This window comes from Mesorhizobium sp. C372A, assembly GCF_030323245.1.
Classification (GTDB): domain Bacteria; phylum Pseudomonadota; class Alphaproteobacteria; order Rhizobiales; family Rhizobiaceae; genus Mesorhizobium.
The window spans coordinates 3,235,922-3,293,592 of the sequence record NZ_CP100475.1; the positions used below are offsets into that span (position 1 = coordinate 3,235,922).

40 protein-coding genes and 3 pseudogenes (1 of these 43 cut by a window edge) are annotated in these 57,671 nt (G+C 60.8%); 22 read left to right on the forward strand and 21 right to left on the reverse strand.

Features of this window, described 5'->3' with window-relative positions; translation table 11 throughout:
• Positions 1-270: 270 nt before the first annotated feature.
• The 6 genes from NLY42_RS15455 to NLY42_RS15480 all read left to right on the forward strand — a co-directional run bounded on the left by NLY42_RS15455 (position 271) and on the right by NLY42_RS15480 (position 10,620).
• The gene (locus NLY42_RS15455) at positions 271-1,497 is read left to right on the forward strand and encodes a glycosyltransferase family 4 protein (protein WP_023727383.1); all 1,227 of its coding nucleotides are present in this window, start codon (positions 271-273) and stop codon (positions 1,495-1,497) included.
• A complete protein-coding gene (locus tag NLY42_RS15460) occupies positions 1,494-2,753 on the forward strand; it encodes an O-antigen ligase family protein (protein WP_023691498.1) in 1,260 nt (419 codons plus the stop codon). Before NLY42_RS15455 ends, NLY42_RS15460 begins: the two co-directional genes overlap by 4 nt.
• Position 2,754: 1 nt before the next feature.
• Entirely contained in the window at positions 2,755-4,752 is a 1,998-nt protein-coding gene (gene asnB, locus NLY42_RS15465; protein WP_023754517.1) for an asparagine synthase (glutamine-hydrolyzing), read from the forward strand.
• 1 nt (position 4,753) lies between these two features.
• Positions 4,754-6,955, forward strand: a complete 2,202-nt coding sequence (locus NLY42_RS15470; RefSeq protein ID WP_023754516.1) for a GumC family protein — start codon at positions 4,754-4,756, stop codon at positions 6,953-6,955.
• Positions 6,956-7,024: 69 nt separating this feature from the next.
• Positions 7,025-9,193, forward strand: a complete 2,169-nt coding sequence (locus NLY42_RS15475) for a polysaccharide biosynthesis C-terminal domain-containing protein (protein ID WP_031244362.1) — start codon at positions 7,025-7,027, stop codon at positions 9,191-9,193.
• Positions 9,194-9,414: 221 nt separating this feature from the next.
• On the forward strand, positions 9,415-10,620 hold the full coding sequence (locus NLY42_RS15480) for an acyltransferase family protein (protein WP_023754514.1): 1,206 nt from the start codon (positions 9,415-9,417) through the stop codon (positions 10,618-10,620).
• Positions 10,621-10,666: 46 nt separating this feature from the next.
• Here NLY42_RS15480 and NLY42_RS15485 read toward each other — a convergent pair whose 3' ends face one another.
• Together NLY42_RS15485 and NLY42_RS15490 are read right to left on the reverse strand one after the other, a co-directional pair.
• Positions 10,667-11,806: an NAD-dependent epimerase/dehydratase family protein gene (locus tag NLY42_RS15485; RefSeq protein WP_084779676.1), complete on the reverse strand. Its 1,140-nt coding sequence runs from the start codon at positions 11,804-11,806 to the stop codon at positions 10,667-10,669.
• Between the two features lie 159 nt (positions 11,807-11,965).
• Positions 11,966-12,643 carry a helix-turn-helix transcriptional regulator gene (locus NLY42_RS15490; protein ID WP_023689781.1) on the reverse strand — a complete coding sequence of 226 codons (678 nt, stop codon included), beginning with the start codon at positions 12,641-12,643 and terminating at the stop codon, positions 11,966-11,968.
• Between the two features lie 254 nt (positions 12,644-12,897).
• Between NLY42_RS15490 and NLY42_RS15495 the strand changes: the two genes are divergently transcribed.
• On the forward strand, positions 12,898-14,616 hold the full coding sequence (locus NLY42_RS15495; RefSeq protein ID WP_023756318.1) for a sensor histidine kinase: 1,719 nt from the start codon (positions 12,898-12,900) through the stop codon (positions 14,614-14,616).
• A 101-nt stretch (positions 14,617-14,717) separates the two neighbouring features.
• On the opposite strand, the gene NLY42_RS15500 is transcribed toward NLY42_RS15495, so the two are convergent.
• Complete coding sequence (locus NLY42_RS15500) at positions 14,718-15,395, reverse strand: LuxR C-terminal-related transcriptional regulator (protein WP_023681040.1); 678 nt, start codon at positions 15,393-15,395, stop codon at positions 14,718-14,720.
• Between the two features lie 633 nt (positions 15,396-16,028).
• Between NLY42_RS15500 and NLY42_RS15505 the strand changes: the two genes are divergently transcribed.
• The 9 genes from NLY42_RS15505 (at position 16,029) to NLY42_RS15545 (ending at position 26,598) form a co-directional block, all read left to right on the forward strand.
• Positions 16,029-16,757: a nucleotidyltransferase family protein gene (locus NLY42_RS15505; protein ID WP_023681041.1), complete on the forward strand. Its 729-nt coding sequence runs from the start codon at positions 16,029-16,031 to the stop codon at positions 16,755-16,757.
• A 49-nt stretch (positions 16,758-16,806) separates the two neighbouring features.
• A complete protein-coding gene (locus NLY42_RS15510) occupies positions 16,807-17,958 on the forward strand; it encodes a DegT/DnrJ/EryC1/StrS family aminotransferase (RefSeq protein WP_023754512.1) in 1,152 nt (383 codons plus the stop codon).
• The gene (locus tag NLY42_RS15515; protein WP_023681043.1) at positions 17,955-18,629 is read left to right on the forward strand and encodes a sugar transferase; all 675 of its coding nucleotides are present in this window, start codon (positions 17,955-17,957) and stop codon (positions 18,627-18,629) included. The genes NLY42_RS15510 and NLY42_RS15515 overlap by 4 nt, the downstream gene beginning before the upstream one ends.
• A gap of 44 nt (positions 18,630-18,673) precedes the next feature.
• Positions 18,674-19,678, forward strand: coding sequence for an SDR family NAD(P)-dependent oxidoreductase (locus tag NLY42_RS15520; RefSeq protein WP_023754511.1), 1,005 nt, complete (start codon positions 18,674-18,676; stop codon positions 19,676-19,678).
• Positions 19,675-20,952 carry a hypothetical protein gene (locus tag NLY42_RS15525; RefSeq protein ID WP_023697136.1) on the forward strand — a complete coding sequence of 426 codons (1,278 nt, stop codon included), beginning with the start codon at positions 19,675-19,677 and terminating at the stop codon, positions 20,950-20,952. Before NLY42_RS15520 ends, NLY42_RS15525 begins: the two co-directional genes overlap by 4 nt.
• Positions 20,939-22,198, forward strand: a complete 1,260-nt coding sequence (locus tag NLY42_RS15530; protein ID WP_023754510.1) for a polysaccharide biosynthesis/export family protein — start codon at positions 20,939-20,941, stop codon at positions 22,196-22,198. The genes NLY42_RS15525 and NLY42_RS15530 overlap by 14 nt, the downstream gene beginning before the upstream one ends.
• Before the next feature lie 71 nt (positions 22,199-22,269).
• Positions 22,270-23,184 (forward strand): class I SAM-dependent methyltransferase, encoded by a 915-nt coding sequence (locus NLY42_RS15535; protein WP_245261791.1) that lies wholly within the window; start codon positions 22,270-22,272, stop codon positions 23,182-23,184.
• Between the two features lie 334 nt (positions 23,185-23,518).
• On the forward strand, positions 23,519-25,231 hold the full coding sequence (locus tag NLY42_RS15540; protein WP_023754508.1) for a type I secretion system permease/ATPase: 1,713 nt from the start codon (positions 23,519-23,521) through the stop codon (positions 25,229-25,231).
• 71 nt (positions 25,232-25,302) lie between these two features.
• The gene (locus NLY42_RS15545) at positions 25,303-26,598 is read left to right on the forward strand and encodes an HlyD family type I secretion periplasmic adaptor subunit (RefSeq protein ID WP_348528062.1); all 1,296 of its coding nucleotides are present in this window, start codon (positions 25,303-25,305) and stop codon (positions 26,596-26,598) included.
• 291 nt (positions 26,599-26,889) lie between these two features.
• Here NLY42_RS15545 and NLY42_RS15550 read toward each other — a convergent pair whose 3' ends face one another.
• Positions 26,890-28,320, reverse strand: a complete 1,431-nt coding sequence (locus tag NLY42_RS15550) for a coiled-coil domain-containing protein (protein ID WP_023729560.1) — start codon at positions 28,318-28,320, stop codon at positions 26,890-26,892.
• Positions 28,321-29,140: 820 nt separating this feature from the next.
• Between NLY42_RS15550 and NLY42_RS31800 the strand changes: the two genes are divergently transcribed.
• Entirely contained in the window at positions 29,141-29,320 is a 180-nt protein-coding gene (locus NLY42_RS31800; RefSeq protein WP_353623137.1) for a hypothetical protein, read from the forward strand.
• A gap of 1,076 nt (positions 29,321-30,396) precedes the next feature.
• Here the strand turns inward: NLY42_RS31800 and NLY42_RS15555 are convergent.
• Positions 30,397-30,909: a response regulator gene (locus NLY42_RS15555; protein WP_023753040.1), complete on the reverse strand. Its 513-nt coding sequence runs from the start codon at positions 30,907-30,909 to the stop codon at positions 30,397-30,399.
• A gap of 53 nt (positions 30,910-30,962) precedes the next feature.
• Here NLY42_RS15555 and NLY42_RS15560 point away from each other — a divergent pair, with 53 nt between their 5' ends.
• The 3 genes from NLY42_RS15560 to NLY42_RS15570 all read left to right on the forward strand — a co-directional run bounded on the left by NLY42_RS15560 (position 30,963) and on the right by NLY42_RS15570 (position 31,949).
• Positions 30,963-31,385 carry a hypothetical protein gene (locus NLY42_RS15560; RefSeq protein WP_245263538.1) on the forward strand — a complete coding sequence of 141 codons (423 nt, stop codon included), beginning with the start codon at positions 30,963-30,965 and terminating at the stop codon, positions 31,383-31,385.
• Positions 31,378-31,605, forward strand: coding sequence for a hypothetical protein (locus NLY42_RS15565; protein ID WP_245263537.1), 228 nt, complete (start codon positions 31,378-31,380; stop codon positions 31,603-31,605). The genes NLY42_RS15560 and NLY42_RS15565 overlap by 8 nt, the downstream gene beginning before the upstream one ends.
• A gap of 98 nt (positions 31,606-31,703) precedes the next feature.
• Positions 31,704-31,949, forward strand: coding sequence for a hypothetical protein (locus tag NLY42_RS15570; protein ID WP_023670916.1), 246 nt, complete (start codon positions 31,704-31,706; stop codon positions 31,947-31,949).
• Positions 31,950-32,018: 69 nt separating this feature from the next.
• On the opposite strand, the gene NLY42_RS15575 is transcribed toward NLY42_RS15570, so the two are convergent.
• The 7 genes from NLY42_RS15575 to NLY42_RS15605 form a co-directional block, all read right to left on the reverse strand.
• Complete coding sequence (locus NLY42_RS15575; RefSeq protein WP_348528061.1) at positions 32,019-32,477, reverse strand: hypothetical protein; 459 nt, start codon at positions 32,475-32,477, stop codon at positions 32,019-32,021.
• 555 nt (positions 32,478-33,032) lie between these two features.
• A complete protein-coding gene (locus NLY42_RS15580; RefSeq protein ID WP_023754503.1) occupies positions 33,033-33,785 on the reverse strand; it encodes a GGDEF domain-containing protein in 753 nt (250 codons plus the stop codon).
• Positions 33,786-33,950: 165 nt separating this feature from the next.
• The gene (locus tag NLY42_RS15585; protein WP_245263536.1) at positions 33,951-34,664 is read right to left on the reverse strand and encodes a thermonuclease family protein; all 714 of its coding nucleotides are present in this window, start codon (positions 34,662-34,664) and stop codon (positions 33,951-33,953) included.
• 13 nt (positions 34,665-34,677) lie between these two features.
• The gene (locus NLY42_RS15590) at positions 34,678-35,877 is read right to left on the reverse strand and encodes an ABC transporter substrate-binding protein (protein WP_023754501.1); all 1,200 of its coding nucleotides are present in this window, start codon (positions 35,875-35,877) and stop codon (positions 34,678-34,680) included.
• A 98-nt stretch (positions 35,878-35,975) separates the two neighbouring features.
• Entirely contained in the window at positions 35,976-36,725 is a 750-nt protein-coding gene (locus NLY42_RS15595; RefSeq protein ID WP_023754500.1) for a lytic transglycosylase domain-containing protein, read from the reverse strand.
• A gap of 34 nt (positions 36,726-36,759) precedes the next feature.
• A complete protein-coding gene (locus NLY42_RS15600; protein WP_023704351.1) occupies positions 36,760-37,131 on the reverse strand; it encodes a hypothetical protein in 372 nt (123 codons plus the stop codon).
• 67 nt (positions 37,132-37,198) lie between these two features.
• The gene (locus NLY42_RS15605; RefSeq protein ID WP_286497574.1) at positions 37,199-41,227 is read right to left on the reverse strand and encodes a beta strand repeat-containing protein; all 4,029 of its coding nucleotides are present in this window, start codon (positions 41,225-41,227) and stop codon (positions 37,199-37,201) included.
• Between the two features lie 41 nt (positions 41,228-41,268).
• On the opposite strand from NLY42_RS15605, the gene NLY42_RS15610 reads away from it, so the two are divergent.
• Positions 41,269-41,457, forward strand: coding sequence for a hypothetical protein (locus NLY42_RS15610; protein ID WP_286497575.1), 189 nt, complete (start codon positions 41,269-41,271; stop codon positions 41,455-41,457).
• Between the two features lie 2 nt (positions 41,458-41,459).
• Here NLY42_RS15610 and NLY42_RS32010 read toward each other — a convergent pair.
• The 5 genes and pseudogenes from NLY42_RS32010 to NLY42_RS15630 all read right to left on the reverse strand — a co-directional run.
• Positions 41,460-41,738: pseudogene (locus tag NLY42_RS32010) on the reverse strand (hypothetical protein); the annotation flags it as partial.
• 79 nt (positions 41,739-41,817) lie between these two features.
• Positions 41,818-42,291 (reverse strand): annotated as a pseudogene (locus NLY42_RS31810) (cadherin-like domain-containing protein); the annotation flags it as partial.
• Positions 42,203-45,220, reverse strand: coding sequence for a beta strand repeat-containing protein (locus NLY42_RS15620; RefSeq protein WP_502882205.1), 3,018 nt, complete (start codon positions 45,218-45,220; stop codon positions 42,203-42,205). The pseudogene NLY42_RS31810 and the gene NLY42_RS15620, both read right to left, overlap by 89 nt.
• Positions 45,221-45,224: 4 nt before the next feature.
• Positions 45,225-45,773 (reverse strand): annotated as a pseudogene (locus NLY42_RS15625) (cadherin-like domain-containing protein); the annotation flags it as partial.
• Positions 45,685-52,164 carry a DUF5801 repeats-in-toxin domain-containing protein gene (locus NLY42_RS15630; RefSeq protein ID WP_286497540.1) on the reverse strand — a complete coding sequence of 2,160 codons (6,480 nt, stop codon included), beginning with the start codon at positions 52,162-52,164 and terminating at the stop codon, positions 45,685-45,687. The pseudogene NLY42_RS15625 and the gene NLY42_RS15630, both read right to left, overlap by 89 nt.
• A 322-nt stretch (positions 52,165-52,486) precedes the next feature.
• Between NLY42_RS15630 and NLY42_RS15635 the strand changes: the two genes are divergently transcribed.
• On the forward strand, positions 52,487-53,425 hold the full coding sequence (locus tag NLY42_RS15635) for a transglutaminase-like cysteine peptidase (protein ID WP_023687774.1): 939 nt from the start codon (positions 52,487-52,489) through the stop codon (positions 53,423-53,425).
• Positions 53,426-53,510: 85 nt separating this feature from the next.
• Here NLY42_RS15635 and NLY42_RS15640 read toward each other — a convergent pair whose 3' ends face one another.
• The 4 genes in view from NLY42_RS15640 to NLY42_RS15655 are tightly spaced (at most 43 nt apart) and all read right to left on the reverse strand, a layout consistent with a single transcriptional unit that may run on beyond the window.
• Positions 53,511-54,152: a ribbon-helix-helix domain-containing protein gene (locus NLY42_RS15640; protein WP_023754496.1), complete on the reverse strand. Its 642-nt coding sequence runs from the start codon at positions 54,150-54,152 to the stop codon at positions 53,511-53,513.
• The gene (locus NLY42_RS15645) at positions 54,142-55,431 is read right to left on the reverse strand and encodes an HlyD family type I secretion periplasmic adaptor subunit (RefSeq protein WP_023744453.1); all 1,290 of its coding nucleotides are present in this window, start codon (positions 55,429-55,431) and stop codon (positions 54,142-54,144) included. The genes NLY42_RS15640 and NLY42_RS15645 overlap by 11 nt, the downstream gene beginning before the upstream one ends.
• A gap of 43 nt (positions 55,432-55,474) precedes the next feature.
• Positions 55,475-57,607, reverse strand: coding sequence for a type I secretion system permease/ATPase (locus tag NLY42_RS15650; RefSeq protein WP_023691465.1), 2,133 nt, complete (start codon positions 57,605-57,607; stop codon positions 55,475-55,477).
• Between the two features lie 37 nt (positions 57,608-57,644).
• Positions 57,645-57,671, reverse strand: the end of a protein-coding gene (locus NLY42_RS15655) for a TolC family protein (protein WP_023754495.1). Its footprint extends 1,422 nt past the window's final position; 27 of the gene's 1,449 nt are visible here — the last part of the coding sequence; the start codon falls outside the window, past its right edge; it ends in the stop codon at positions 57,645-57,647.

A 57,671-nucleotide genomic window follows, 5' to 3' on the forward strand; every position in this document is an offset into this window, starting at 1 on the left:
AATATCCGGCCCGCCGTGTCGTACGCGAACGTGTCGTCGTTGCACGGTCAGACCGGATGATCCAACGCACTGACCGAGGCGACAGCGATTGTGGCTGCATTGCCGCATCGTTGATCAGCTTGCTTCATGCAAACAGACGAGGACAGCACGAAAGCCTCCTCCTAGCGTGGGACTGGCTGTTGTGTGTTCAGGGGCGATGAAACCGGCCATGGAAACCGCGGATAGGATCAGCTGTTTTAAGCGATTGGTATCGCATCCAGGAGCGACAGGATGAGTCCGCATCTGGTTTGCGTTGGAGGCGAGGATCATAGACTAAGAATCCCGTTTCTTTTGGCGCTTCGCGAAAGGGGTTTTCAAGTCACTGCCGTTTCGAGTGATCTCGGAGCCGCCTTTTCACCCCATGGCATTGCCCATCGCCGATTCGGGTTCGACCGCTTTGGCAGCGGCGGTGCAGAATGGGGTGCTGTCAGCGCGATCCGTGAACTGATGTCCGAACTGCGTCCGGACATCATTCAAAGTTTCGACACCAAGCCCAATCTCCTAACTCCACTGGCGGTGCGCGGGCACGTTCCCGTCGTTCGCACCATCAACGGGCTTGGTTGGACATTCTCGTCGCGGGAGCCGCGGGCCCTGGCATTGCGTCCTTTCTTTTGCGGCCTTCAGGGGGTGGCGTCTCGTTGGACAGCCATGACCGTCTTCCAGAATAGTGATGATCAGGCCTTCTTCGAGCGCTACCGGCTGGTGGCTCGCGGCAAAGGGCGACTGATCCGGAGTTCTGGCATCGACCCCGATGCATTCTCGATGGCAAGGTATCGTGGTCCTTCGGCTGCCACGATGCGCGAGGAACTTGGCCTACAATCGGCCCAGGTCATAATATTTGTCGGTCGGCTCACGCGGCAGAAGGGGATTCCAACCCTCATCGAGGCGGTTCCTCGCGTTATCCGCGAGAGGCCCAACGCGCGTTTCGTACTTGTCGGCCCGCAAGACTCCGAAGGTCCGTTTGCCGTCAGCAGAGCCGATATCGAGCGCCATGTTCCCCACGTTGTCGCATTGGGGCCAAGGCGCGACATTCCAGCCCTCCTGGGGATGGCGGATCTGTTTGCGTTTCCGACGCAATATCGCGAGGGAATTCCGCGTGTCCTGCTGGAGGCGGGATTGTCCGGATTACCGATCGTCGCCTCCAACATGCCGGGCTGCAACGATGTGGTTGAGGATGGCTGGAACGGCTATCTCGTGGCGCCGCGCGATGCGGATGGCTTGGCCTCCCGGATAGTCGATATTCTTTCCGACCCCGCCCGTGGCAAGACCATGGGGAGCCGTTCCGTCGGATTCGTGCGGGAGCGGTTCTCGTTGTCGTGGGTCATCGACCAGTATTGCGACCTGTACAAGACAATCCTGGGTGGCAGATATCGCAGCAGGCTTGTTCAAGCTGCGCAGGCGAATCCGAGGGAAGAGGCGGTGCCGAGCCCCCATCGACTGGGCGAGGCGCGGCAATGATGCGTGATGCGCTTCTGGCCTTCGGCGTCGCGATGTCCTACGCGGCGCAACTCAGCATCCCAGGGCTGCCCTTCGGCTACAGCGAACTGTGCCTCACGCTCTGGATAATGCTGTCGATGACGCGAATCCTTGCTGGCGGCCAACTGGAGGTTACGCCGGCACTGGCTAAGCTTGGGCTTTTCTGGCTGATCCTGGCGCTTGCCATGGGCGTGGGTTACATCATCGGTTTTCTGACAACCACGTTGTTCCTGGATCCGTTGTTGCACGACACGCTGGCCTATGTGCTGTTGGCGTGCGTCACCTGTCTGGCCGCTGCGGAGCCCAACGCGTCTTTCCGTTTGCGTCGTATCGCCTGGTGGATGGTTGCTGTCGCGAATGCGGGCTTCATCATTCAGGTAGGGCTTGGTTTCGGCTGGCTCCATCAGGCTGGGGTCGAACCCTGGTACTGGGACCGCTTCTGCGGGTGGTCCGACAATCCGAACCAGCTTGCGCTCTACTGCGCCCTACTCGGTCCACTGGCCTTGCATCTTGCCACAACCACCAGCAATAAATGGGGAAGATGCCTTGCCCTATGCAGCCTCATATTCACCGTTTACGTCGGAAGGCTGACAAAAAGCGATACCTACCTTTATACCACGGTCCTGGCTTGTCTGATCCTTCTCGGGCTGCGGGTCCGGGCCTGGCTGGCGAGCGACGGCAATAAGGCGAGCCTTTCAAGGCAGCTTGCCGTCCTGATGGCCGTTGGCTTCCTGCCGCTGGCCCTGTCTATAGCGCCCTATGCCCTCAGCGAGGCCTCCAGCGCCGAAGACTTCGCCAAGAGCCTGACCAAAGACAAGGGCGGGGAAGCGACTGCCCAAACCGCGGCGCTTCGCCTCTACCTCTGGAATGCAGCCTTGGAGAAGGGGGCACGATCGGGATCGCTTGGACTGGGTCCGGGCCCGCATCTAGATAGTCCGCCCGTGGTCAATCAACAGTTTTTGCCGCGGCCCTTCGAGGCGCACAGCACCATCCTGGATCTCTACACTCAGGGCGGCCTGATTTCGGTTCTAGCCCTGATGTGGATCTTCGGCTCGGCTGCGTTGTCCGCCTGGCGGGCGAAGCTGGACGCTCTCGTGGCGCTCGTGGCATCGATCGCCGTTTTCAGTGCTCCGCATTTGGTCATCCGCCATCCGATCGTGTGGTTCTGTCTGACCCTCTGCCTTGCCGCCGGGACGCCGGAAGCGATCCCCGCGATTGTTCGCCAGAGGAGATGCTAGAATGTGTGGGATCGCCGGAATTTTGTTGGCGCCCGATGCAGCCAACGCAAGTGCGCTCAGGGCCATCGGACCGATGGCGACGACGCTTCGTCATCGCGGACCTGACGGTGAGGCCTTCTGGGTGAGCCGTGAAGGGGGGGTAGCCTTCGGCCACCGGCGACTGGCCATCGTCGACCTGTCCGAAGCGGGTCGCCAGCCAATGCTCTCCGCGAGCGGTCGGTATGTCATCACCTTCAATGGCGAGATATACAATTTTCGCGATCTGCGCCGTGAACTGGAAGGGGCGGGCCATCATTTCCGCGGCGCCAGCGACACGGAGGTCATGCTGTGCGCGATCGAAAGCTGGGGCCTTGATGCAGCCCTCGCGCGCTTCGCTGGCATGTTTGCTTTCGGGCTGTGGGACCTGAAGAACCGAACGCTTCAGCTTGCCCGCGACCGAATGGGCAAGAAGCCACTCTATGTCGCCTTGACACGTGACGCGCTTGTCTTCGCCTCGGAGCTGAAGGCGATCACTTGCTTCCCAGGCTTCACCCCGGAACTCGATGTCGATGCGGCGACGACGATGGTTTCCAACGGCTGGGTGCCGGATGACCGTTGCATTTGGCAGGGCGTGTTCAAGTTGCCGCCTGGTTCAGTCCTGTCGGTCACTGCGGCGCAATTCGCCAACGCCCGCGGCACCGGTTCGCTTGCGCATCGCATTCACCCTTGGTGGTCGCTGGCCGATGTCGCCGGCAAGGGACAGCGCGATCCGATAGCCGCCAGCGACGAGGACCTCGCGACCGAGCTCGACAGCCTGCTCCGACTGGCCGTCAAGCAACGAATGGTTGCAGATGTGCCGCTGGGCGCCTTTCTGTCGGGCGGGATCGACAGCTCGACTGTCGTCGCCCTGATGCAGGCACAGTCCCGAAACCCCGTTCGGACGTTCACTATAGCGTTCGGGGAAGGTGGGTTTGATGAAGCTCCCCATGCGGCCGCGGTTGCTCGGCATCTGGGCACCGATCATACGGAACTTCATCTCTCGCCGGCTGCCGCGCTTGAGGTCATTCCGGAGCTGCCCCGGATTTGGGACGAGCCGTTTGCCGATGAATCGCAGATACCGACGCTGCTGGTGTCGCGCCTCGCGCGGCAACACGTAACCGTGGCGCTTTCAGGCGATGGCGGCGACGAGTGCTTCGCAGGCTATTCTCGACACTTCCTGGCAACCCGCCTCACAAAGCAGCATGAGCTGCCATTGTCATTTCGCCGGCTGTTGGCATCGGGGGCTGGGTTGCTGGCCCAAGCCTCTCAGAAAGATATCTTCGGCAATCTGCCGCTTTCGGCGAATATGCGGCATGGCTTGCGCGGTGACCGCTTGGCTCGCCTTGCCCGCCTGCTCGCGGCGCGAGATGAGGACGAACTCTTTCTGCAACTGACAAAATCTTCAGCCAACGACCTTGTTCATCGCAAGCCGTCGACAGCACCTACCGACACCACAAAGCTCGACGGCCTGCTCTCGCGTCTCCTATTCGCCGACATGACAGGCTATCTACCGGGCGACATTTTGGTGAAGCTCGATCGAGCCACCATGGCCAACAGCCTCGAGGGGCGATGCCCGATCCTGGACCATCGCGTCGTTGAATTCGCCTGGCGCTTGCCAGCCCGCGCCAAAGTCCGAAACGGGAAGGGCAAATGGTTGCTTCGCCGACTGCTTGATCGTTATGTACCACGCCGACTGGTCGACCGGCCCAAGCAAGGTTTCGACGTTCCGGTCGGGACTTGGTTGAAAGGGCCCTTGCGCGGCTGGGCAACCGATATCATTGCCACGATCGGCCGCTCCGGGGACGGGGTCATCGACCGTGAGAAGGTCGACGCATGCTGGCGCAATCATCTGCATGGAAGCCAAGATAATTTCCGCGACCTGTGGCCGGTGCTCATGTTTCAGGCGTGGCGCAACGAAGCCATGCGGCCATCGACGGTCGCCACGCACCCTTCTTACCATATCGAACTGACAGGGGATTGAGATGGAAGGTTCCATAGCCAACCGCGCCCGGCGTCCGCGCGCCAAGCAGATGGAAGTTGGGACACTTGAAACCAATCTGCGCTTGATGCGGCCGCCACGCGAGCCAACGCAATCGTCACCCTTCCACCAGCTCGTCATCATCCTGACGACGCGAAAATGGTTCTTGCTTGCCATGGCCCTTCTGGGCGGCATCCTGGCCGGACTGGCAGGCTTCACCCGCCCGGTGCTGTTCGAGGCAACGACCCAGGTCATTATCGATGCCCCGAGCAGCAGTGCTTCGGGCGGCGTGGCATCCGCCCAGGACTCGCTGGAATCGAACATCGATGATCATCTGACGATGCTCTCCTCGCAAGGCCACCTGCGTCGGGTCCTGGCAGCACTCCGCAAAGCCCAACCAGTCGACGGTAACGGAAAGACCGTCGTCAATGCCGTCCCGCCCGCGGCTGGCTCGTTCCTCATCGATCTCCTGAGCAGGGCCTGGAGACAGGATAACACGGTGGCGGAAAATCCGGACGCAGCGGACGCGCCCGAACTGAAGGCGCTACGCAACGGAATGAGGGTCGGACAAGAGCTGCGATCACGCGTCATCACCATCGGCTTCACCGATCCAAGTCCGGCGCGTGCGGCACTTGTCGCGAACACGTTTGCCCAAGTCTACATTCAAGATCTGGTACAAAAAAGCCGGGCATCGGATCAGGTTAATCTGGATTCGATAGTCGCCAGCCTTCCGCAAGTACAAAGGGATCTTGTCGAAGCGACAGATCGGCTGGAGACATACCGGCTCACGCATGGCGCCGTCGATCAGACTGCGGCCAACAACGCAGCCAGTGAGACAGCGGAACTCGGCCGGCAGATATTCCTATCGAAAGCCAGTCTTTCCGCGTCGGAAGCGCGCCTTCGCCGTATTGAGGACCTGCGCAAGGCGGGCGCCCCGGTCACGGCCATCGCTGAAGAAATCGGGTCGCCCGTGTTGACGGACCTGGTGACACGCCAGTCGGGTGCCGCCGCCGACGGCGATCTGCGCAACGCGATCGCCCGCGAAATGGAGCAAAGCGTTGCCCGAATCGCTGCCGAGGCAAATGTCTACCGGTCCCAGGCTACGGCTCTTGAAAGTCGCAAGGCGATGCTCGACGCGGCCGTGGCCGACACGGCGAGCCAACTTTCGGGGCTGCGTTCCCTTGAGCCTAGGGTAGCCATCGTGACGCAGCATTACAACGAACTCCTGAGCCGGCAGCAGGATCTGATACGTCGCATCGCCGCTCCTTCGCCAGGCGTAGCGGTCCTTTCGACCGCCTGGCCGCCGTCGACCCCCGTGACATTGTCGCCGATTTTCCTGATTCCCCCCGGCATGGTCGTCTTTGGTCTCATGGGGGCGGTCATTGTCCTGGTCCGCAACGGTTTCAACCAAACCTTGCGCAGTGAAGCCGAAGCCGAGGCCGAGCTTGGGGTCCCGTGCGTAGGACTGCTTCCCAGGGTTGCGGGACTTAATGCCAGAAAGCTGCGGCATCTGGTTCTGAGCCAGCAGAACTTGCCGTTCAGCCGCGCCGTGACTTCGCTGCTCGTCACTGCGGCGCCAACTCAGGGGAAGGGGCAGCCGCCGCATATCATTCTCGTGACGTCCAGCATCCAGGACGATGCCAAGACCGAGTTGGCATGGAGCCTGGCGCTGGCGGCAACGCGGCTGGGAGGAAGAGTGCTTTTCCTCGATCTCGATCGCAAGGATGTACGGCTCACGAACGGGTTTCGTGGTGAATTCAGCACCGACAAGGCCCGGAACTCCTTCGGCGACTATATGAATGAACGTTGCGTGCTGAAGGATGCAATTACGAGGATGCCGGAAATCGGTATCGACCTCATGGCCGCTCCAGCACCTTCCGATGATCTCCTGACGCTTCTGTCCACCGTCGACAAATGCCAGTTCACCGAGGAGCTGCGTTCGGCCTACGACGTGGTCATCATGAACGGTCCCCTGGGCCTCGGGGGGCCTGAAACCAGGCTGCTTAAGCGCTGGGCCGATTCGGTGCTTTTTGCCGTTCGCTGGGCAAGGACGAGGCGCAGCATTGCCCGTGGTGCTCTGGATGCAATAGGAGCCGGCGGATCCGCCACCGTTCCAGTAGGGAGTGTGCTCACCCGGGTGAACCTGAAGAGGCTAGCCGGCTCCAGGCTCGGAGACAACGCCGATCTTCTGTTGGAGAGGGTTTGAAGATGCGTGTGCGATCTTCAACAGAAGCTCCAGGGAGCGATCGAGCCCCTAAATCGAGCCAGCTACACGATGATCATTGAATTTTTCGGACCTCCAGGATCCGGCAAAACAACCTTCGCACATGCGCTTGCGCAGCAGCTGCGCGGGAAAGGCTATCACGCCAAGGTCGCTCTCAGCTACAAGCCAAGCACCAGGGCCGCCAAATATGATCTCGGAATCTTTCTGTTCATATCACGGATCGTATCGGCGATGTTTTCAACAGCCAGAATACTGCTTTTTTCGGCAGGGCGAGCCGATGATATTTCCAATTCCTTTGCAATAGTGAGGATGATACCGCCAAAAAACCGAATATGGCGCGCGCGAATCTGGCGATACATCCTGCACCTTTCGCGTTGCTGGAAGTCTGCGGAGCAATCGCCCGAAATTATAATTTTCGATCAAGGATATGTTCAAGCGATTGGTTCGCTTGCGATGTTTAATGGGAGCACCAACCCCAGAGCGCTGGAAAAGGCGCTCAGCCTCGCACCGGCGGCCGATCTCACCGTCAGGCTCTTGGTGCCAGCTGCGGTCGTGGAAAGTCGCCTTCGTCGGCGGATGGAGCTTGAGCCGCCGGCGGAACGGATTTTCGAGGCCGACTTGAGCGTTAACATGCGCTCATTCGCCGTTTTTGAAGCGATGCATGACCTCCTGACAACATCTGGCCGGGAAATCATCTCCGTCGAAAACACCGATGGTCCATCGACCTTTAAAAGTATTTGTCGGATTGAGAGACAAATACTTTCTGCATTGTCGCGCTTCGATAGGTCGGTCGGCGAAAAGCAAATTGAGTTGCCGGCTCATCGCGCAGATGTAACTGGTTCAGCAACCGCACCGCCGCGCAACAAGGACATGGGCTCGCGGCTGGCTTGGGCAAGCATATTCGCCTTGTTGATCTATATTGGTGGCGCTGGTTTGACCAGTCTTGCACAGTTGGCAATTGCACGCCTTATCGGACCTCACAACTACGGTATCTATTCCTACGTTCAGGCTTGGACGTCAGTGCTCGCCTATCTGGCAACGCTTGGCTTTAATGTATCATTGTTGCGTTTCCTCCCGGCCTATAGGGCCAGTGGCAGGCTTGATCTAGCCCGCGGGGTGATAAGATTTGCGCTGCAGAGATCGCTGATAGCGGCAACCTTGTTCGGGATGATCGGCGCTGCGTCCGTCCTGTTCCTTTCAGATCCATCGGAAAGAGGGCTTGAGACAAGCATCGTGCTCGGCATGATGGCTGTGCCCTTGGTTACGGCCTATGCTCTCGGAGCCACGCTTGTGCGTGCTTTCGGCGGCGTTGTCTCGGCGTTGTTGCCGGAGCGCATCATGCGAGACGGACTCCTGCTCGTGTTGGTAGCGCTCCTGGCATTGTCGGGATTTCGAACAGTGGATGCGCCCTCGGTGACGATGGCGGTGCTTGTGAGTTCCGCTTTCACAGCGGCGCTGGTGTTCATCATCGCGAGGAGGTTTGAACCACCCGGCCTGGGACACGCCAAGCCAAGTTATGCCTCGAGGGAATGGTGGCTTGCCGTCCCCCCGCTCATGCTCATCACTGGGCTCGATGTTTTCGTCAGTCGGGCAGGAGTCCTGGTTTTGGGCTGGACAAGCCATATTGCTGAAGCGGGTATTTTCGCGCTGGCCTTGAATGTCGCGATGCTCGTGGGCCTGTCCCGTATCGCCGTGGCAACCATGTTTTCGCCAACAGCAGCCGATCTCTACGTCAGAGGCGATCGCAGAGGCCTACAACAGCTGTTCGCGCGCGCAACCCTGCTTTCTGCTGGCGGTGCCATCCTGGTGGCCGTCCCAATGATGGTGATAGTCGAGCCGTTCTTGAGCTATTTCGGTGAGGGTTATAGCGCGGGAGCGCCGATCGCACGGGTTCTGATTTTGGGATATGTCTTTGTCGCGCTGTGCGGGCCCCAACAGAATCTCCTGACCATGACTGGAAATGAATGGGCTGCGGCAACGACGATGGTAGCGGGTGCTGTGGCCAATATAATTGCCTGTGCAGCCGGAGTTGCGGTGTACGGCCTGCTTGGCGCTGCGGTGGGTGTGGCACTTGCACTGAGCATCTGGAGCATTGCCATGGCCGTCTATATCCGCAAGCGACTGAAAATCATGCCAGGCTTGGTTTTTGCCTTGCTGTCGATCAGGCCGAGCGCGGTCGATGCCCGTCAATGGCATTGGTTCTTGAGGGCGAGCAAATGAGAGCACTGTTTTGGCTACGGTGATTGCCGTCGTTCGGGCAGGAAGTCACGAAGCCCGGATCGCACAAAGGCCATAGGGCTGCGCAGACGCTTCGGCGTATACCTGTTCCGGACACCCGCGTCCCCGCGGGCAGCCGATACTTTGCGGGCGGTGTCCGTCATTTGAAGGATGCATCAGTTTCGGAGGTGCACCACGGTGTGCTCACAATCTGCGGAGCATCCATGGAACAAGCCCGAATGGCGAGCGCCTCGGCGCCTGCAGTGCGCCGTCGCTCGGAGAGATCGACGCCTGTCGAGCGCAGCCAACGCGAAACCCTCACCCAAGTTCAGGTCCTGCGCGCCCTCGCGGCTAGTTCGGTCGCGCTGCGACACGCCCAGCATGATGCGGCCACCCTGGAATTACAGGCCGGCCGCACCTTTCAGAGCTGGAATCCGATACCATGGAGCGCTGGAGTCGATATTTTCTTCGTGATTTCCGGGCTTATCATGGTGCATACGTCGCGACAGCTGTTCGCAAAGCCCGGGGGCGCGCGTCTCGTCATTTCCCGCCGGATCGCGCGAATTGTCCCGCTATATTGGGCGCTCACCTCGCTCTACATTGCGGTAGCGGTGGCCGCCCCAAATCTTCTCAACCAGAGCTACGTCGATTTCAGGTTTGTAGTCGAATCCTACTTATTCGTTCCGGCCAGTCGCCCTGACGGCGTCGTTCAGCCGGTCTACGAGTTGGGTTGGACGCTCAATTATGAGATGCTGTTTTACGTGCTGTTCACGGCGACGATCGTGCTGCCCATGCGGTGGGCAGTTACGGTCCTGCTCGCGATCCTGGTTGGGATGGTGCTCTCGGGCGCTCTTGGGGCTCCTTTGCCTGAGCCCTGGGGTTTCTGGACCAATCCGATCATCCTCGAATTCGCTTTCGGCGCGATGATCGGGGTCATGTGCGCCTCAGGCCTGCGGCCTTCCGGCCCAATCAGGGCCTGTATGGCCGCAACGGGACTGGGTGCCCTGATGCTTGCGGCGGCGTTTCCCGATATCTCGGCCGGCTTTGGTCGCTCTGTCGTGTATGGCATTCCGGCGTCTCTAATTGTTTGGAGTGCTGCCTTGGCACCGCCGGGTAAACTGAGGCATGACAGCCTGGCGGCGAGGTGGGCCGCTGGCGTTGGCGATGCGTCATACGCTCTTTACCTCATGCATCCATTCGTGATCCGCGCCATGCGCATATTGTTCTGGCGTACAGGGTTGATCTTTGTGCTCGGCCCGTGGGCCTTCATCGGTTCCGCCTTGGCGATCACCCTGGGCGTGGCATTTATCATCCACCGTCTGTTCGAGAAGCCGCTCACCCGCTATGCGCGGCGCCTTTTGGGGGTCGGGCACGGCACAGGACGGCAGCTTGGGTCCCTTCCATTGCCGGCGTATCCCAAGACGGATTGAAGGCGAGCCGCGACCCTGCCACACCAAGGAAATGCCGCTGTTGTGCTCACAATGCCGTTGCCGGAAGTCCAGCTGGTCGCACCTGTCCGACAGGGCGTGCATGGAATTCCCGATACCATTCCACGAAACGTTGCACGCCGTCCTCCAGTGTTGTCGCCGGTGCGAAGCCAACGGCGCGGCGCAGGTCCCTGACATCGGCGCGGGTTTCCAGGACGTCACCTGGCGGTAAAGGTACGTTGACGCGAACGGCCCGGCGACCAAGCGCCGTCTCGATGAGCGCTATCAGATGGTTGATTTCTTCCGGCCGATCATTGCCGATATTGTACAGCCGATACGGCGCCGAGCTGGTGGCAGGATCGGCAGCGCGACCGTCCCAACCGGGATCCTGACACGGTGGTTTGGCGAGCACGCGAACAACCCCCTCTACGATGTCGTCGATATAGGTGAAATCCCGCCATACGCGCCCGGCATTGGCGATTTCGATCGTTCGGCCCTCGGCGATGGCATGGGTGAAAGTATAGACAGCCATGTCGGGCCTGCCCCAGGGACCATAGACGGTGAAGAAGCGCAGTCCGGTTACGGGCAAGCCGAACAGATGGCTGTAGGAATGCGCCATGCACTCGTTGGCGGCCTTGGTGGCGGCGTAGAAGCTCACCGGATGATTGGCACCATGATGCTCGGAAAAGGGTATGCGTCGATTGGCACCATATACGGAGCTCGACGAGGCATAAACGAGATGGCTGACGCCGGCGTGTCGGCAGCCCTCCAGAACGTTGAGAAACGCGACTATGTTTGACTCCACATAGGCATGCGGGTCCACGAGCGAATGACGTACCCCGGCCTGGGCGGCCAGATGCACGAAGTGCGATGGCTGGAATTCGCAGAACAGCGCTTTCACCAGCGACCGGTCCGCTAGGTCGAAGCGCATCGGCGTGAACCTCGGCTCGGCGCAGAGCCGTGTAAATCGCGCCTCCTTCAGCTTCAGGTCGTAGTAAGGCGTGAAGTTGTCGACGCCGATGACCTCGGCGCCGAGCCGCAAAAGGCGTGACGCAACATGAAATCCGATGAACCCAGCGGCGCCCGTGACGATGATCGGCCCCGTGTGCGTAAGGTTCGACGCAGCACCATCCTGCAGCGCGTGAACGATATCCGCCAGCTTGTTGACCTTCGAATCTGCCTCGGCCATGGCAAGTCACTCCCGTTTCCAGGTTCCGCGTTCCGCGCTATCTCGGCAGCGCCTGAACGATCGGAAATGGCGCCGCCGGCCTTGTGATCTACGCGACAGCGCGCTCAATGCGGGCCGCCGCTGTCTGAATCAAAGCGGATGCAGACAGCAGTCGATTTCTCATGGCAAAACCGAAATGCGCCCCAAAAGAGCCACTAGTTCCGCCTGACGCCTCGTGTCGGTCTTGGCGAACAGCGAGGCGAGCTGAGAGCGGATAGTCGTGCGACTGAGATGCCAGCTGCGGGCGATCTCCAGGGGCGCGTCGCCATGGGCCAGGCGTAGCGCCAACTGCGTTTCCGCGCTGGTCAAACCGAACATCCTTTGCAACGTGCGAGGGTTGGCCGCCGATTTGTTATCCCGGTCCAGCAATGCGACGACGGTTGTCCCGTCCGGTGTAACGACCCCCGTCTCGTTCATGGTCACCGGCCTGTCGCCTCTGCTGTGGATCACTACCCATGAGAGTGAGCCCGGCTGGAGGTGGACCGGAACATTCGCGACCAGCCGCCTCAACCCGGCAGCAAGCTCGACGGCTGTATCAGTTGCTTCGCCCTGGCGTGCGAGGGTGTCCCGAGCGGCAGCGTTCCATTCTATTACTTTCTTGTCTCGGTCCAGGACGAGATAGCCGCAACCCATACGATCAAGCATGCCGGTGATGGATTCCAGGCTGCGTCGTCGAGATCCGCCGACCCTTGCGTCCGGTCGGTCCACAAGGCTTATCGGCCTTTCGTGGCGGGTATCGTTCAATACAATGTATTGCCTGCCTGCAAGCGCATCGTTTCGCGTTTCAATCAGTGTCATCGCTTCCACCCAACCCATTGCTACTGACGCAAATCAAATCTGATGAAGTTGCTGCTTCAACTTGAATTTCCACATACTGCGAGAAATCTGCGAATGGTTTTTCCGCAGCGTCTCTTGGATATATCTTTCTGAAGAGCGCTCCTGACACCATGATTTTATTCGCCGGCAAAGTCATGGCAATCGGGCATTGGGATTAGGTGCCACCCCTTCGGCCTAGTCTCGACGGACTAGACCGAAAGTTGTAGTCTTTGCGCATGGGTTCGGACCTGCGCTGGCTCAAATCGAATGTGTCGAGCACTACGTGGGCTCATCTAGCTTCGCTTTTGGTGTTTGCAGCATCGATAGCATTCGAGGCGATAAGTACGGTATATGGCGGCCAGCCGTTGCCGCTTGTTGCGTTTATCCCCATAACCGTTGTCATCGTGTATCTTGAGGGCCGTTTTGTTGCCATCGCAGCAACGCTTCTGATGGCGGTCGCCGGCTTGTGGATGCGACACCTGTTGGACGGTCACCTCACTGGTCGAGACTGGACCGGGGCCGTCTTCCTTCTGGGTTCGGGTAGCCTGATCGCAACCGTGTTCCACCGCCTGCGACAAGATCTGCACGGCGCGCTCAGGGTGGCAGAAGCGAGGCTCGCTGCCATCGATGCTGCCGCCTTGGGCTTTGCTAATACCAATCGCCATGGCGAACTGCTGCAGTCGAACAGACGGCTTTTGGAGATGACTGGCTACGCGCACAAGGAACTTGCCCAACTGGAGCTGGAGGAACTCATTTTCCCCGACGATCGAGGTACTGTGCGGAAACTTTTGCAAGATTTGGGCAATGGGACCGCGTCGGCGACGGATATCCGCGTTTTGCGCAAGGATGGCACGGCATTTTGGGCTCACCTGGCCCTGTCTTCGTCGCGGCCGGACGAGGCGCCAAATGAGAGCGTATTCGTGGTGGTTGACGATATTTCCGAGCGACAAGCGGCACGCGAGGCCCTTCGGGCTCAGAAGGAATGGCTCGATCTCGCCGTATCTGCCGGGCGCCTGGGCACATGGCAAATAGACATTGAGGATGGGACAGTCGCCGGCTCCGGCAAGTTCTGGGACATCCTTGGTCTGCCTCCGGCCCCAGTCCGCCGCTTGGAAGAACTCTCGGCCGTAATCCATCCCGTCGACTGGCCGAAGTTGTCCGCCTCGGCAAAGCCTTCATCGGCATCGAACTATGACGTCGAGATTCGCGTCCGGCAAGTGGATGGTCACACACGCTGGATTGCATTGCGTGGACGGCAGGAAGAGCACGGCGACCGCAAAATGCGCATCGGGGTGGCGGCGGATCTGACCGAACGTCGACAAACAACTTTGCTTCGCGCCGCCGTAAAGAGACGCGAGCGCATAATGCGCGAAGAGCGCCATCGGTTCAGCAATGTGTTTCCAGTGATTAGAGCTCTGGTCAACATGATCGATACTCCCGACAATGATGTTGCCAAATACAAGGAGATGTTGATCGATTGGATTCGAACACTGGAGGCGACCCATCGCATCCTTTCTCGTCATGCCAACCTGTCAGGGATGCTCCATGAACTCGTGGACCGGGAATTGCAGCCCTTCAAGGAGACACGCGACATTACGATCAGTGGACCTTCCCTCACTGTGCCAAGCGGCGCCGCCGAGGGCTTGGCGATGATCCTTCACGAGTTGACGACAAACTCGGTGAAACATGGTGCGCTGGGTGACCCGAATGGCAAGGTCGAAGTTAAGTGGCGATTTGCATCCGAGGACGAAGGCGACGACCTCGTGTTCGATTGGGTGGAATCGGGCCGACGGAAGAGTTCAAAAGTCGTACGCCGCGGGTTCGGGTCACTGATAATCGGTGTGGACAGCACGCCGCTTGTCGGGCATTCCCCGAATATGGAAATAACCGAAGATGGCCTTCGATATTCGCTGCGTGTATCGCGCAAAGAAATTGAGGAATTTGGACTGCAATAGAGCCCCTCCAAGTCGAAGCCGAATTGGCCAATTAACCGATGGTGTGGGCCCTTTGCTGCGATTTCCTGCAAGCAAACTCGGGCCGGTTCGAGGGGCATACGTCAACTCGCCTGTCTCGTCAGCCAGCTTTGGAGCAACACAGCTGCTTCGGTACGGTTTCTAACCCCAAGCTCACGCAGCACGGCTGCGGCATGGATTTTCGTTGTCGCCTCGGCAATGTCCAGATTGCGGGCAATCTCCTTATTCGAGTACCCCTCTGCCATCAGCTTGAGGACGTCCTTCTGTCTAGACGTCAGCCTAGCGACGTCGCCCGAGCCCTCGTGCCGGCGGCTGGCATTTTGAACCGGAGGTGGGGGGGCATGCGATCTCTGGTCGGCAGACGTTCGAGATAGGAGAGATGGCACATAGATCCGGCCAGCGAGGATTTCGTTTACAGCCAGCACGACTTCTTCGTCGCTCTGCGATTTGACGATATACCCGTGAAGTCCGATCGAAAGCGCGGTCAGTATCTCCGAGCGGGAATCATCCCCGGAAACGATCGCAAAGCGAGTGTCAGGATAGGCAGCCATAAAGTCGCTGAGCACTTCCTGATGGAACAGCCCAGGCATGTTCAGATCGAGGATCGCAAGATCGATGGACGCCTGCTCCTCTAAAAGATTGACCGCGGCATCGAAACACGAAGCTTCGAATATTTCGGCGCTTGGAATTCCAGCCATGAGTGCCAGCCGGAGACCACGCCGATATAAGCCGTGATCGTCGGCAATGACGATCCGAGCCATGCAACTACCCCAACGCGTTACTCGGTTCCCGACGAGAAAACCCGCTGGAACCTCCCATTCGCCTATGATCGACAATCCGTGGTGGTCCTAAAATGGCGGCCATCCACTGGTCAACGCATCACAGTGATGTCCGCAGCGTCCCATCCACGCACATCCAGAACGTCTAATATAATACTAAATTGCGAAGCTCATCCATAGATTTTTAACCCTGGCGTGCGGTGCCTGTCCGCAAAACGATGCCGGTTTCCCATCTCTGGGTCCAAGCCAGCTGTTCAGGACCATCGTAATCATGTGGCATCTGTTATGTCGCCACCCGCTGTCGCCGGACCTGTAGGCCGGTCCGGCCCTGGCGGATCGCAGCTTTCTTGAAAGCAACTGCTTTCGTTTTATCGGCGTCATGATCAGTGCCCAATCGCGCTTCTGTAGGCTGTTGATCTCGTGGCCATCTAATACCTTGAACGTTTTGAATCCCTACCATTCGAATGCACGACGACAGCCGCCCCGGCTGTCACATACCTTTTCGCATATGATGTTCGGATTGCCGCCGAGGTTTGGCCGGATTTGAGGGGGTGCCCTGGCCGGACAATGGAACACCGATCCCGAACAAAGCCAACTGCAGATCAGGAGGATCGAATGAAAGCGGTGATTCAATGTGGTGGGATGGGTACGCGCCTTCGACCGTTTACATCGGTCCTGCCGAAACCATTAATGCCGATAGGGGCCCGGCCTGTTCTTGAGTTGCTTTTGAAGTGGCTGCGGCGCAACGGCATTGAAGAGGTATATATTACGACAGGGTATCTAGGACATTTGATCCGTAGCGTCTGCGGCGACGGATCGCAATGGAACTTGAAGATCAAATATACCCAGGAAATGGAGCCACTCGGCACCGTCGGACCTCTCTCTCTGATTAGGGATGAACTGAACGAAACATTTGTCGTTCTGAACGGCGATGTCCTCACAGATCTAAGCCTGAGCCGGTTTGTAGCCGCGCACCGCTTGCATAGGGATCCCGTTACGATTGCCACGGCGTGCCGTCATATCAAGATGGACTTCGGGGTCATCGACGAGATCGACAATACCGTCCAGCTCTTCCGGGAAAAGCCGACGCTTTCCCATCTCGTCAGCATGGGGATTTACTGCATGAACCCAGATGTCCTGCGGTTCATTCCGTCCGGGATCCCATTTGGGTTCGATGACCTGATGCTGCAGATGATGCAGGGCGGCACGACCGTGCATGTTTACAAGCATGACGGTCTTTGGCTCGACATCGGTCGTGTCGATGACTTCCAGAATGCACAGGCAATTGCCTGGGAAGATCAGTCGTCCTCAATCGAGGTCGCGGCTGCCGCTGCAGCCGCATGAAAGTCTGATGCAGAGGTCTAGCCACTAACAAGGCTTTCAGGAGGTCAAAATGCTCTTGGTGAGCGCCCCGATCCTAGGCGTGCCAGAGAAGGCAGCCCTGTCGCAGGTGATTGATAGCGGCTGGCTTACGATGGGGGACAGGGTACGAGAGTTCGAACAGGCCTTTGCCGGCATGCATGGCGCGCGAGATTGCGTTGCGGTTGGTTCCTGCACCGCAGCGCTCCATCTTCTCCTCCATGCTTTGGGCATCGGCCCTGGCGACGAAGTACTGGTTCCTTCGCTGACGTTCGTGGCGACGGCGAATGCGGTGCTGTATGTAGGGGCGACGCCGGTCTTCGTCGATATCGAGTCCGTCGACGTGCCGTTGATCTCGGTTGCGGAAGCCGAAGCGCGGTGCACGACGCGCACGAAAGCGGTCATTCTCGTTCACTTCGCCGGGTATCTCCCCGATCGGGAACAATGGCAGCGGTTCGCCCGGCTTCGCGGGCTGCATATCATCGAGGACGCTGCGCACGCGCCCGGGCTTAGGGAAGTCGGGACATTCGGCGCCGCGGCCGCGTTCAGCTTCTATGGCAACAAGAACATGACAACGGCCGAAGGGGGCGCCGTGATCGCACGTGACCCCGATCTGCTCGACAGGGTTCGCCTGGCCCGCGGGCACGGAATGACCACGGGGACGCATCAGCGGCTGAACAGTCGTACGCCGCAATATGATGTCACGATGCTCGGGTTCAACTACCGAATGGACGAGATGCGAGCGGCAATAGGGCTGGTTCAGTTGCAGAACCTGCAAGAGTGGAACGAAATCAGGCGTATCATAGCTGTCTTGTACCGACGCCTGATCGCGGACCGTTGCCCAGCCATTGTCATTCCATTTAGCGAACCCCGGACGTCGGCTTACCACATCATGCCGATCGTCCTGCCGCGCTACGCGAGCCGGCAGGATGTCATCGACGAGCTGCGGACACAGGGCATACAGACCACCATCCACTACCCGCCGGTGCACCAAATGACGTTCTACCGCGAGCGCTTTCCCGGCGTGAGTTTGCCCCGAACAGAGGATTTCGCTCAGCGAGAGCTCACAATTCCGCTGCACCCCCAGATCACTTCCGCCGCCGCCGAATCAGTCGTGGCTGCCCTGGCAGCCGCGCTCAAAACAGGCGCGCTCAAAGCAGGCGCCCAAAGAGGAACTGCTGCATGAATGCGTTAGACCCTGCCTTTCACCGGATGTTCGTTCCAAATCCTGATCACGGCTTTGCGAGACGCGCAATCGATCTTGCGGTGGCGGGCATCGCTACCGTCGCATTGGCGCCATTGATGCTGCTGATCGCCGGAGCGCTTCTGCTCGAGGGCGGTGGCTCGATCTTGTTCGCTCAGACCCGCATCGGGGCCGGCGGCCGAACCTTCCGCATGTACAAATTTCGCAAATTCGGTGTGAACTGCGGCTCTCAAGGCCTTGCGCTGACGGTCGTGGGCGATACACGCATGACCACCGTTGGCCGCTTTCTCGCAGCGACGAAGCTGGACGAACTACCGCAGCTGTGGAATGTCCTCAAAGGCGAAATGGCGATCGTCGGCCCACGGCCCGAGAGCCTGGCTTTCGCCGATTGTTTCCGGGGCGAGCTTAGGGCCGTGCTGCAATACAAGCCAGGCCTGCTGGGACCAGCCCAGGTCGTTTTTCGGCACGAAGCGCATTACTTCCCCCAATCCGTAGATCCGATCGTGTTCTACCGGGAGGTCATGTTCCCCGCCAAGGCAACACTGGACCTCTCATATTATCCGCGACGCACCATCGTCTCCGACCTCGCGTGGATGGTGCGGGGAGTGCTGGCAGTGGTCGGTTGGGTTCCGGTACCGCCGATCGACGTTTGAATATCCAAGGGAAGCGTTCCAAACAGCCAAGGGAATGCGCAGTGATGAGCTACAATGGAAAGAAAGTCCTGGTGACCGGCGCGGACGGATTCATCGGTTCGCATGTCACGGAGGCGCTTGTTCGCAACGGGGCAGATGTCACAGCCCTTGCCCTTTACAATTCCTTCGACAGCCATGGATGGCTAGACGATCTGCCGGACACCATCCGCAGCCAGTTGAGGCTCGTCCGTGGTGACGTCCGCGACAGTGCGTTCCTTAACCGGATCATGCGCGGCCAAGTCGCGGTTTTTCATCTGGCGGCGCTTATTGCGATTCCATATTCCTACGCCGCTGCCCAGTCCTATGTGGAAACCAACATCCTAGGCACGGTGAACGTCCTCGAAGCGGCGCGCCTATGGGAGACGGAGCGGGTGATCCATACCTCCACGAGCGAGGTCTACGGAACTGCCCAAACCATGCCGATCGGCGAAACACACCCCCTGCAGGGACAGTCACCATATTCGGCATCCAAAATCGGCGCCGACATGATGGCGGAGTCTTACGCCAGGTCGTTCGATGTCCCTGTGGTGATCTTGCGACCCTTCAACACGTACGGCCCGCGCCAGAGTGAACGCGCCATCGTGCCGACCATTATCCGGCAGGTCCTCGACCCGAAATGTCCTGCAATCATGGTAGGGGATACCAGCCCGATCCGCGACCTGACCTATGTCGAAGACACCGCGACAGCGTTCCTGACCGCAGGTCTCGCCCAGCTCGAGTTCGGCCACGCCTACAACGCTGGCAGCCAACGCGCTGCGACCGTCTCGGACGTATTGGCCATTGTTCTTGAGCTGACCGATTGCAAAAAGCCGGTCCGTCGTGATGAAAGCCGCCTGAGGCCGCAAAATTCCGAAGTTCGCGCCTTGCTCGCCGATTCCTCGCGCTTTGAACGTGAGACTGGATGGCGGACACAGACCAGCCTGCGCGATGGGCTGGAGCGAACAATCACGTGGTGGCGCGAGCGCCTTAGTGAAGGCCGGGTACGGCGCGAAGTGGGTTACATGACATGACCCTGGGCGGCCGTCATGCGTTGGCGCTGTTGCTGGCTGCCGGTGCCATATCTCCCAACATCTACGTTGCCGGCGGCCGTCAAAGCAAGGCAGCGGAGGCGGCGGCCACAGCGGTTGTGGACAACCTGCCGGGCTATGTGCACGAAACAAGGGATCCTTGGTCTGGCATGGTTTTCGCACGGATCACCAGACCGGGCGTTCTCGGCCGGGCAGGTGTATGCGGGAAGAAGTACTGCACCCACCGTTACTCAAGCGCACAGGCTTGGAATGCCGACCAGAGCCTGCTCCTGATCGCCAATGGTTGCGGTGGCCTGTGCTTTCTCGACGGACAAACCTACTTGCCTTTGTTCCACCGCAACCGCGCTACCGAATGCGAATGGCATCCCACTGATCCCGAGTTGATGATCTGCGTCGGGGGCCGGCAGATTGCGACATGGGCGCCACGTACCGATCATGAGGACGTCGTGTTTGCCTCCGCAGCGTACTCCAACCTCAAATTTGGACCCAACAAAGGCAATCCGAGCCGCGACGGCAGCCGGATTGCGGTGCGTGCGACGAACAATGACGGCAGAGCGGTGGTCTTTGGCTACGATCTAAAGCTACGGCAGAAATTCCCCGATATCGATCTTGCCGAATTCCCGGGAACAACCGGCTCCTGCTCGATCTCACCACTCGGAATCAACATATTGTGTTCCCAGCAATTACCGGACGGAATCGAAGCGAGTTTCGTCTTCTCCATAGACGGCATATTGCGCCAGAAGTGGATGGAGCACCATCGACCAGGCCATGGCGACATGACGGTCGATTCCGACGGAAGCGAAATCTATGTCGGGATCAGCAAATCGGATCCTGACAAATATCAGGTGATCAAGCGCCGCTTGGCTGATGGCAAGGCTACCTCGCTGATGAAATATGGCGAGGCCATGCATGCGTCACTCAGGTCGCTCGGCAGGCCCGGCTGGGTGTTTCTGAGTTATGGCGGCGCGCCAGCCGAACTATCGCAGCACCCGGATTGGGCGCCTTACGCTCAGCAAGTCATTGCGCTGTGTCTAGACGGCAGTGGAGAGGTCCGCCGTGTCGCAGACACGCACAACGCGCCCTTCGACTACTGGAGCGAGACGCATGCCTCTCCGTCTCCAGACGGCACCCAGGTGGTCTGGTCCAGCAACTGGGGCGTGCCCGGTGGCCCGGTATACGATTTCGTTACTCGTGTTGAATGGCCTTTGAAGCCGGTGTTCGACCGGAAGGAGATTGTCGCAAATGACCTTCAGTAGACGATACGTTCTTGGCGCAGTCGTGATGATGTCGCTAACCTCGATGGCTTGCGCAGGCGAGGTCGAGCCCTATCAACTCTCACCTGGCGATACGGTCGAGATAGGAATAGCGCCGATCCCTGATCGGACGCAGCGCGCCGTAGTCCAGATGGATGGCAATATCGCCCTTCCGGAGGCGGGGATGATCATGGTCGCAGGCCTGACGGCGTCTCAATTGCAAAGGCGAATGCAAGAGCTCTTGCCAAGCAAGATTTTTCACGTGCGTCTGACTGACGGGCGGGAGCAGACAGTTACTGTCGAGCCCGACGATGTCACAGCAATCATAGCGGACTATCGCCCGATCTATGTAACGGGCGATGTGCTCACCCCAGGACAACAGGCCTACCGTCCGCTCATGACTGTACGGCAGGCGCTGGCCGTTTCCGGCGGCTTCAGTCTTTTGCGATCACGGGCAGGCCAGGCCGGGCCTGATCCGGTTGATCTCAAGCGCGATTACGAAATGCTCTGGGGAGATTACACGAAAGAATACCTTCACGCCGCCCGCATTCGCGCCGAGCTTCAGGGCCAGGCGGATTTCGACAAGAAGACACCACAGGGATCACCTCTTTCGCCGAGCGTTGTAGCCGCGATGGCACAGGCTGAAGCAGAGGCGCTGAAGGTTGCGCTGAGTGATTTCCGGCAGGAACAGGATTTTCTGGAGAAGGGCCGGACGGACGCTGCCGAGCAAATTGACGTTTTGCAGAAACGCGAGCAAGTCGAGGGCGAGAGCGTGAAGGCGGATGAGCAAGATTTGGCGCGAGTGACGAAGGCATTCGATGCAGGCAATCTGACCAACACCCGGCTCGCGGATGTCAGGCGCGCGTTGCTTCTGTCTTCAAGCGGCGCGCTTCAAACCTCGGTCGAGCTGATGAGGGCGCGACGCCAGCAGGAGGACTTTGTCAGACAGCACGAACGCAACGACAATCAAAGAAGGATTGGCTTGCTGACGGATCTGAAGGACACCAACGCCCGGCTGGCGGATGTCACCGCCAGGCTCCATGCCGCCAGCGAGAAGCTGCAGCCGACCGGAGCATCCACACAGCCATTGCCGATTGCCGGCGAAACGGTACGGGCCCAGGTGACCATCGTGCGCAAGATCGGCAATGAATGGCGCAAGCTGTTGGTTGACGAAGATGCGATTGTGCTGCCGGGGGATACTCTCGAAGCCAGATTCAGCAGTGAACTGCAAAGTGTGGCAGTCCAATAGGGCGTCAGCCGCAGTCCGTGCGGAGCTTACTGTTCTATCGGGGGGCGAACCCAACTGAACGGAGATCCAAGGTGAGGCGCATTTTCAACCAGGGAGCGACCCTGACACCCTCAACGAACGCGGATCAGGTGACGCAGTCGTCAAGTTATGCTTTCCATATGCCGTCAGCGCGAATTGTGCGGTCCAGGTCGCGCGCCGGTGAGTCCGGAAATTGGCAGGAATTTACGTCTAGCAAGGAGAGCAATGCGCAGGGCGGCTTCGTGTCGGACGGCTACAGGACCAGCCATTGCGCGCCCGGCTACGGCCAACATTACAACAAAACACACAGGTCCGGCTATTATGGCGCGCTTTGGGAGAACATCGAAAAGCCGCTGATCCTCGACGTTCTTCGCCCCTTGAGCGGAGCTAGCCGAAACTGCCTCGATTTCGCATGCGGAACAGGCCGCATCGCCGAGGTAGCCGCCGGCCTCTTCAGCGAGGTGGTTGGCGCCGACGTTTCCAGAACGATGCTCGACAGCGCGCAAGTACCGCCCAATGTGAGTTTGCGTCACGTCGACCTGACAAGGGAGCAGCTCGGTATGACGTTCGATGTGGTAACGGCATTTCGTTTTTTCCTGAACGCAGAGGATGAACTGAAATGGCATGCACTGAAGGCGATCAATGAGCACCTGAAAGATGGCGGGCGGCTTGTGTGCAACGTTCACATGAATGCGACGTCGCCCGTCGGCCTAGCGTGCCGGCTGCTCAATCGAGCGTCTGGACGCACAATTCGCAACACGCTGAGCGCAGCGAGGTTCAAGGCCCTCCTGGCTGCCTCGGGATTCACCGTCGAGCAGACGATACCGTACGGTTACCTGCCTCGGCCGGGAAATCTGTTGCCAGGGTTCTGTGAAATGATGATGCAGCCTGTCGAGAAGGCCTGCAGAACGCTTTGCGTTCCTGGCCAGATGGCGCAACACTTCGTAGTTGTTGCGAGGAAGCGCTAAAGCGCGAAAGTGCCCCGAAAAAAGCAGGGGGCGGTTTTCTTGGGCCGCTTCGCCCGGCATGAAGCCCCGCCCAAATACCATGGAACGGCAGTTTTCCCCCGATTTAACATGTGGGTTCCGGGTTTCTGAGGGCAGCGCCACGATTTTGCTACATTTTGACTAAAGTCCAAGCATGTTAGTGGGGCGTAATATTAGAAAGCCAAGGGGATACGCTCCTGAACAGCAAGAGATTGTCGGTGCCCAGTGGGGCCAGTGAGCTTGCGCAACGATCTCTCACGGGAGGTCGAAACCTATGAACCCTGGTGGAAGGAGTTCGTCGGATCTGCGAGGCGCAATGCTTGGGACCGTGCCTGGCCTGGTAGGCGTCGGCGTCTTCTCGGCAGTCATAAACCTTCTCGCCCTGACCGGCTCGGTCTATATGCTGCAAATTTACGATCGCGTTTTACCTTCGCAGAGCGTTCCGACGCTTGTCGGGTTCACGATCGGAATGCTGGGTCTTTACGCGGTCTACGGGCTGCTGGATTTCGTGCGCCTGCGCCTGCTGGTTCGAGTGGGCAATCGTGTCCATAGGAATTTGAAGCAGAGGGTGTTCGGCCTCTCGCTGTCCTTGCCGCTCATTGGCGGGCAGGATGCGAACCGGATACAGCCCCTCCGTGATCTCGATCAGTTACGCGGCTTCCTTTCCGGAATGGGGCCGACTGTTATATTCGACGCTCCGTGGATTCCATTTTACCTGCTGATCATCTATTTCCTGCATCCTGCGCTCGGTCTGTTGTCCACAAGCGGTGCGATCATTGTCGTGCTGCTCACGGTCATGGCGGAAGTTCTTGGCCGCACATCGGTGACACGCGCGTCCGAGACGCTGGTGTCGCAACGCAATCTCGCCGAATCCGGACGCCGCAACGCGGAAGTCGTACGCGCGATGGGCCTTTCCGCACGGCTTGCCCACCGCTGGGGCGAGATCAATAACGCATATCTGCGGCACCAAGAGAGGCTTTCCGACGTCGTCGGCGCCACCGGGGCACTCTCTAGGGCACTGCGTTTGGCCTTGCAGTCCTGCGTTCTTGGACTGGGTGCCTACCTGGTGATAGGAGGCGAAGCCTCGCCAGGTGTGATCATCGCATCCTCCATCTTGCTGGGCCGCTCATTGGCTCCTGTTGACGCCGCTATCGCGAACTGGCGAGGCTTCGCCGCGTTCCGGCAAAGCTATTCGCAACTGGCAACGGCGCTGGCCGCTTTTCCTGACCGGGACGAACATATGGAACTTCCGCGCCCCCAAGCGGAGCTTGCGGTCGAGGACCTGACCATAGCGCCACCGGGCCAGCAAAAACCGACGGTAGCCAATGTCAACTTCCGCCTGGCTGCAGGGACGGGAATGGCCGTTGTCGGCCCGAGCGGCTCTGGCAAAAGCACGCTTGTGCGCGCGCTGGTGGGCGTCTGGCAGCCACGTCGCGGCACGGTGAGGCTGGACGACGCCTCGCTTGACCAATGGGACCAAGAACACCTTGGCGCACATATTGGCTACCTGCCCCAGGACGTCGAACTGTTTGATGGAACGGTTGCCGATAACATTTCGCGATTTGGCGGGAAGGGCGACGCCAAGGGCGTGCTTGCAGCTGCCAAGGCAGCGGGCGTCGACAAAATGATCCTGCGATTGCCGAACGGTTTTCAAACACGCATGGGCGAGGGAGGAACAGCCTTGTCGGCTGGACAGCGGCAACTCGTAGGGCTTGCCAGGGCACTTTACGGCGATCCGTTTCTCGTCGTTCTGGACGAGCCGAATTCAAATCTGGACGTCGATGGCGATACCGCCTTGGCCGGCGCGATCCTGGCAGTGCGCAAACGTGGAGGCATCGTCATCGTAGTTGCGCACCGTCCTTCTGCCCTTACCAACATCGACAGGGTACTCGTAATGTCCAATGGGATGCTTCACGCCTTCGGCTCACGCGAGGAGGTCCTGGCCAACGTCATCCGCCCCTTTGCTGCGCCTGTTGAACGCCCGGCTGCGGCCGTCGCGATGCACAAAGGGGTGAGCGGTCACGCATGAGGAATATTTTTTTGTCTGAGGCGACGATGGCTCCATCGGCCCCGATCGGCAATGGGAGCCGGCGCAACGCGATGATTTCGGGCACGCGCGATGGAATCAGGGCCAACCTGATCCTGGGGGCGGCGGTCACGGTTACGTTAATTGCCGGCGGCGGGCTCTGGCTCGGTCTGACCAAGATTGCTGGCGCGGTAATTGCGCCTGCGACCGTGGTGGTCGAGAGCAACATAAAGAAGGTCCAGCATCTGACGGGCGGCACGATAGGGGGCATCTTCGCGCAAGATGGGGACCATGTACGGGCCGGCGATGTGATGGCACGGTTGGACGACACACTGACACGGGCCAATCTGCAGATAATTAGCAAGGATCTTGATCGGGCAACGGTTCGGCTTGTGCGGCTGGAGGCAGAGCGGCAAGGCCTGTCGGAGATGCAGCTTCCGTTCAGCCTTCAAGCGCGAATGGGCGAGCCGGAGCTGGCTGCGCTGGTGAACGGCGAGCGCACGCTGTTCGACAGCCGCGCTACGGCCCTCAACGGGCAGAAGGCACAGTTGCAAAGCCGCTCAAAGCAACTCGAACGCCAAGTTGAGGGCCTCAAGGCGCAACAGACCGCGGAAGAACAATCCGTGGTCCTGCTGGATGGCGATCTTGTCGATGTACAGGCGCTTTTTACAAAGAAACTGGTGTCCAAAGAGCGACTTAGCAACATCAGACTGGATGCCACCCGGGCGCACGGAGAATCAGGGCGCCTCGCGGCGGCAGTTGCCGAGGCGCAGGCCCGGATCAGCGAGACCGAATTGCAGATTCTTCAGCTCGATGAACAAAGGCGTAGTGACGTAACGAGCGAACTTCGTGAAACGGAAGCCAAGCAAACCGAACTCAGCGAGCGCAAGGTTGTGGCACAGGACGAACTGGCCAAAACCACCATCCGCGCTCCGCAATCGGGAACGGTACAGGAATCTTCCATTCACACGATCGGCGGCGTGATTGCCGCGGGCGAAGTTCTGATGATGATCGTACCTGACACCGGCAACCTTGTGGTCGACGCGCTGATTGCGCCGTCGCGCATAGATGACGTTCGTCCAGGTCAGCGGGTCTCGATCCGGTTTCCGGCTTTCGACGCCGGCACCACGCCTGCCTGCCAAGGGTCTGTCAAGCGCATCTCGGCGGACCTGATAAAAGATCAACAGCGCCAGCTTTCTTATTTCTCGGCGCGCATCAATGTCGAAGACAAGTCCACCTGTCTGACCGATGCCAAAGTGCTCAAACCCGGTATGCCAGCGGAGGTTCACATAAGTACGGACGAACACAGCGTCTGGTCTTATCTGCTGAAGCCGCTTACCGACCAGATGTCGAGGGCTTTCCGGCAATGACATGGCGGCTGTGAGCGGTCGACCGCGGGCACACTGCAGGCGTGCTTGCTGACATACTGGCTGGTAGGCGACGTGATGCGGACAGGGGTGACGCCTGCGGCCGACGCGCGAGGCTCGTCCGGGACATTGTCCCGGCTACAAGGATGCCCCAACAGGATTTTCCTGGCCGCCTCACCAAGTCCTGCCCGACAACAGCGTTAGTGTCCTGTCATCTTTTGCGCAACAAACAGCGCATACCGTTCCACGATCATCGACATGGGCAATTGCCTCACGAGGAGAGGTTCTTTGCTCCTACAACGCGGCGAGGGCCCTGCGGCGGCCACGGCGTGCGGCATGCACCGTTCGGTCTGCAGTCACCGCTACATTTGCCACGTCAGATGTATGCGGCAAGGCGTTCGCGCTTCCGTGCGACCTCTTGTAGGGCAGCAATTCCCTGACCCGAGCATTGACCGAGGCAATTTCGACCCGCAAGTCCTCGCATTCCTGCCGTCTCACATCGAGTTCAATCTGATCGGACGCCTGCTGCATGGACAGCTGTGCAAAATCTGCGGCGATCTTGGAAAGGTTCACCTTGTTGGTTTCGGCCTCCTCGGTGAGTGCGGCCAACCTTTCGTCGGTCACCTGTTTTTCCGCCAGGGCGTCGCTCCATTGTAGCTGGAGCCTGGCGATCTCGGCCGCGGCCTCGGTGTTTGCGATTGAGGCGAGTTCGAAGCGCGATTGGAGACTTTGAATTTCTGAGCGCAATCCTCGGTTCTCAGCCTGGCAGCGTTTAAGCTCGCCATCCATGTCCGCCTGCATAATCCTGGCTGCTTCGGTCACCTCCCATAGCTTCGCCTGCGCAACCTCGAGTGAGGTGTGCAATTTGATTGCCTCTTTTTCGCTCTTGCCGAGCGCACTCAGCATTTCGGAATTTCGCGCAGCTTCGTTGGCATGGATCGTCGAGAAGGCATCCAGCCTATGCCGTGCCTCTTCCTCCCGCTTCATGGCCTTTTCCAGGTCAATAGACAGGCTCACATTCTTTTCACGCAGCTGTTTGTTCTCTCGGGAGCGCCTGTCGGCCTCGACATTTGCGGCGGCAAGCATGTTCGTGAGGTCGCCAAATTCCGCTTCGTTCTTTGTGGTGGTGTTCGCCGCTTCGACCAGCTCCAGCCTTGCCGCGGCCAACGCGCCACGGAGCACTTCACACTCCTGAACAAGGCTTGCCTGGCGCTGCTGCAATGTCTCGATGGTGCCTTGACGCTCACAGTACCGTCTGTTCAGGTCATTGAGTGTTTCCGACAAGTTCCTTTGATCTGCGATCAGATTTTGATTCGCCAGCTCCAGTTCGTTCGCACGGAGAATGTCCGCGTGAAGGATGTGAAAAAACTCGAACGTCAGTTGACATGTGCCTGTAATTTCGGAGATTTTTGCGTTGATCTCCTCGAAATGGAGCTTGGCATCGTGGAACAAGCCGTTGAACGAGCTCACGGCAGCAATTCGGCTCTGCGTGTGTGAGGTCAGCCGATGCGCTGGTATCGGCGAGCTATCATCGTCGTCGCCGGCACCGCCCTCACTCCGTACGCTGTCATCCTGTTCGTTGTTGTCGCCTGCCATGTTTGGCACGTCGGCGACATCCTCCAAATCGAGGCACTGGTCGACAGCGTTAGCCAAGTCAGCTTCGAGATCGTCGAACGACCTCTCCACATTGTCCTCGGCGCGTCTGATCAAATCCCTGAACTTCATGACTTCATCCCCTGCAGCCGCATGCCCGGAACCATTGAGGCACGAGGACTGAGATGCTTTTGTATCGAGAGCTCAACTCAGCGTCTTCGTTCAATCAAACGATGCCAGGGCGCCGGCGTCACGAGGAGCCGAGAGCTGCGATTGGAAGGCCCTACATCGGTCTAGGTGCCTGCTGACTTATGCTTGAGGACTGCGCGACTCCCCTTCTTGCCATCGTCTTGGCGTCAATGGTGTGTTGCCTGGGCACATTAACGCTCAGGTGCAGAAGCCCCGACGAACGGCCCGGCACAGCCTCTTGTGGGGCGCATCAGGCGGCCGGGCCTAACCGGCGGTTGAGTGTTTTGGTTTGCCGGCTGACTCACCATGCGACCTTGGGGAGGCAAGCGCATCATTCGAACGAATTGGGGACCGGCCGCCTGGCCGCCCAATCACACTAAGCTTCCGTTGCCGGAGCTGGCGACGAGGTGCTTTGCCTTGAGCCTTGGTATCTACATACGAAGCGGCAATACGCGCCGATGGAGCAGTGGTCCGACCCGTCAAACTATCGCTGCAAAATGCGCGGCGGAAGGCATCCGAGGATATTCTCCGTTCAGCGGTAGGAGATCGAACGCGGGCGATCTTGCTGAATTCCCCAAACAATCCCGGCGGATATGTGTTCGGCAAGGAGGATCATTGCCACATTTGCCGAGCGGCACAATCTATGGATCATCAGCGATGAGTTTTACCGCAGCACAGTGTTCGACGGCGAGTTCCTCTCAATAGCATTCCCGGAATGAGAGAGCGGACGATAATTGTGAACAGCCTGTCGAAGTCTCATGCAATGACCGGCTGGAGGCTAGCGTGGACGCTTGGGCCGGTCTCGGCATCAGTTCATCTGGAAAATCTTGCGCAATGCATGCTCTTCGGATCGCCGACCTGTATTCAGGATGCCGCTGCGGTGACTCTCGATGAGGCGGTGACGCAGAGATGCGTTTCTTTTCGGACGCCCTTCTGCCGTTGATATTGACCATTGCTGTGCGGATGTTCGCCGGGATATGCGTGAACCTTATCGTCCGCTGCGGCGCTCAATTTGCTTGGGGTTCTTGGAACCGTTCCGAACTTTCTCCTTGCGCCTCCGATCGAGTTGCGCGTGCTCATGCGGGGCGCTGAGGTGTCTCGATCCGCAGTGGCGCGGCCATTATGCGACGAAGCCGATCAGCTTAGTTGAAATTTGTCCCCAGCGGACGGGAACGACGCTTGGCCATGTTAGTTGATGTGAATGGAGCAGCTAAGAAATGATCTGGCATTGCTTACGCGACCGGGCTTCTGGATAGCTTTCGGCATTTTGTTGCTGCTTTACGGGATTCAGGTCTTTTTTCTAATTCGGGCATGCCAATGCCTTTAGCCTGGAACATCGATCCCCCTAGCTGGAACGCGGTCTGTCCATCTCCCGGCGGCTGCGGCGATAGCGTTGATCAACGATATATTCATTTGTAAGCCTGCTATTCCCGGGGATGCCGAGGTTGGCAGCGCCTGCATCGTTGATTACGCACGTGGCGCTCCCCTCAAGATAGGTGGTTACCATTCTCGCGCTGCCGGTGAGCATTGGAGTCCGCACTGTGTTGGACGTGCGCTCATGCGTCGGGAAATTTCTTATAGACAGGGGAGGGTCTGTCAGGCTGGAAAATCACAAGCTGCCCCGCGAATGAGGAAGCAAAAAAGGTGCAAGACCAGATCGATTTCTTCCGGGCAACTCGGTCCTCGCATCATCGCCGATCAGCGGCCGTACCGTCGAGAACCAAAATGCGCACGATCTCAGCCGGTCGGCTTCGACCAAAACATGCGGACTACCGGACGGGGACAGTCGGTGCCGCGTCCCGTCCTGTGGCCGGCGCTATGCTGACGCTCCTACGGTATCCCGTTCACCGCCCGCGGCAGGAGGGCGAATTTCCTCCGTCCTGCGCGGGACAACCGTCCACTGTTGCGGCCGCACGCAGGACTGCGGCTTATACGCCGTTCTTCCTTTGAGCGGCGTCCAGTTCGCAGGGCTAAATCACCATTGGTATGCAGACGAGCCTCTCGGCGTCTGGACAGAGATCAATTGCGCTTTGCACCAGGGTTCCTGGATCGTAAGCTCCAAACACGCTGCAGTCGCCTGATATGGTCCACTACGTTGGCCGGCTCATACGGCTTCGCAAGGTGCGGGCCTTCCTGACAAAGGTCGCCCGCCGCGATCGCAGTTCGTTCTACTGCGGCAGAAAGCACTATTTTGACCTCGGGCTTGTTCTCGCGAACCCACTTCGACAGTTGGAACCCGTTCATGTTGCCCGGCAGGTCAACGTCACACAAGACGGTGTCCACACCGAACTCCGCATAGTTCAACGCTTGTTGCGCCTCACGTGCGAAATGGGCCTCAATCACCCTGTAGCCACAGTGGCGGAGATAGTCCGCGATGACGCATCGGGCGATGACGTCGCCGTCAACCACGAGGATCGTTTGGCTCTGTTGGTTCGGGGCTTCCATTGACGGAGAACGGTCAGCAACCGGCAGGGTTCCACGCATCATGACCTGCGCGGGATGCCGACCGAAGATCGCGGCGAGATCCTGCACGAAATGATCCCTGCCGGCGGGCGCATTCAATTCAGCGGAGCGATGCCGCACTGGTGACGCCGTTTGCCACCTGGTCGACGAGACGGGCTAGAAGGCATGGTCTCGAAGCTCAAGGGCAGTCCATATCGCAGCGGCAAACGAGCGCTTGGCGCAAGATCAAGTGCTTTGAGGAAAAGGAAATGCAAATCATCGGTGCACAGCGCGAGCGCGGCAAAGCTACCCAGGTGATCATGGCTGAAAAGGGCCTCTACAAAGGCGGCGCACTCGTCAACTTCAATGCCGATGAGCGGCAAGCGCTTTGGGATCGTGTCCAGGGCAAGGTTGGCGGCCCGGTCCCGAAGGGACATAAAAAGGAAAAGGCCGAGTGGCTGAAGCCCGGACTGGTTGGCTGGGTCGAGACCCTCAAAGGCGAAGAGAAGCTGCGGCACGCAAGGCTGCTGGATTTCCGGGAGGATGATGCAAATGGCCATGCCTAAGAAAGATCAGGAACGCGCCACCTACGCCTGGATGTACGGCGCCCAAGCGCGCAAGGATGGCAAGGAGCGTGAGGTGCCAGCTTACTGGCAGGAACATGCCGACGCGTGGCTGCAGGGCTTTGACGGTGTGGCGATGGACGGTTTTGGCAAGACCAAGACCGTCAACGACGAGATGGAGGCCGAGGTCGACGAAGCTGCCGTCGAGCGCCCCGACGAATAGCCATTTTGCCGTATGCCGTATGGTCGTTTTTAATTGGAGAAGGGTTTCGTTGGGCCTATAAAGATTGCGTTTACCATTGCCTTTTTAGGGAGAATGCGATGGTTGCAACGCCCATAGAAATCGCTCAAGCCGCTACTGCGACTACGGCCACCTTGCTGAAGTGGCAGAAGTCCATGGAGGAACGCGCCACGTTTCGCCAGAACATGGATCAATCGCGCAGGGCGATTCAAGCCTCACGCGATCTGCTGAAGCGCCTTCGCCAACGTCATCGCGACGACATGGCGGAAAGTTCGGAAAATGCCAACCCGTCTACTGTGCCGATATCGCAACGCGCCGGCAGCTAGCGGGAGGCGACCAGAGCCGATGTGAAGGAGAAAGTTTCAGTGGGCTGTTCCTGGGGTCGGCAACGAAGTTTAAGCCTTGTCAACCAGCGACTTTTTTCGCCCGCGTGGAAGTGCCACATGTCTTTCGACAAGGCGCACGTGCTCGGCCTCGACAGTCACCAATGGCCGGAGGCTGACGGTTACCTTGTCCCCGTCGATGCGTGTGACAGGGCCGATCAATTCCATATGCTGGCCAATCACAGTCTTCCAAGTCGAATCGACAACAGAATGCGGGAAGTCGTAGGAGGGGATCGTCACGCTCATGCGATCGGGCGTCACCCGGCCGCGCACAATCGCCGTGACTGCGACCTCGTCGCCAACTTTGATACTTCCCCGAGCGATGCCCAAGACTTTGGAGCAGCCGGCGCCGGCGTCAAGAGAGGGGGAGCTAATAAAACCCCTCCGCGCCGCGATTGTGACGCGGGGCGATCCGATCGCCGCCAGCGACTTAGCAGACCAATTGACGACAGCGGCCGAGAAGCCTGGCATCCCTGCCGACCAAATCAACGGCGAAATCGAAAGCGCCTTCGAACTGTGAGAGAGGGCCGGGGCTGTGGCCGGCTGGCTTGCGGTTAATATCGACCACAGCTGAATGGACGAGGCGACAAGGTCATCAGCCTTGCTGGTTCCGACGTCGACGCGCTTGTGATCCCCACCGATGAAGAGAGAGCCGTGGGGATCCAGCTGCTATCTGTGTGCCTCAAGCTTTGTCGCTCGTACCCTGAGCGCCGAACCTGATGCTACTCGCGCGGCGGGTGTCTCGGCCTGTCAGGAGTTCGGCGGCAGGAGCATGGTCCCATAGCCGGCCATCAAGGCGATCAAGGTTGCTGCAACCAGCGGCAACCAGAACTTGATCGGTCCGGCAATACTGCCAGCGATGCGCGGCCGATGCCATCAGCACCGTCAGGAGCCAGACCTCCCACGGGTTGAAACCGCCCCATGGGTCAATCGTCCGGTTTGGCAACAAGGGCAAGATGATCGCTGTCGCAGCCGTGCGGCAAGACATATTTGCGGCGGTGTTCCTCCGGCAACGAGTCGTCTCAGCTAGTTGTGGAGGTGCGACAGTTGAAGTCCAGGCTGGTGCTCCACGCCGGATAACAGCGATTCCGCCGATCGGAACATGTCCTCGAATTCCAACTCGTTTTCAAACACCACGCCGCCGACGCTGATGGTCAGCGTGTCCGCGGTTCCTTTTGGCGCGAAATAGGCTTGGGCCACGCGCGCCCGGATACGCTCGCCGATCTCCCTGGCGTCGTCTTCTGTCGCACCGGGCAGAAAGACCCCGAACATGGAGGTTCCGATCCGGCCCACCAGATCTTCCTTGCGTACCGATGACTGGATGGTCGAGGCTATGAGCCGCAAGGCTTCGTCACCCCAGCCAAGGCCGAAGCGCAGATTGATGGACCTGATGTGTTCGGGATGAATGACCAGGAAGGCGCCAGATCTTGGACCAGACGATTCCGGCCTGGTTGCTCTCCTTTCAACCATCGACGTGAAGACTGTCCGGTTGAGGCAGCCTGTCAGGCTGTCAAAGGTCGCCGACTTGTTGAGTTCTCTTCGATAACGGACGAGCTCGGTCCGCTGCAGTCCAATGAACAGGAAAAGTGGGCCACCGACGATGACCGGCAACAGGATCGCAGTGACCATGCTGCGGCCGAAGGGCGTCAAGGCTTCCGAGAACAGAAGCAGATAATTTAGGCCAACCGAGAGGAGCAGAATTCCCGCCGATCCCAGGGCAGTCAGCCATGCGATATCTTTCCATTGCCGGGGCGAGCTATTCGCCATTGGTGTCATCATTAGCCAATCTCCCGCCTGATCGGCTGTCATAAGGCCAAGGTGCTGCACTTTCAGTTTCGAGGAAACATACAATTTTAGTAATGGCGCAATCACCTACCATCGGCCCGAAATCAGCCCTTCAAAAGCAAGGCTACGGCGGCAAAAGCAACGACACCGAATTATCGGCTATTGCGGCGGACCGAATATCCCCATCTGCGCGTCTCTGGCCACTGCCTCCGCCTTGCCGTAGATGCCACTCGCCAGGGCCGTCGCCCAGCCATTGGAAACAAGCCAGGCGCCGACATCCTGCTTGCCCAAGCTGCACGGTGCCGCAATGGCAAAACGATCGATTTCCGGCGGCACGACGCATTTCAGCGCCCGGCCGCGCAGCCAGGAATTGAACGTCGCGCGCGCACGCTGGCCGCAAGGCCAGGCGATGCCACGAAACGAACAGGTCTCATCCAGGTCAATGCCTTCGATCCCGCTGATGGCTACCTTGCGCCCTACGGATTCGAAGGTTGCCGACGAGGTGGCAACCGGTTGGTACAGCAGGACCTCTTTCCAATCCTTTGGCATCCGCATCCCTGCAGGCGAAGCCAGACCAAGGTCGCTGAGCGGCAGGCGCGGCTCGACCCGTTCGATTTGCGCCGGATCAAGCTGTGGCGGCGCGATAAGGTCCTGAGCAATCTTGCGTGCCCGTCCTCGCCATGGCGTATTGGCGACGGTCGCAACTGGTCGCATTGGCTGGCTATCGTCGATGGATTGACGCGGCGCTGGTATCGGCCGATCGATGGGAAGCAGATCGGCGGCCCGGATGATCAACAAGACCCCGGACAGGAGCAGCAGGCTTCCGAGCAATATCAAGCGATTGTGCCTCAGCCAGCCCATCAACTCAAGCAAGGTTCCTTGCCCCTCAATACCCCGATGTCGATTTGGCGACCAGCTTGAGTGCACCTTTTCGAACCTGGTAGAAGGGCATGGATCGCTCACTGGAGCCATCCGCCCGAAACCGGAACAGGCCGGTCGATCCGCGAAATCCGCTCCGATTTTCGAGCACCTGCTTGCTGAAGCCGTCAGGCCCGGCCGAACTTGCAATTCCTGCTGTCAGGGCGACCATATCATAGGCGTAGGCGACATTGGCGTCGGCTGGATAATTGTAGGTCGTCTTGAAGCGGTCGGCGATCGGGCCGGTTTCGGTTGGGTCGAGCGTGGCGATATAGGAGCCTTCAAACAGCGGCTCCATCGGATGTTCCAGCCAGCGGTTGGTTCCAACGACGGCAATTGCTTTTCCAGGAATGCCTTTCGTTTTGAGCGCCGCAAGGATCTGCGCCGGATTGTCGTCGCCGCTGGCGATGATGATGGCGTCGGGAGCCTCGACCAGCGAGCCCACATCATCGACCACTTTGGTGCCGCCGTCGCCGGCCGGATACGGAATGGTGACGGCGAGCGTCGCGCCATAGATGCTGAGACTGTTGGCGACCCGCTTTTCAACCACGCTGGCATTCGCGCCCGCCGCAACGAGCAACACGAACTTCTTGCTGCCTTTGACCGCCAGGCCGGCTGCGCCCGCGGCCGCGCTGTCGGCCTCGTTGAGGCGCACCGCATAGACGCCTGGGCCGCCAGCGAAATTGTCGGCCAGCGCCAGCACCGGCGGCCGCTTCGATCCCGAGAGCTTGGCTATGTGCTGCGCGGCCGCGAGTTCGACCGGGCCGATAACGATCTTAGTTCCAGTGGTGATCGCCTTCACAGCCAATTCGCTGGCGTGCGCGCTGTCGCCCTTGGTGTCCTCGACCGTAACCGTGAGCAGTGCGCTGCCAAGGTCGGCCATCGCCAGCTTGGTCGCATCGAGCATCTTCCGGCCGTTTTCGCCGGCGTTGCCCGGGGCCGACAAAGGCAGCAGCATCGTGACCTTCGTCGACCCGGTGCCGAGCGATTGCGTCGCCTGGGCGGGACCGGCAACGGCGCCGGTGACCGGCGCTCCAGGTGCGGCGATCGCCGCCGGGTCGAGCGCGTCCGAGACGCTGCCCTTCGACTGGCAGCCCGACACTATGCCCGCGAACGCAAAGACGATCGCCCACGTCCACGAACCGTGTCGCTGCCGGCCAGAATCCATGATGCCTCCCTCATATCCCGCCGGGTATTTGTCCCGGTCTCATCCGTTCATCTTACGGCAGACTTGCCTCGCCGTCTTTGCAATTGCTGGATTATGGCTCAGCCGTCGAAAAGTCTTGCCCGGAGCGCCTTGATCATTCTGGCTTGCCCGGCGCTTCGATAGTCCGTGCATTTCATGTATCGCGGGCCCGGCACGAACAGTCGGCGCACACAAATCCGCCTCGCCGGGGCAGGGGCACCATCGTCTCCTGCTGTCGGGAATGCGGAGAATCCGAACGTCGCCACCGGTAGCGGGCCGGCCACCGCAAAACCTTCTCTCGCCAGGATTGCGCGCGCATGCCGGCAGTAGCGGACCGAAAGTTCGGAGAACCGGGTTTCACCGTGCCCGGCGCGATATTTCATGACGGTCGTGCAAAGATCGCCTTCGGCAAGGCTGTTTGCCTGCGCCAGATATCTGACGCCGAGCGCGATGTTGGTCGCAGGGACCGCGAGTTCGTCGAGCGAACCGCGAAAGCCAAGCATTCGCGCCGTCGCCGGCATCACTTGCATCAACCCGACTTCACCATCGGCGCCGTGCACATCGGGATCGAATCCGCTTTCGATCTCCATCACCGCGTGCGCCAGCACCGGCTCCAGGCCGTAGAGCGATGCCTGGCACGTCGCGAACGCCTTGAATGTCTCGCGCGTCCATTCCGGAGCGACATCGCAGCGAACCGGCCGCGTCAAGCCGGACGGAGCTTGCTGCTCGAGGGCAGGTCGTTCCAGCCAGTTGGCACGGGCTTCAGGGGCAAAAACGGCCAGTGCGATCGCTCCGGCAATCGCTCTCGACAATCTTCCACGGGCGATCATCGTCAGCCTGTCGGCGCGACTTGATCCCTTTCGGTCAGTTCATGTACTCGACCATGCGGTCGTGGAAGCACTCGCACTTGTTGAGCGTGTCCTCGTCCTTGTAGTTCGTCTTGAGGTAGCCATAGGCCATGCCGCAGGCGACCTTGGCTTCCGACGCCCAGACGAAGGCGGGGCGGGACGAATTGATCCATTCCGAGCTGTTGGCGACGGCCACCGACTCGTCCATCAGCTTGACCACCTGGACCTTGAGATCGACGATGTTGTCGTTCAACACCAGGTTCGATGTGCCGACGGTCCGGCAATAGTCGGCCACCGGCCCGTCGATGATGTCGGCGGCATAGCCCGTCGATCCGACTGCCAGAAACAGCGTCGCAGCGGAAACCAACAGTCTTACGGAACGTTTCATGATGAGATCCCCTCTGTATTCCTAATCTCTAATACATAGCATAGTCGCGTGGCCCCGCACCATGCTCCTAGACCACGTTTGCCGTTGTCGTATGCTGCGTCACTCCGTCATCGTAGAGCAGGGTGATCGTGTTGGCGACGGGTGCGTTCGTCAAGGTGGCCACGTCCACGAAATTGGCGCCGTTGGCCAAACCGTCGGCGTCGACGCTGAGAGTGTTCGTTCCCGCATTGTAGTTCACGAAGTCGCCGACATTGGCCCCTCCGGCGGCTGTATCGAACAAGGAGGTAAGGTCGATGATGTCGCCATGGCCGCCGACTCCGCTGTAGTCAGCGATAAGATCTTTGATGTCGAGGTGCTCGAGCTTGAACGTATCGACGCCTATACCACCGGTGAGCGTGTCCTGACCGGAACCGCCGATCAGCAGGTCGTTGCCGTCGCCGCCGAACAGTATGTCCGCTCCCGAGCCGCCGTAAAGCGTGTCGTTACCGGAGTTGCCCGACAAGGTATCATCGCCGCGTCCGCCGGAGAGGATATCAGCCTGGAGATTGAGTCCATTGAGGGTGTCGTTACCGTCCTCGCCGAGCAGCGTGGTTTCTGTCGCGGTCGTGGTGTGAGTGTCCACGCCCGAAGTTCCTTGCCAGGTGCTGAGATCGGGCGAAAGGTGTGCCGTCACTGACCCGGCAATTGGGTCGCCGTCACCGTCGGTTGCCGTGACCGGGATCGAGATGTCGAACGGTGTGACGGCGTTGGCGGTCGTGTAGGTGACCGGGCCTAGCTTGAAGTCATTCGAGCCAACATTGGCCGAAATTTCGATTGCGCTGAACGGGTCTGAATTTGCAACCACGGTAAAGGTGTCGCCTTGCGCGAGACCGGTGATCGTCCACGTTCCGTCCCCATTGTTCGTTGCGGTCGGAGTAGCTCCGCCGGAGCCGTTGACGACAGTGACCAAGGCGCCGAGGGCCGTGCTTTCGCCGGTAACATCACCTATGTAGGTGTTATCATAGTCGGCGTTGACCGGGCGGATCGTTATCGAAACCAGGCCCGGTCCCGAGACATTGCCAATCCCCTGTGTATAGCTAGCCACCTCGTAGTGATCCGTATAGTGGGTTCCCGCCCCGATGCCCGCGGGGGTTCCGGCGATGGTGCCGTCGGTGGTTGCATTGCTGACGAAATCGAAGCGGATCTTCTCACCAGGGCTGATGCTGTTTCCGCCATCGACGCCCCAACTGCCCGTGCTGGTGTTCACGGAATTGGGGCTGTTGGCGGTTGCAAGCAGGTCGCTGGTTGAGCCGATGGAGTCCAGGACAATCGCTTGGTTGTTGCCACCGCTTGGCGAGAAGTTCGCCGTATTGAACTGGTTGCCGGCAAACATCGTCGCGGCCTGGGTGTATGTCCAAGTATCTGTCGCCGGGTTCAGGGTCGCCGTGAAAGCGAGGTCGCTGCCGTTCGCGGCCGAGGTCCGTCCCTCCACAGTATGCGTATCGACGACGTGGAAGAAGACCTGCTCGCCATTCAGGAATATGTTTGTGCTGCCTGATGTGACGGCCGCGCCTTCGGTCACGTTGAACACGACATTGCCAACGCCGTCAGCACCGGCGCTCGCCGCGAAATTGATGCTCTCCGTCAGCACCGTATGCGTGGTGTTTTCCACGAAGATGCCATCCGGCTTGAATGGCAGCGGAACGTCGTCCAGGACCGTCAGATTGACCGATCCGGAAACATGATCACCGCTGGTGTCGGTTGCCACCACCTGAAGCCCGTTGATGGTGACGTTGCCCGAGCCGGCAAGATGCTGGAGCTGGTCGGTCAGTGTCGCGGTAACGACGGGTGTCAACGAACTGTTGGCGCCGGCGCTTGTGTTTGACAGCGCCAGATAGACGAATGCGCCGAGGTTCACGCTGCCGGCCGTTTGTATCAGACTGCCGACGAGTTGGTTGCCGACGAGCGCCCAGCTGATTGTGTATCCAGAGGCTAGGCCAGAAACAGTCGGCGCCACCCAGTTTGGATCGCCGGTCGGGTTGGCGAATGCAACATTAATGGCTTCGCCGGTCGTGGTGAAGGTGATGCCGCTGATTGCTTGCGCCGTCTCGCCGCGACTGCTCGGATTGGTGCCGGTCACGGCCCCAGCTTGGAGATCCGCGGGCGCCGAGGCATCGAGCGTGGTGTCGAGCGCGGCTTCGTTCAATGTCAACGACGCTGTCCCGCCACCCGATGGAACGGTGTTGGTCTGCACATTCAGGGTCACCGTGGCCGTCGAAGTGTCGCCGTCACCGTCCTTGATCGTGTATGTGAAAGAGTCCGAGCCGATATAGATGCCCGTCGGCGTGTAGGTGAACGTTCCATCGTTGTTGTAGGTGACGGTGCCGTGAGCACCGTTGGTGGCGGTCACCTGGCCGCTGACCGGATTGTTGTCGGTGTCGACGCCATCGGCTCCGAATTTGTCGTTGTCCAAGAGACCAGCGAGAACCGTTGCACCTGTGATGGTCGGAGCCCAGGTGTCGTTCGTGGCCGTCGGCACGTCGTCGGTGACGTCGATGGTGATGGTGTTGGTGATCGTGTTGCCGTTGGCGTCGGTGGCCTGGTAGGTGAAGCTCTCGACGTTGTTGACGGTGTTGGTGCCGTTGTTGGCGTCGACGCCGTCGACCGGCGAGGTCAGCGTGTAGCTGTAGGTGCCGTTGGCATTGAAGGTCAGCGTGCCGTGCACGCCGGTGGCGCTGCTCAGCAGTGCGTAGGTGTAGGGACCGGTGCCGCCCGACACATTGTCGACGACAGTGCCGGCGATGGTCTCGGCGGTGCTCGACGGGTTGCTGCCGATCGGCAGCGCCGCCTCGTTGACCGTCAGGTCGTCGTTGGAAGCGGCCAGGCCGCTGTCGGACAGGTTGATGGTGAGCGTCGTCGTCGACAGGTCGCCGTCGCCATCCATGATGGTGTAGACGAAGGTGTCCGTCGCGCCGCCGACCGGGACCACGTTGGGCAGGCCGTCATAGCTGTAGGTGCCGTTGGCGTTCAGCGTCAGCGTGCCATAGGTGCCGGGAATGCCCGCCCCGCCAAGCCCGCCGCTCACCGGCACTGCGGTGTTGCTGCCGGCGGCTACGCCGACAACCCCGCTACCGGCGGCAAAGCCGTCGGCGCCGGCCACGTCGTTGGTCAGCACGTTGCCGGTCACGATGGCGCCCTCGGCAGCATTGTTGCTGTTCGAGACTGCCGTCGGCACGTCGTCGGTGACGTCGATGGTGATGGTGTTGGTGATCGTGTTGCCGTTGGCGTCGGTGGCCTGGTAGGTGAAGCTCTCGACGTTGTTGACGGTGTTGGTGCCGTTGTTGGCGTCGACGCCGTCGACCGGCGAGGTCAGCGTGTAGCTGTAGGTGCCGTTGGCATTGAAGGTCAGCGTGCCGTGCACGCCGGTGGCGCTGCTCAGCAGTGCGTAGGTGTAGGGACCGGTGCCGCCCGACACATTGTCGACGACAGTGCCGGCGATGGTCTCGGCGGTGCTCGACGGGTTGCTGCCGATCGGCAGCGCCGCCTCGTTGACCGTCAGGTCGTCGTTGGAAGCGGCCAGGCCGCTGTCGGACAGGTTGATGGTGAGCGTCGTCGTCGACAGGTCGCCGTCGCCATCCATGATGGTGTAGACGAAGGTGTCCGTCGCGCCGCCGACCGGGACCACGTTGGGCAGGCCGTCATAGCTGTAGGTGCCGTTGGCGTTCAGCGTCAGCGTGCCATAGGTGCCGGGAATGCCCGCCCCGCCAAGCCCGCCGCTCACCGGCACTGCGGTGTTGCTGCCGGCGGCTACGCCGACAACCCCGCCACCGGCGGCAAAGCCGTCGGCGCCGGCCACGTCGTTGGTCAGCACGTTGCCGGTCACGATGGCGCCCTCGGCAGCATTGTTGCTGTTCGAGACTGCCGTCGGCACGTCGTCGGTGACGTCGATGGTGATGGTGTTGGTGATCGTGTTGCCGTTGGCGTCGGTGGCCTGGTAGGTGAAGCTCTCGACGTTGTTGACGGTGTTGGTGCCGTTGTTGGCGTCGACGCCGTCGACCGGCGAGGTCAGCGTGTAGCTGTAGGTGCCGTTGGCATTGAAGGTCAGCGTGCCGTGCACGCCGGTGGCGCTGCTCAGCAGTGCGGTAGGTGTAGGGACCGGTGCCGCCCGACACATTGTCGACGACAGTGCCGGCGATGGTCTCGGCGGTGCTCGACGGGTTGCTGCCGATCGGCAGCGCCGCCTCGTTGACCGTCAGGTCGTCGTTGGAAGCGGCCAGGCCGCTGTCGGACAGGTTGATGGTGAGCGTCGTCGTCGACAGGTCGCCGTCGCCATCCATGATGGTGTAGACGAAGGTGTCCGTCGCGCCGCCGACCGGGACCACGTTGGGCAGGCCGTCATAGCTGTAGGTGCCGTTGGCGTTCAGCGTCAGCGTGCCATAGGTGCCGGGAATGCCCGCCCCGCCAAGCCCGCCGCTCACCGGCACTGCGGTGTTGCTGCCGGCGGCTACGCCGACAACCCCGCCACCGGCGGCAAAGCCGTCGGCGCCGGCCACGTCGTTGGTCAGCACGTTGCCGGTCACGATGGCGCCCTCGGCAGCATTGTTGCTGTTCGAGACTGCCGTCGGCACGTCGTCGGTGACGTCGATGGTTGATGGTGTTGGTGATCGTGTTGCCGTTGGCGTCGGTGGCCTGGTAGGTGAAGCTCTCGACGTTGTTGACGGTGTTGGTGCCGTTGTTGGCGTCGACGCCGTCGACCGGCGAGGTCAGCGTGTAGCTGTAGGTGCCGTTGGCATTGAAGGTCAGCGTGCCGTGCACGCCGGTGGCGCTGCTCAGCAGTGCGTAGGTGTAGGGACCGGTGCCGCCCGACACATTGTCGACGACAGTGCCGGCGATGGTCTCGGCGGTGCTCGACGGGTTGCTGCCGATCGGCAGCGCCGCCTCGTTGACCGTCAGGTCGTCGTTGGAAGCGGCCAGGCCGCTGTCGGACAGGTTGATGGTGAGCGTCGTCGTCGACAGGTCGCCGTCGCCATCCATGATGGTGTAGACGAAGGTGTCCGTCGCGCCGCCGACCGGGACCACGTTGGGCAGGCCGTCATAGCTGTAGGTGCCGTTGGCGTTCAGCGTCAGCGTGCCATAGGTGCCGGGAATGCCCGCCCCGCCAAGCCCGCCGCTCACCGGCACTGCGGTGTTGCTGCCGGCGGCTACGCCGACAACCCCGCCACCGGCGGCCAAAGCCGTCGGCGCCGGCCACGTCGTTGGTCAGCACGTTGCCGGTCACGATGGCGCCCTCGGCAGCATTGTTGCTGTTCGAGACTGCCGTCGGCACGTCGTCGGTGACGTCGATGGTGATGGTGTTGGTGATCGTGTTGCCGTTGGCGTCGGTGGCCTGGTAGGTGAAGCTCTCGACGTTGTTGACGGTGTTGGTGCCGTTGTTGGCGTCGACGCCGTCGACCGGCGAGGTCAGCGTGTAGCTGTAGGTGCCGTTGGCATTGAAGGTCAGCGTGCCGTGCACGCCGGTGGCGCTGCTCAGCAGTGCGTAGGTGTAGGGACCGGTGCCGCCCGACACATTGTCGACGACAGTGCCGGCGATGGTCTCGGCGGTGCTCGACGGGTTGCTGCCGATCGGCAGCGCCGCCTCGTTGACCGTCAGGTCGTCGTTGGAAGCGGCCAGGCCGCTGTCGGACAGGTTGATGGTGAGCGTCGTCGTCGACAGGTCGCCGTCGCCATCCATGATGGTGTAGACGAAGGTGTCCGTCGCGCCGCCGACCGGGACCACGTTGGGCAGGCCGTCATAGCTGTAGGTGCCGTTGGCGTTCAGCGTCAGCGTGCCATAGGTGCCGGGAATGCCCGCCCCGCCAAGCCCGCCGCTCACCGGCACTGCGGTGTTGCTGCCGGCGGCTACGCCGACAACCCCGCCACCGGCGGCAAAGCCGTCGGCGCCGGCCACGTCGTTGGTCAGCACGTTGCCGGTCACGATGGCGCCCTCGGCAGCATTGTTGCTGTTCGAGACTGCCGTCGGCACGTCGTCGGTGACGTCGATGGTGATGGTGTTGGTGATCGTGTTGCCGTTGGCGTCGGTGGCCTGGTAGGTGAAGCTCTCGACGTTGTTGACGGTGTTGGTGCCGTTGTTGGCGTCGACGCCGTCGACCGGCGAGGTCAGCGTGTAGCTGTAGGTGCCGTTGGCATTGAAGGTCAGCGTGCCGTGCACGCCGGTGGCGCTGCTCAGCAGTGCGTAGGTGTAGGGACCGGTGCCGCCCGACACATTGTCGACGACAGTGCCGGCGATGGTCTCGGCGGTGCTCGACGGGTTGCTGCCGATCGGCAGCGCCGCCTCGTTGACCGTCAGGTCGTCGTTGGAAGCGGCCAGGCCGCTGTCGGACAGGTTGATGGTGAGCGTCGTCGTCGACAGGTCGCCGTCGCCATCCATGATGGTGTAGACGAAGGTGTCCGTCGCGCCGCCGACCGGGACCACGTTGGGCAGGCCGTCATAGCTGTAGGTGCCGTTGGCGTTCAGCGTCAGCGTGCCATAGGTGCCGGGAATGCCCGCCCCGCCAAGCCCGCCGCTCACCGGCACTGCGGTGTTGCTGCCGGCGGCTACGCCGACAACCCCGCNACCGGCGGCAAAGCCGTCGGCGCCGGCCACGTCGTTGGTCAGCACGTTGCCGGTCACGATGGCGCCCTCGGCAGCATTGTTGCTGTTCGAGACTGCCGTCGGCACGTCGTCGGTGACGTCGATGGTGATGGTGTTGGTGATCGTGTTGCCGTTGGCGTCGGTGGCCTGGTAGGTGAAGCTCTCGACGTTGTTGACGGTGTTGGTGCCGTTGTTGGCGTCGACGCCGTCGACCGGCGAGGTCAGCGTGTAGCTGTAGGTGCCGTTGGCATTGAAGGTCAGCGTGCCGTGCACGCCGGTGGCGCTGCTCAGCAGTGCGTAGGTGTAGGGACCGGTGCCGCCCGACACATTGTCGACGACAGTGCCGGCGATGGTCTCGGCGGTGCTCGACGGGTTGCTGCCGATCGGCAGCGCCGCCTCGTTGACCGTCAGGTCGTCGTTGGAAGCGGCCAGGCCGCTGTCGGACAGGTTGATGGTGAGCGTCGTCGTCGACAGGTCGCCGTCGCCATCCATGATGGTGTAGACGAAGGTGTCCGTCGCGCCGCCGACCGGGACCACGTTGGGCAGGCCGTCATAGCTGTAGGTGCCGTTGGCGTTCAGCGTCAGCGTGCCATAGGTGCCGGGAATGCCCGCCCCGCCAAGCCCGCCGCTCACCGGCACTGCGGTGTTGCTGCCGGCGGCTACGCCGACAACCCCGCCACCGGCGGCAAAGCCGTCGGCGCCGGCCACGTCGTTGGTCAGCACGTTGCCGGTCACGATGGCGCCCTCGGCAGCATTGTTGCTGTTCGAGACTGCCGTCGGCACGTCGTCGGTGACGTCGATGGTGATGGTGTTGGTGATCGTGTTGCCGTTGGCGTCGGTGGCCTGGTAGGTGAAGCTCTCGACGTTGTTGACGGTGTTGGTGCCGTTGTTGGCGTCGACGCCGTCGACCGGCGAGGTCAGCGTGTAGCTGTAGGTGCCGTTGGCATTGAAGGTCAGCGTGCCGTGCACGCCGGTGGCGCTGCTCAGCAGTGCGTAGGTGTAGGGACCGGTGCCGCCCGACACATTGTCGACGACAGTGCCGGCGATGGTCTCGGCGGTGCTCGACGGGTTGCTGCCGATCGGCAGCGCCGCCTCGTTGACCGTCAGGTCGTCGTTGGAAGCGGCCAGGCCGCTGTCGGACAGGTTGATGGTGAGCGTCGTCGTCGACAGGTCGCCGTCGCCATCCATGATGGTGTAGACGAAGGTGTCCGTCGCGCCGCCGACCGGGACCACGTTGGGCAGGCCGTCATAGCTGTAGGTGCCGTTGGCGTTCAGCGTCAGCGTGCCATAGGTGCCGGGAATGCCCGCCCCGCCAAGCCCGCCGCTCACCGGCACTGCGGTGTTGCTGCCGGCGGCTACGCCGACAACCCCGCCACCGGCGGCAAAGCCGTCGGCGCCGGCCACGTCGTTGGTCAGCACGTTGCCGGTCACGATGGCGCCCTCGGCAGCATTGTTGCTGTTCGAGACTGCCGTCGGCACGTCGTCCGGTGACGTCGATGGTGATGGTGTTGGTGATCGTGTTGCCGTTGGCGTCGGTGGCCTGGTAGGTGAAGCTCTCGACGTTGTTGACGGTGTTGGTGCCGTTGTTGGCGTCGACGCCGTCGACCGGCGAGGTCAGCGTGTAGCTGTAGGTGCCGTTGGCATTGAAGGTCAGCGTGCCGTGCACGCNGNTGGCGCTGCTCAGCAGTGCGTAGGTGTAGGGACCGGTGCCGCCCGACACATTGTCGACGACAGTGCCGGCGATGGTCTCGGCGGTGCTCGACGGGTTGCTGCCGATCGGCAGCGCCGCCTCGTTGACCGTCAGGTCGTCGTTGGAAGCGGCCAGGCCGCTGTCGGACAGGTTGATGGTGAGCGTCGTCGTCGACAGGTCGCCGTCGCCATCCATGATGGTGTAGACGAAGGTGTCCGTCGCGCCGCCGACCGGGACCACGTTGGGCAGGCCGTCATAGCTGTAGGTGCCGTTGGCGTTCAGCGTCAGCGTGCCATAGGTGCCGGGAATGCCCGCCCCGCCAAGCCCGCCGCTCACCGGCACTGCGGTGTTGCTGCCGGCGGCTACGCCGGACAACCCCGCCACCGGCGGCAAAGCCGTCGGCGCCGGCCACGTCGTTGGTCAGCACGTTGCCGGTCACGATGGCGCCCTCGGCAGCATTGTTGCTGTTCGAGACTGCCGTCGGCACGTCGTCGGTGACGTCGATGGTGATGGTGTTGGTGATCGTGTTGCCGTTGGCGTCGGTGGCCTGGTAGGTGAAGCTCTCGACGTTGTTGACGGTGTTGGTGCCGTTGTTGGCGTCGACGCCGTCGACCGGCGAGGTCAGCGTGTAGCTGTAGGTGCCGTTGGCATTGAAGGTCAGCGTGCCGTGCACGCCGGTGGCGCTGCTCAGCAGTGCGTAGGTGTAGGGACCGGTGCCGCCCGACACATTGTCGACGACAGTGCCGGCGATGGTCTCGGCGGTGCTCGACGGGTTGCTGCCGATCGGCAGCGCCGCCTCGTTGACCGTCAGGTCGTCGTTGGAAGCGGCCAGGCCGCTGTCGGACAGGTTGATGGTGAGCGTCGTCGTCGACAGGTCGCCGTCGCCATCCATGATGGTGTAGACGAAGGTGTCCGTCGCGCCGCCGACCGGGACCACGTTGGGGCAGGCCGTCATAGCTGTAGGTGCCGTTGGGCGTTTCAGCGTCAGCGTGCCATAGGTGCCGGGAATGCCCGCCCCGCCAAGCCCGCCGCTCACCGGCACTGCGGTGTTGCTGCCGGCGGCTACGCCGACAACCCCGCTACCGGCGGCAAAGCCGTCGGCGCCGGCCACGTCGTTGGTCAGCACGTTGCCGGTCACGATGGCGCCCTCGGCAGCATTGTTGCTGTTCGAGACTGCCGTCGGCACGTCGTCGGTGACGTCGATGGTGATGGTGTTGGTGATCGTGTTGCCGTTGGCGTCGGTGGCCTGGTAGGTGAAGCTCTCGACGTTGTTGACGGTGTTGGTGCCGTTGTTGGCGTCGACGCCGTCGACCGGCGAGGTCAGCGTGTAGCTGTAGGTGCCGTTGGCATTGAAGGTCAGCGTGCCGTGCACGCCGGTGGCGCTGCTCAGCAGTGCGTAGGTGTAGGGACCGGTGCCGCCCGACACATTGTCGACGACAGTGCCGGCGATGGTCTCGGCGGTGCTCGACGGGTTGCTGCCGATCGGCAGCGCCGCCTCGTTGACCGTCAGGTCGTCGTTGGAAGCGGCCAGGCCGCTGTCGGACAGGTTGATGGTGAGCGTCGTCGTCGACAGGTCGCCGTCGCCATCCATGATGGTGTAGACGAAGGTGTCCGTCGCGCCGCCGACCGGGACCACGTTGGGCAGGCCGTCATAGCTGTAGGTGCCGTTGGCGTTCAGCGTCAGCGTGCCATAGGTGCCGGGAATGCCCGCCCCGCCAAGCCCGCCGCTCACCGGCACTGCGGTGTTGCTGCCGGCGGCTACGCCGACAACCCCGCCACCGGCGGCAAAGCCGTCGGCGCCGGCCACGTCGTTGGTCAGCACGTTGCCGGTCACGATGGCGCCCTCGGCAGCATTGTTGCTGTTCGAGACTGCCGTCGGCACGTCGTCGACGATGTCTATGACGATCGCCGCCGGGGCTGACGAGGAGGTGCCGTCCGACACGGTGAGCGAGAAGGTCTCGGTCTCGGTGACGGCGGGAACGTCCGTGGTCGGACTGGTCAGCGTGTACTGGTAGGTCGCTACGCCAGTTACCGCGTTGTAGCCGGTGATCAGCAGCGTGCCGTGGTCGCCCGGGAAGGTCGAACCGTTGAGGCTGCCGATGGCAACCGTGGTGCCGCCGATGGTGACGCTCTGGACGTCGTCGAGGCCGTCGGGGTCCGATACCGTGAAGGTGCCGGTCGCCACCGTGCTGCCGTTGCCGGCCGCCGAGCCCGCCGCAAGGCCGGCTTCATAGACCAGGTCGTGCGCGCCGGCCGGGTTGCCCTGGTCGACGACGATCTGCGGCACGTCGTTGGTGCCGTTGATGGTGATGGTCAGGGACGCCAGAGCGGTATCGCCGTCGCCATCCGCCACAGCATAGTCGAAGCTCTCGGCCACGGTCTGGCCGACATCCAGCGCCTGTACCGCGGCATACCCGGCCGGGTTCTGGGCTTGGGTGTAGAGCACATATGTGTAGCTGCCGTCGGCGCCCACCGTAAGCTGGCCGTAGGTTCCAGCAACGTGGTTGGCAACGGCGCCGTCCCAGGTGATCGAGCCCAAGCCGTCGGTGCCGAGGTGATCCGCGTGGCCGTCGGTTGCGTTTGCGTCGGCGCCACCCACGCCCGTGATCACATTGCCGTCTGCCGTGAGCGGCCCATCTTCGGTGACCGAGTCCTGATCGTTGACCGCAACCGGGCCATCATCCTGGAATTCGATGCTCAACGCGACATGGGATACGGCGGTGCTCGTGTCGCCGTCGAAATCGGTGATGGTGGCCTTGACGTGCAGGTCGGCGGCGACGGTCGCTATGTCGTCAAAGGCTGCGGTGCTTGAACCGTCGACATTGTGAGCGATCGGCTGATATTGCCCGATCCAGACCGCTCCGGTCGGATCGACATAAACCTTGAAGACGTCGACGCCGTTGGCAGAACCAACGAGAACGCCGTCCGCATTTGTCGAGAGCATGATCGCCGAGCCGTCGAGTGTCTTCAGGCCGGAATCGACGTTTGACAGCGGATTGCCAATCGCGTCGGTGACGGCAAACGAGAATGTCGCGTCGTCATCGGCGCCGACCGAGGCGTTGAAAAGGCCGAGCGCGCTGGCTGACGATTTTGCGTAGCCCAACGCCCCCGGCTCGTCCACCAGAGCTGGCGGGGAGAGAGCGGTGTCATCCGCCGGATTGGGATCTGCGGCGTTGTTGACGCCGGCGGACTCGTCGTGGCTGACCCGGAAGACCTCGGTCTGCGTTGTGACTGTCGTGACCTTGGCTTCGATGCCGAAGATCTTGAACGGGTTGCCGCCAGTCAGGGTCGCATCGGTTCCGCCAGCGTTGGAATCGAAGGTAAAATCGTTGTAGTTGCCCACCTTGAGCTGGTCGAACGGGGTGCTGCCGATGACCTCGACAGTCGCACCATCGGGCACGCCGGCGAAGGCATAGCCCACCTGCACGCCGCCCTCGAAGACAGCCGTGCCGGCCGTCAGCACACCATTGATGCTCACGGTGAACGGCTCGAATGTGCCACCGTCCTTGGCGCCGATGAACATCACGGCGGCTTCGACACCCTGGGCTTCCGCAACATCGATCGTGAACTTGACCGAGTCGACGTCGTATGAACCACCGTCGGTGATGCTGGGCGGATTCGGATTGTTGGGGGCGATGACAAGATTGTTGACGAAGTCCATCGTCACGATTTCGGGGCCGGTCAAATGCGGATGGGTTTCGTATCCGTCGATGATCTGGCCGTCGCCAACGCCGATCTTGGTGCCGGTGGTGTTGACGGAATTGTCGCCTTCGTTGATGTCGACGGCGCTGAGCTTGATGTCGTGGTTGCCTGCGCCATCCATGCCGCGAACATCGGTGTTGCCTGCCTGCAGCGTGTAGACGATCGTTTCGGTCGTGGTTGTGGTCGTCGTGCCGGCATCCCGCGCGACGATCTGCGGAACGTCGTCGAGCACCTGGACCTTGAATGTACCAGCCGCCAGTCCGATGGTATCGCCGTCACCGTCCATGGCAACGACAAAGGCCGAAAGATCGATACCGCCATTGGCAAGCGTATTTTCGGTGTTGTCGCCCGGGAGCATATCCAGAGTCGGATGATCGATCTGATCGATCAGGGTGAAGACATAGGAGCCGTCCGCACCGACGGTCAGGGTGAAAACAGGACGATCCGTGCCCGCCTGATAGCCGGCGCCGGCGCCTACATCGACATAGCCGGTCAGGGTCGTGCCGTCGGAGACGATGAGGACATTGCCGCCTTTCGAATCAAATCCCGAATCCGATGGGGTGGTTTGGGTGACAAGGCCGAAGGCCGAAGTCGCATTCGGGCCGTCAGAGCCGAAGTCGACGATTGCATTCAATGCGCCGGCAGCACCGATGGCAACCGCGGAGTTTGTTCCGGTCACTTCGCCAGGCTGAAGATTGTCGGCATTTCCGGTGGACTGGCTGTTGTGCAGACCGTCTTCGTCGACATTCGCGGTGACCTGGGCGGTGCCAGTAACCTTCGGCCCGTCATCGTCGAAGGAGAATGCGGAGCCTTGGCCGTTGATCAGGTCGACGGTCGCCTTCTCTGTGATGGTGTCGCCGTCGCCATCCTGGCGCGTTACCTCATATTGCAGCTGAACCTGGCCGCCATTGGTCAGCGACAGATTGAGTTCGGAATCGAACTTGTTGCCGTCGGCGCCATGGTTGAGCGCTTCGTAGAGCGTGGTCTGCAGCTGCTCGGCGCCAGGCGCCCCGGTGATCGCGATGGTCAGAACCTGATCGCCATGCGTGTCGCGGCCGACGATCACTCCTCCTTCGAGGAAGAGCGTGACGGCGCCGCCGTCGGTGGCGGTGAGATTCGTGGCAAGGCCACCGGCCGGAATGCCGGTAAAGCTCAGATTCCCGGTAACGGTACCAGGACCGTCCGAACCATAGCTGCCGCCGACAGTGAACAGATTGGTCAGTCCGCCTGCTACCGCGGTGTTGACCTGCGCCAGGCCCGGACCGGCATCATCCGTGTTGGCGTTGCCGCCGGCATCTTCGGTCTCGCCGATAGCGCCATTGTAGCGATCCGCGCCAACCGTCTCGTCAAGCTCGACGGAAAGCAGGCCAGCCGCTCCATCGTGGGCGCCGACCGTTAGGCTTGGCCCATCGTCGTCGAAGGAGAATGCGGAGCCTTGGCCGTTGATCAGGTCGACGGTCGCCTTCTCGGTAATGGTGTCGCCGTCGCCGTCCTGGCGCGTTACCTCATATTGCAGCTGAACCTGGCCGCCATTGGTCAGCGACAGATTGAGTTCGGAATCGAACTTGTTGCCGTCGGCGCCATGGTTGAGCGCTTCGTAGAGCGTGGTCTGCAACTGCTCTGCGCCGGGCGCGCCGGTGATCGCAATGGTCAGGACCTGATCACCCTGCGTGTCGCGGCCGACAATCACTCCTCCTTCGAGGAAGAGCGTAATGGCCCCGCCGTCCGTGGCAATGAGATTCGTGGCAAGGCCACCGGCCGGAATGCCGGTGAATGCCAACTGCCCGGTCGTGCTGCCCGGTCCGTCTGCACCGTAGACGCCGCCAACGGCGAATAGCGAAGAAAGGCCACCCGCCAGGCCGGTCGTCACCTGGGCCAGGCCAACGCCGTCATCCGTGTTGGCGTTACCGCCGGCATCTTCAGTCTCGCCGCTATTGTAGCGGTCGCCGCCGACCGTCTCGTCGAGTTCGACCGAAAGCAACTGTGCCGCTTGCGCAGTTGCCTGGACCGAAAGCGTTGGGCCGTCGTCCAGCACACCAATATTGAGGGTCGCGGTGGCCGGATCATTGTCTGTGTCTGTAACCACGACGGCAAAGCTGTCGGAAACCCCCTCGGTCGTTCCGGTCGATGAGTTGTCGTGATGATCAAGAGTGTTGTCGGCAAGGGTATAAATCCAGCTATAGCCGTTCGTAGGATTGCCGGTGACCACGAGCGTGCCGTATTGCCCGGCAACGCTGCCGCCGTTGGTCACGTCCACACCGTCAATGACAAGCGTCCCGATGCCATCACCCGAGACGATGTTGAAGGTCCCTGAAACCTGCTCGGCGGTGCTGGCCGGGTCCGTCCCGTCGGAAAGCGCGGCCTCGTTGACGACAAATCCGGAGCCAATGTCGATTGTCGGCGTCGTATCTTCTTCCCTGACCCCGATCGTCAGCTCACGCGGCTCCAGCCGTCCAAATTGCAGGTCCGTCGGCGGCAACAATGCGGAAAGATCGAAGCCGTCGCCGATACCACCTGGGGGAATGGTGAAGTCGCCGCCGGCACTGCCTGGGGCGCCGCCCGGGCCGGCCGAGATCGAACCATCGGCACCGAAGGCGACATCGACGTGGCTCGCTTCAAGAGCGGCCAGCAAGGCCACGCGCGGAACTTCGACATCACCGATGATGAAGGTCGGCACGTTGAGCGCGCCATCCTTGATGAGGATGACTGAACCGTCGGCCTGTTCCAGCAACAGATTGTGGCCGTCGACCTTGATGTTGTCGATGGAGACGTCCGCCGGAAGCTTCACGATGTTGCTGGCGTCGGCCACGTATTCATGCGGCGCGGCTGCCGCCGGCGCTTTCGCCTCCGCGGGTGCTGCCGGCTGAACGGGTGCGCCACTGCCGACATCGACCGGCACCGGCTCGGCAGGCGCCGCCTGAGCGGCCTGCGCTACCTGGATGCCTGCCTGCGATGGCGAGCCGCCATGTTCATGTGAAGAGTGCTCGTCCCAAGAATTCGAGACGGTATCCAAATCGTTACTGGTCGTCATCGCCAAACCCCTCCGGCATTTCCCGGATAGAGACAGTGACGACTTCTGCTTTGCAACTGTCCCGCAATCAATTTCATATATCCCGGTATGCAAGTCTCGGCATTTTTTACGTGTGGTAAACCCGGAAGATATAATCTGATATACATTGACCGCGCCGCGCTTCGTTTATATCCGCCGGCTGAGCTGGATTGGTAAACAGAAGTATAAGTTTGAATAAAGTTTTACACAAAATAGGTATTCCCGATTGAAGGAAACTTATCCACCTTCCTTTCCAGTAATTTGAGACAAGATTGGTACCGTCCACAGTCAAGAGGTGGGCGTTATGAAAAAAGAAAAATCTGCCCTGGGAATAACCGGGCTCAGGCTCATCCTGCTGGCAATGGCGATCACAAGCCTGCCGCAGCCATCATCCGCGAAAGCAATTACCGTGAATGCCGGCGCTGCCGCTGGAGTTCTGGCGGCGGTCGAAACCCCTTCCAGTCTCGGCGGCGTTTCGCTGGCTCGGCCGCAGCCATGGCAGCCGGTTTCAGCCTACCGGATCGGCATGATTTTCAGCAGCTCTGTTGCCGTTGATGAAAAGCGTGGTTCTTCGATCGCGCCGCCTGCCGCCGGGATCGACCTGATCCAGACGGCGGCGATCATTCCCGGCGTGTTCGGTTCTGTTGCCCTGTCGATGCGCAATTTCCCGGTTTCGGCGCGCTGGGCGCCGGTCTACAAGGCAATTGTCGACTGTACCGCGAGCAGCGCGTGCGAACGCAAGAACAGCGCCTTTGCCGAGATAGTCAAGGCAGCCGGGAACAAGCGCTTCATCGACAAGTTGTCCTTCGTCAACTCAAGTATAAATCGCGCCATCGCCTACAAGAAGGACAGCGTGGTTTACGGCAAGCTCGACTACTGGGCCAAGCCCCGGGAAATCCTTGAGCGGCGGGCAGGGGACTGCGAGGATTTCGCCATCCTCAAGATGGCCGCGCTGCTGCATGCAGGCATCCCGGCGCAGAGCATGTCGCTGGTCGTCTTGCAGGATCGCAAGCGCGGTTTCTTTCATGCCGTGCTGTCGGTCAGCACCGGCAGCGGCGTCTTCATTCTCGACAGTTTGAGCAATGTAGTTTCCCGCGACACAGACCTGCCGACCTACGTGCCGCTGTATTCGTTCAGCACCGATCGCGCGTGGATCCATGGCGCGAAGACCGGTTCTGCTCAAATAGCCGATATCAAGGGCGGCCTTTCGACGGTCGCGCCTGGTGAAGGTGTGCAGCCGTAAGCTCCCATCAGAGAGTCTTGAGCGCTCTATCTCTTGTTTGACGCAATTTTCCACGGAAACCGCTCACACTTTTCCCGGAATTGCTCTAGCCGCCGAAGACGAACGCCATCAGCAGTTCCGGCTCGACCACCGGCGCCCGCACCGCGCTCAGTTGACCGCGGTAGCGGCGGTCGCCGGCGCCTATGACGAAACCGGTCGCGACCGGCGTCTCGCCATTGGCGTCGAGCCTAGCGAATATGTCGGCGACATTGAGGTCCAGCGCCAGCTTGAGATCCTGGCGCGCGTCCTCGTTCGGCGCCACCGGCAATTGCCGCCGCACCAGTTGCTGGAACGGCGCATTGAAGGTCAGGATCTTCTTCGACGATGCCAGGGCAAAGGCCGGCGAGGGACATGCGACGAGAATGGCGCTGATGGTCTTGATCGACGCGAGCCTCTGCAAGGTGAGGTTTTGGTCGGCCAATCCACGCATGCAGGCTACGCGAATTGCCGATGTCAGGTTTCCGGCGTTGGCGTGGCCCTCTGCAATTTCCTCGATCAGTGTGCCGATCGTGCATTTGCGGCTTTCCGCCATCTGCTTCAGCGATGTCCAGAACGCCCGTTCCAGACGAATGCCGCGGCGCATGCCGCCACGCGCCACAACCCGGAACTCCAGTCCGAAATCCTCTGCCGCCAGCGGTGGCAGCAGCCGGTCGCGATCGGCAGGAAGGGAGACCGCGCTATCGCTCACTCATTGCCTCCTCTCGCGCCTTGTTGATCGGCTTCATAAGGTAGGTGAGAATCGTTTTGCGTCCGGTCTTGATGTCGACCGAACAGATCATGCCGGGGATGATCGAATAGGTCTTGCCGTCGCGTGTCAGGGTCGATTTGTCGGTGGCGACACGGACCTGATAATAGGGTTCGCCGGTCTTCTGGTCGACCAGGCTGTCGGCAGTGATGTTCGAGACCTTGCCTTCGATGCCGCCGAAGATCGAGAAGTCATAGGCGGTCACCTTGATCAGGGCATCCTGGCCCGGCCGGATGAAGGCGACGTCCCGCGGTGAGACCCGGGCTTCGACCAGCAGGGTCTCGGACGTCGGCACGATACCCGCGACGACCGCGCCGGGCTGGACGAAGGCGCCGACCGTATTGATGTCAAGCGTGTTGACGATACCATCGACAGGCGAACGGATATCGGTACGCGCCACCTTGTCGGTGGCACCGCGTATCGTCTCGTCCACCACCGAGAGATCGGCCAGCGCCTGCGTCAGATCGCTGAGCGCTTCCTGTTGCAGCTGGAGGCCAAGTTCGTCGACCTGAAGCTTGGCTTCCGTGATGGCAGACCTGGCTTTCTTGATGGTCTCTCCGGCAAGCGTCAGCTGACCATTGAGCTCGGTCTGCTCGCGCTCGACGCGGAGCTGCTCGGTTCGCGCCATCAGGCCCTTCTTGACCATCGCTTCGACCAGCTTCGCCTCCTGGTCGCTGACGGCCAGGTTCTTGGTGAGGCGATCGGCATTGGCGTTGGCTTCGTCGAGTTCCTTCTCACGCTGATCGAGGCGCGACTTGAGAACCGACAGTTTGACTTCGAAGTTGTCGCGCCGCGCGATTAGCAGCTTCTGCTCGTTGTCGCAGATTTCCGGCGCCACCTTCTGGATCTCGGGCGGGCAGGGAAACGCGCCCTCTAGACTTCCGGTCTGTTCGAATTTGAGCCGTGCAATGCGCGTCTGCAATGCCCGCGCCTTGGCCTGCTGCTCGCCAAGGCTGGAAGTGTTGAAGGTGTTGTCGAGACGAATGATGAGGTCATTCTTCTTGACGACCTGACCGATCGTCACGGCGATTTCCTGAACCACGCCCGGCTCGCTGGCCTGGATGATCTGGGTCTTCGACGCCGGTATGATCTTGCCGTCGCCGCGTGCGATTTCATCGACCTCGGCGAAGGATGCCCAGGCTACCGAACTCGCAAAAAGCGCTCCGATAATGAATATCGAAGCCGACGCAAAAAGCGGCGGACGGTCTTCCCTGGCTAGCATTTACCACGTCCCAACGTGCTGTGTTCACGCATAATTCTGTTCGTCAGGCGCTTGTTTTCTGCAGCGCTTGTATCACCTGGTCTTTCGGTCCATCGGCAACGATCTTGCCCTGCTCGATGACGATCAGGCGGTCGGCCAGCTCGAGCATGCTGAAGCGGTGCGTCGATACGATCAGGGTCGTGTTGCGATCGAAAGCCACTTTGAGCTGCTTGATCAGCTGGCGCTCGGAAGCCAGATCCATCGAGCCGGACGGCTCGTCCAGGAACACGATTTTCGGTTTGGTCAGCAACAGGCGGGCAATTGCCATTGTCTGCCTCTGACCGCCCGAGAGATTGGTGCCGCGCTCGCCGACATTCATGTCGTAGCCTCGCGGATGGCGGGAGACGAAGTCGTCGACGCCGGCAGCCTTGGCCGCCTCGACGATCTGCTCATCGGTCGCCTCCGGGCACGCCATCAGGAGATTTTCCTTGATGGTGCCGGAAAACAGATCGTTGGCTTGCGCGACGATCCCGACCGCGGCGCGAACCTCAGATGGGTGGTATTGGCGGATGTCGATCCCGTCCAGCAGCAGCTCGCCGGAGGTCGGCAGGAAAAGCCTGCCGATCAGCCTCCCCATGGTCGTCTTTCCCGAGCCTATGCGGCCGATGATGCCAATCCGCTCACCGGGCTTCACCGAGAAATTCAGGCCGGTCAGCACTTCGTTTTCGGAACCCGGGTAGACAAAGCCGACGTTCCTGAATGCCATTGCACCGTTGCGAATGGGGCGGTTGACGAAACCAACCGTGTCCGGCCGATCCTCAGGCTGCGCCATGATCGAATTCACCATTCGCAGGGACAGCATCGCCTGGCGAAGTCTGGACAAGGTGATCGCAATCTGCCCAAGCGGGGCCACCGCCCGGCCCGCCAGCATGACGGTGCCGATGATGGCGCCGGTCGAGACATGCCCTTCCGAAAAGGCATAGGCGCCGGCCACGATCAAAGCGACGGTGACCATCTGCTGGATGGCTTGCGTTATGTTGCCGGCGGCAGCCGAAAGCTGTTTGATCTTCTCGGACGTGTTGGATGCGTTCTTGGAATGCTCCGCCCATTTTCGCAGAAGGTACGCCTCTGCCCGCAGCGATTTGATCGTTTCCAGCGTGGAGATGGATTCCACCAGCAGGGCCTGGCGCTGCGAAGCCTCGTTCATGGAAGCGGCAACGCGTTTGCCGATGCGCCGTTGCGTGATCAGCCCGACGATCACCGAGGCGACAAAGGCAATGGCCGGTATGACGACCAGCCAACCGCCTATCGCATAGATGACAAGAAGAAAGACGAAGACGAAGGCTGTGTCGATGAAGACGCTGATGGTGTTCGACGTGAAAAACTCGCGCACGAACTCGTACTGGGTCACCCGATTTGCATATTCGCCGGTTGAGCCGGGCCTTGCCGACAAGGACGAGTTCAGCACCTTCTCGAAAAGCATATAGGAGATGCGAAGATCGGCCTTGCGCCCGGCATAGTCGATCAGTGACGCTCTGGCGGTCTTCAAGAGCAGGTCGAACAGAATGACCGCGCCGATCCCGATCGACAGCACCCAGAGCGTCGATATCGCCTTGTTCGGCAAGATCCTGTCGTAGACGTTCATGGTGAAGATCGGTGAGGCAAGAGCCAGCAGATTGATGAATACCGCCGACAGGATGACCTTCGAATAGGTGCGCCAGAACGGCCCCATCGTGCCGGTCAGCCAATGTCGCCGCTCGATCTTGGCCGCCGAACCGACGCTCATCGCCTCTACTGCGTTGGCATAGGTTATCGAGAAGGAAACGCCGCCACTTATATAACTTCCGGAAAACTCGGATTTGCTAATTGTGGTGCGCCCGTCTTCCTGGGGAGCGGTCGTAAATCCACCGTCCTCGGTCTGGGCAAGCAGCGCAACCGGCAACTGGCTGACGCGAAACAGAATGGCGGGAAGGTCGATGCGTCCGCGAAGAAAGTCGCGATGGCTGAATTCCGTGATTTCAAGACCGATGCGTTCGGCAAGATGCCGGATGGCGTCGATATCGATGCGGGTGTCTGACAGCGGCACGCCGGCAAACAGCACGGTCTCGGAACTCGGCCTGCCGAGGTACCCGGCAACAGCGGAGAAGCAGGCCTTGAACGCCTCTTTTGGGGAGAGGATTTTGGGTTGTGGGTTCACGATCAGCCCGCAGGACTATCGTTCGTCCTTGACCTTCCTACTTCTTTCTTACCGGTGCGAGGAT

Excerpts from the sequence above, each read along its gene's own strand:
- NLY42_RS15455 (WP_023727383.1), top strand. The coding sequence starts at position 271 with ATGAGTCCGCATCTGGTTTGCGTTGGAGGCGAGGATCATAGACTAAGA.
- NLY42_RS15460 (WP_023691498.1), top strand. The coding sequence starts at position 1,494 with ATGATGCGTGATGCGCTTCTGGCCTTCGGCGTCGCGATGTCCTACGCG.
- asnB (WP_023754517.1), top strand. The coding sequence starts at position 2,755 with ATGTGTGGGATCGCCGGAATTTTGTTGGCGCCCGATGCAGCCAACGCA.
- NLY42_RS15470 (WP_023754516.1), top strand. The coding sequence starts at position 4,754 with ATGGAAGGTTCCATAGCCAACCGCGCCCGGCGTCCGCGCGCCAAGCAG.
- NLY42_RS15475 (WP_031244362.1), top strand. The coding sequence starts at position 7,025 with ATGATCATTGAATTTTTCGGACCTCCAGGATCCGGCAAAACAACCTTC.
- NLY42_RS15480 (WP_023754514.1), top strand. The coding sequence starts at position 9,415 with ATGGAACAAGCCCGAATGGCGAGCGCCTCGGCGCCTGCAGTGCGCCGT.
- NLY42_RS15485 (WP_084779676.1), bottom strand. The coding sequence starts at position 11,806 with ATGGCCGAGGCAGATTCGAAGGTCAACAAGCTGGCGGATATCGTTCAC.
- NLY42_RS15490 (WP_023689781.1), bottom strand. The coding sequence starts at position 12,643 with ATGACACTGATTGAAACGCGAAACGATGCGCTTGCAGGCAGGCAATAC.
- NLY42_RS15495 (WP_023756318.1), top strand. The coding sequence starts at position 12,898 with ATGGGTTCGGACCTGCGCTGGCTCAAATCGAATGTGTCGAGCACTACG.
- NLY42_RS15500 (WP_023681040.1), bottom strand. The coding sequence starts at position 15,395 with ATGGCTCGGATCGTCATTGCCGACGATCACGGCTTATATCGGCGTGGT.
- NLY42_RS15505 (WP_023681041.1), top strand. The coding sequence starts at position 16,029 with ATGAAAGCGGTGATTCAATGTGGTGGGATGGGTACGCGCCTTCGACCG.
- NLY42_RS15510 (WP_023754512.1), top strand. The coding sequence starts at position 16,807 with ATGCTCTTGGTGAGCGCCCCGATCCTAGGCGTGCCAGAGAAGGCAGCC.
- NLY42_RS15515 (WP_023681043.1), top strand. The coding sequence starts at position 17,955 with ATGAATGCGTTAGACCCTGCCTTTCACCGGATGTTCGTTCCAAATCCT.
- NLY42_RS15520 (WP_023754511.1), top strand. The coding sequence starts at position 18,674 with ATGAGCTACAATGGAAAGAAAGTCCTGGTGACCGGCGCGGACGGATTC.
- NLY42_RS15525 (WP_023697136.1), top strand. The coding sequence starts at position 19,675 with ATGACCCTGGGCGGCCGTCATGCGTTGGCGCTGTTGCTGGCTGCCGGT.
- NLY42_RS15530 (WP_023754510.1), top strand. The coding sequence starts at position 20,939 with ATGACCTTCAGTAGACGATACGTTCTTGGCGCAGTCGTGATGATGTCG.
- NLY42_RS15540 (WP_023754508.1), top strand. The coding sequence starts at position 23,519 with ATGCTTGGGACCGTGCCTGGCCTGGTAGGCGTCGGCGTCTTCTCGGCA.
- NLY42_RS15545 (WP_348528062.1), top strand. The coding sequence starts at position 25,303 with ATGATTTCGGGCACGCGCGATGGAATCAGGGCCAACCTGATCCTGGGG.
- NLY42_RS15550 (WP_023729560.1), bottom strand. The coding sequence starts at position 28,320 with ATGAAGTTCAGGGATTTGATCAGACGCGCCGAGGACAATGTGGAGAGG.
- NLY42_RS31800 (WP_353623137.1), top strand. The coding sequence starts at position 29,141 with ATGACCGGCTGGAGGCTAGCGTGGACGCTTGGGCCGGTCTCGGCATCA.
- NLY42_RS15565 (WP_245263537.1), top strand. The coding sequence starts at position 31,378 with ATGCCTAAGAAAGATCAGGAACGCGCCACCTACGCCTGGATGTACGGC.
- NLY42_RS15570 (WP_023670916.1), top strand. The coding sequence starts at position 31,704 with ATGGTTGCAACGCCCATAGAAATCGCTCAAGCCGCTACTGCGACTACG.
- NLY42_RS15575 (WP_348528061.1), bottom strand. The coding sequence starts at position 32,477 with ATGCCAGGCTTCTCGGCCGCTGTCGTCAATTGGTCTGCTAAGTCGCTG.
- NLY42_RS15580 (WP_023754503.1), bottom strand. The coding sequence starts at position 33,785 with ATGATGACACCAATGGCGAATAGCTCGCCCCGGCAATGGAAAGATATC.
- NLY42_RS15590 (WP_023754501.1), bottom strand. The coding sequence starts at position 35,877 with ATGGATTCTGGCCGGCAGCGACACGGTTCGTGGACGTGGGCGATCGTC.
- NLY42_RS15595 (WP_023754500.1), bottom strand. The coding sequence starts at position 36,725 with ATGATCGCCCGTGGAAGATTGTCGAGAGCGATTGCCGGAGCGATCGCA.
- NLY42_RS15600 (WP_023704351.1), bottom strand. The coding sequence starts at position 37,131 with ATGAAACGTTCCGTAAGACTGTTGGTTTCCGCTGCGACGCTGTTTCTG.
- NLY42_RS15630 (WP_286497540.1), bottom strand. The coding sequence starts at position 52,164 with ATGACGACCAGTAACGATTTGGATACCGTCTCGAATTCTTGGGACGAG.
- NLY42_RS15635 (WP_023687774.1), top strand. The coding sequence starts at position 52,487 with ATGAAAAAAGAAAAATCTGCCCTGGGAATAACCGGGCTCAGGCTCATC.
- NLY42_RS15645 (WP_023744453.1), bottom strand. The coding sequence starts at position 55,431 with ATGCTAGCCAGGGAAGACCGTCCGCCGCTTTTTGCGTCGGCTTCGATA.